The organism is Streptomyces rugosispiralis (assembly GCF_024505145.1).
Classification (GTDB): domain Bacteria; phylum Actinomycetota; class Actinomycetes; order Streptomycetales; family Streptomycetaceae; genus Streptomyces; species Streptomyces rugosispiralis.
Genome location: NZ_JANIAA010000009.1, coordinates 226201 through 282349, shown reverse-complemented (window position 1 = coordinate 282349; position 56149 = coordinate 226201). Strand labels below are relative to the sequence as shown.

The 56149-nt window shown below is 72.2% G+C and carries 52 protein-coding genes and 1 pseudogene (1 of these 53 cut by a window edge); 27 read left to right on the top strand and 26 right to left on the bottom strand.

Annotated features, from left to right (window positions below; translation table 11 throughout):
* Positions 1-206: 206 nt before the first annotated feature.
* A complete protein-coding gene (locus NP777_RS17865; protein WP_256651129.1) occupies positions 207-1010 on the top strand; it encodes a serine hydrolase domain-containing protein in 804 nt (267 codons plus the stop codon).
* A 50-nt stretch (positions 1011-1060) separates the two neighbouring features.
* On the opposite strand, the gene NP777_RS17860 is transcribed toward NP777_RS17865, so the two are convergent.
* The 4 genes from NP777_RS17860 to NP777_RS17845 form a co-directional block, all read right to left on the bottom strand.
* On the bottom strand, positions 1061-1921 hold the full coding sequence (locus NP777_RS17860; RefSeq protein ID WP_256651128.1) for a glycoside hydrolase family 16 protein: 861 nt from the start codon (positions 1919-1921) through the stop codon (positions 1061-1063).
* A 102-nt stretch (positions 1922-2023) separates the two neighbouring features.
* On the bottom strand, positions 2024-3385 hold the full coding sequence (locus NP777_RS17855; protein ID WP_256651127.1) for an ROK family protein: 1362 nt from the start codon (positions 3383-3385) through the stop codon (positions 2024-2026).
* A gap of 130 nt (positions 3386-3515) precedes the next feature.
* Positions 3516-4805: an ROK family transcriptional regulator gene (locus tag NP777_RS17850; protein ID WP_256651126.1), complete on the bottom strand. Its 1290-nt coding sequence runs from the start codon at positions 4803-4805 to the stop codon at positions 3516-3518.
* Positions 4806-4978: 173 nt separating this feature from the next.
* Entirely contained in the window at positions 4979-5404 is a 426-nt protein-coding gene (locus NP777_RS17845; protein WP_256651125.1) for an ankyrin repeat domain-containing protein, read from the bottom strand.
* Between the two features lie 286 nt (positions 5405-5690).
* Between NP777_RS17845 and NP777_RS17840 the strand changes: the two genes are divergently transcribed.
* Both NP777_RS17840 and NP777_RS17835 read left to right on the top strand, forming a co-directional pair.
* Positions 5691-5885 (top strand): hypothetical protein, encoded by a 195-nt coding sequence (locus tag NP777_RS17840; RefSeq protein WP_037965369.1) that lies wholly within the window; start codon positions 5691-5693, stop codon positions 5883-5885.
* A 1-nt stretch (position 5886) separates the two neighbouring features.
* Positions 5887-7530, top strand: a complete 1644-nt coding sequence (locus NP777_RS17835; protein ID WP_256651124.1) for a hypothetical protein — start codon at positions 5887-5889, stop codon at positions 7528-7530.
* A 164-nt stretch (positions 7531-7694) separates the two neighbouring features.
* On the opposite strand, the gene NP777_RS17830 is transcribed toward NP777_RS17835, so the two are convergent.
* Positions 7695-9218, bottom strand: a complete 1524-nt coding sequence (locus NP777_RS17830) for an SCO1417 family MocR-like transcription factor (RefSeq protein ID WP_256651123.1) — start codon at positions 9216-9218, stop codon at positions 7695-7697.
* Between the two features lie 96 nt (positions 9219-9314).
* On the opposite strand from NP777_RS17830, the gene yczE reads away from it, so the two are divergent.
* Positions 9315-9980, top strand: a complete 666-nt coding sequence (yczE, locus tag NP777_RS17825; protein WP_449343547.1) for a membrane protein YczE — start codon at positions 9315-9317, stop codon at positions 9978-9980.
* Between the two features lie 256 nt (positions 9981-10236).
* Positions 10237-10611 (top strand): RNA polymerase-binding protein RbpA, encoded by a 375-nt coding sequence (locus tag NP777_RS17820; protein WP_014056358.1) that lies wholly within the window; start codon positions 10237-10239, stop codon positions 10609-10611.
* Positions 10612-10799: 188 nt separating this feature from the next.
* Here NP777_RS17820 and fxsA read toward each other — a convergent pair whose 3' ends face one another.
* Positions 10800-11399 (bottom strand): FxsA family membrane protein, encoded by a 600-nt coding sequence (gene fxsA, locus NP777_RS17815; RefSeq protein ID WP_256651153.1) that lies wholly within the window; start codon positions 11397-11399, stop codon positions 10800-10802.
* 200 nt (positions 11400-11599) lie between these two features.
* Between fxsA and NP777_RS17810 the strand changes: the two genes are divergently transcribed.
* From NP777_RS17810 to NP777_RS17785, 6 genes are read left to right on the top strand one after another with little or no spacing between them, the layout of a single operon-like run.
* The gene (locus tag NP777_RS17810) at positions 11600-11764 is read left to right on the top strand and encodes a hypothetical protein (protein WP_256651122.1); all 165 of its coding nucleotides are present in this window, start codon (positions 11600-11602) and stop codon (positions 11762-11764) included.
* Positions 11761-12195 carry an MrpF/PhaF family protein gene (locus NP777_RS17805; RefSeq protein ID WP_256651121.1) on the top strand — a complete coding sequence of 145 codons (435 nt, stop codon included), beginning with the start codon at positions 11761-11763 and terminating at the stop codon, positions 12193-12195. The genes NP777_RS17810 and NP777_RS17805 overlap by 4 nt, the downstream gene beginning before the upstream one ends.
* Entirely contained in the window at positions 12192-12473 is a 282-nt protein-coding gene (locus tag NP777_RS17800; protein ID WP_256651120.1) for a DUF4040 domain-containing protein, read from the top strand. The genes NP777_RS17805 and NP777_RS17800 overlap by 4 nt, the downstream gene beginning before the upstream one ends.
* The gene (locus tag NP777_RS17795) at positions 12470-13270 is read left to right on the top strand and encodes an MnhB domain-containing protein (protein ID WP_256651119.1); all 801 of its coding nucleotides are present in this window, start codon (positions 12470-12472) and stop codon (positions 13268-13270) included. The genes NP777_RS17800 and NP777_RS17795 overlap by 4 nt, the downstream gene beginning before the upstream one ends.
* Positions 13267-13611, top strand: coding sequence for a sodium:proton antiporter (locus NP777_RS17790; RefSeq protein WP_059146574.1), 345 nt, complete (start codon positions 13267-13269; stop codon positions 13609-13611). The genes NP777_RS17795 and NP777_RS17790 overlap by 4 nt, the downstream gene beginning before the upstream one ends.
* Positions 13612-13615: 4 nt before the next feature.
* Positions 13616-15430, top strand: a complete 1815-nt coding sequence (locus NP777_RS17785; RefSeq protein WP_256651118.1) for a complex I subunit 5 family protein — start codon at positions 13616-13618, stop codon at positions 15428-15430.
* Between the two features lie 40 nt (positions 15431-15470).
* Here NP777_RS17785 and NP777_RS17780 read toward each other — a convergent pair whose 3' ends face one another.
* The 5 genes from NP777_RS17780 to NP777_RS17760 all read right to left on the bottom strand — a co-directional run bounded on the left by NP777_RS17780 (position 15471) and on the right by NP777_RS17760 (position 21371).
* Positions 15471-15659 (bottom strand): Rho termination factor N-terminal domain-containing protein, encoded by a 189-nt coding sequence (locus NP777_RS17780; RefSeq protein WP_020866919.1) that lies wholly within the window; start codon positions 15657-15659, stop codon positions 15471-15473.
* Positions 15660-15766: 107 nt separating this feature from the next.
* Positions 15767-16498 (bottom strand): polyprenol monophosphomannose synthase, encoded by a 732-nt coding sequence (locus tag NP777_RS17775; protein ID WP_256651152.1) that lies wholly within the window; start codon positions 16496-16498, stop codon positions 15767-15769.
* A 158-nt stretch (positions 16499-16656) separates the two neighbouring features.
* The gene (gene lnt, locus NP777_RS17770) at positions 16657-18660 is read right to left on the bottom strand and encodes an apolipoprotein N-acyltransferase (protein WP_391858532.1); all 2004 of its coding nucleotides are present in this window, start codon (positions 18658-18660) and stop codon (positions 16657-16659) included.
* Positions 18661-19238: 578 nt separating this feature from the next.
* Positions 19239-20882: an amidohydrolase gene (locus tag NP777_RS17765; protein WP_256651117.1), complete on the bottom strand. Its 1644-nt coding sequence runs from the start codon at positions 20880-20882 to the stop codon at positions 19239-19241.
* 48 nt (positions 20883-20930) lie between these two features.
* Positions 20931-21371, bottom strand: a complete 441-nt coding sequence (locus tag NP777_RS17760) for an Lrp/AsnC family transcriptional regulator (protein WP_020866923.1) — start codon at positions 21369-21371, stop codon at positions 20931-20933.
* A gap of 228 nt (positions 21372-21599) precedes the next feature.
* Here NP777_RS17760 and NP777_RS17755 point away from each other — a divergent pair, with 228 nt between their 5' ends.
* Positions 21600-21965 carry a hypothetical protein gene (locus tag NP777_RS17755; protein WP_256651116.1) on the top strand — a complete coding sequence of 122 codons (366 nt, stop codon included), beginning with the start codon at positions 21600-21602 and terminating at the stop codon, positions 21963-21965.
* Between the two features lie 46 nt (positions 21966-22011).
* On the opposite strand, the gene NP777_RS17750 is transcribed toward NP777_RS17755, so the two are convergent.
* On the bottom strand, positions 22012-23184 hold the full coding sequence (locus NP777_RS17750) for an acyl-CoA dehydrogenase family protein (RefSeq protein ID WP_256651115.1): 1173 nt from the start codon (positions 23182-23184) through the stop codon (positions 22012-22014).
* A 393-nt stretch (positions 23185-23577) separates the two neighbouring features.
* Between NP777_RS17750 and NP777_RS17745 the strand changes: the two genes are divergently transcribed.
* The 4 genes from NP777_RS17745 (at position 23578) to adh (ending at position 28429) form a co-directional block, all read left to right on the top strand.
* Complete coding sequence (locus NP777_RS17745; RefSeq protein ID WP_256651114.1) at positions 23578-24843, top strand: glycoside hydrolase family 18 protein; 1266 nt, start codon at positions 23578-23580, stop codon at positions 24841-24843.
* Positions 24844-25152: 309 nt separating this feature from the next.
* Entirely contained in the window at positions 25153-25287 is a 135-nt protein-coding gene (locus NP777_RS17740) for a hypothetical protein (protein WP_256651113.1), read from the top strand.
* An 89-nt stretch (positions 25288-25376) separates the two neighbouring features.
* Entirely contained in the window at positions 25377-26798 is a 1422-nt protein-coding gene (locus NP777_RS17735) for a GAF domain-containing protein (RefSeq protein ID WP_256651112.1), read from the top strand.
* A gap of 107 nt (positions 26799-26905) precedes the next feature.
* Entirely contained in the window at positions 26906-28429 is a 1524-nt protein-coding gene (gene adh / locus NP777_RS17730) for an aldehyde dehydrogenase (protein WP_256651111.1), read from the top strand.
* Positions 28430-28516: 87 nt separating this feature from the next.
* Here the strand turns inward: adh and NP777_RS17725 are convergent, their stop codons facing one another.
* The 8 genes from NP777_RS17725 to NP777_RS17690 form a co-directional block, all read right to left on the bottom strand.
* The gene (locus NP777_RS17725; RefSeq protein WP_256651110.1) at positions 28517-29656 is read right to left on the bottom strand and encodes a zinc-binding dehydrogenase; all 1140 of its coding nucleotides are present in this window, start codon (positions 29654-29656) and stop codon (positions 28517-28519) included.
* Positions 29653-29955, bottom strand: a complete 303-nt coding sequence (locus tag NP777_RS17720; protein WP_256651109.1) for a putative quinol monooxygenase — start codon at positions 29953-29955, stop codon at positions 29653-29655. Before NP777_RS17720 ends, NP777_RS17725 begins: the two co-directional genes overlap by 4 nt.
* Before the next feature lie 5 nt (positions 29956-29960).
* Positions 29961-30620 (bottom strand): glycerol-3-phosphate responsive antiterminator, encoded by a 660-nt coding sequence (locus tag NP777_RS17715; protein ID WP_256651108.1) that lies wholly within the window; start codon positions 30618-30620, stop codon positions 29961-29963.
* Positions 30621-30664: 44 nt separating this feature from the next.
* On the bottom strand, positions 30665-32218 hold the full coding sequence (locus tag NP777_RS17710; protein WP_256651107.1) for an FAD-binding oxidoreductase: 1554 nt from the start codon (positions 32216-32218) through the stop codon (positions 30665-30667).
* The gene (locus NP777_RS17705) at positions 32215-33888 is read right to left on the bottom strand and encodes a glycerol-3-phosphate dehydrogenase/oxidase (protein ID WP_256651106.1); all 1674 of its coding nucleotides are present in this window, start codon (positions 33886-33888) and stop codon (positions 32215-32217) included. Before NP777_RS17705 ends, NP777_RS17710 begins: the two co-directional genes overlap by 4 nt.
* Positions 33889-33961: 73 nt before the next feature.
* On the bottom strand, positions 33962-35539 hold the full coding sequence (locus NP777_RS17700) for an FGGY family carbohydrate kinase (protein ID WP_256651105.1): 1578 nt from the start codon (positions 35537-35539) through the stop codon (positions 33962-33964).
* 225 nt (positions 35540-35764) lie between these two features.
* Positions 35765-37195, bottom strand: coding sequence for an MFS transporter (locus tag NP777_RS17695; protein ID WP_256651104.1), 1431 nt, complete (start codon positions 37193-37195; stop codon positions 35765-35767).
* Positions 37196-37540: 345 nt separating this feature from the next.
* Positions 37541-37747: a hypothetical protein gene (locus NP777_RS17690; RefSeq protein WP_256651103.1), complete on the bottom strand. Its 207-nt coding sequence runs from the start codon at positions 37745-37747 to the stop codon at positions 37541-37543.
* A gap of 236 nt (positions 37748-37983) precedes the next feature.
* Here NP777_RS17690 and NP777_RS17685 point away from each other — a divergent pair.
* A pseudogene (locus tag NP777_RS17685) lies at positions 37984-38733 on the top strand (ketoacyl-synthetase C-terminal extension domain-containing protein); the annotation flags it as partial.
* Here NP777_RS17685 and NP777_RS17680 read toward each other — a convergent pair.
* Positions 38631-39608, bottom strand: a complete 978-nt coding sequence (locus NP777_RS17680) for an AMP-binding protein (RefSeq protein WP_256651150.1) — start codon at positions 39606-39608, stop codon at positions 38631-38633. The pseudogene NP777_RS17685 and the gene NP777_RS17680 overlap by 103 nt on opposite strands.
* Positions 39609-39887: 279 nt before the next feature.
* Here NP777_RS17680 and NP777_RS48090 point away from each other — a divergent pair, with 279 nt between their 5' ends.
* A complete protein-coding gene (locus NP777_RS48090; protein WP_256651102.1) occupies positions 39888-40271 on the top strand; it encodes a cytochrome P450 in 384 nt (127 codons plus the stop codon).
* Positions 40272-40407: 136 nt separating this feature from the next.
* Positions 40408-40764, top strand: coding sequence for a DUF779 domain-containing protein (locus NP777_RS17670; RefSeq protein WP_164425126.1), 357 nt, complete (start codon positions 40408-40410; stop codon positions 40762-40764).
* Positions 40765-40903: 139 nt separating this feature from the next.
* On the opposite strand, the gene NP777_RS17665 is transcribed toward NP777_RS17670, so the two are convergent.
* On the bottom strand, positions 40904-43153 hold the full coding sequence (locus tag NP777_RS17665; protein WP_256651101.1) for a putative bifunctional diguanylate cyclase/phosphodiesterase: 2250 nt from the start codon (positions 43151-43153) through the stop codon (positions 40904-40906).
* Positions 43154-43869: 716 nt separating this feature from the next.
* On the opposite strand from NP777_RS17665, the gene NP777_RS17660 reads away from it, so the two are divergent.
* Together NP777_RS17660 and NP777_RS17655 are read left to right on the top strand one after the other, a co-directional pair.
* Positions 43870-44616 carry a hypothetical protein gene (locus tag NP777_RS17660; protein WP_256651100.1) on the top strand — a complete coding sequence of 249 codons (747 nt, stop codon included), beginning with the start codon at positions 43870-43872 and terminating at the stop codon, positions 44614-44616.
* A gap of 38 nt (positions 44617-44654) precedes the next feature.
* The gene (locus NP777_RS17655) at positions 44655-45287 is read left to right on the top strand and encodes an endonuclease (RefSeq protein ID WP_256651099.1); all 633 of its coding nucleotides are present in this window, start codon (positions 44655-44657) and stop codon (positions 45285-45287) included.
* A 5-nt stretch (positions 45288-45292) separates the two neighbouring features.
* Here NP777_RS17655 and NP777_RS17650 read toward each other — a convergent pair whose 3' ends face one another.
* Genes NP777_RS17650 through NP777_RS17640 form a run of 3 tightly spaced genes read right to left on the bottom strand, consistent with a single transcriptional unit; the run spans position 45293 to position 48047 of the window.
* Positions 45293-45805: a hypothetical protein gene (locus tag NP777_RS17650; RefSeq protein WP_256651098.1), complete on the bottom strand. Its 513-nt coding sequence runs from the start codon at positions 45803-45805 to the stop codon at positions 45293-45295.
* Positions 45802-47364 carry a sensor histidine kinase gene (locus NP777_RS17645; RefSeq protein WP_256651097.1) on the bottom strand — a complete coding sequence of 521 codons (1563 nt, stop codon included), beginning with the start codon at positions 47362-47364 and terminating at the stop codon, positions 45802-45804. The genes NP777_RS17650 and NP777_RS17645 overlap by 4 nt, the downstream gene beginning before the upstream one ends.
* Positions 47361-48047 carry a response regulator transcription factor gene (locus tag NP777_RS17640; RefSeq protein WP_256651096.1) on the bottom strand — a complete coding sequence of 229 codons (687 nt, stop codon included), beginning with the start codon at positions 48045-48047 and terminating at the stop codon, positions 47361-47363. Before NP777_RS17640 ends, NP777_RS17645 begins: the two co-directional genes overlap by 4 nt.
* Before the next feature lie 133 nt (positions 48048-48180).
* Here NP777_RS17640 and NP777_RS17635 point away from each other — a divergent pair, with 133 nt between their 5' ends.
* From NP777_RS17635 to NP777_RS17620, 4 genes are read left to right on the top strand one after another with little or no spacing between them, the layout of a single operon-like run.
* Positions 48181-48870 carry a hypothetical protein gene (locus NP777_RS17635; RefSeq protein WP_256651095.1) on the top strand — a complete coding sequence of 230 codons (690 nt, stop codon included), beginning with the start codon at positions 48181-48183 and terminating at the stop codon, positions 48868-48870.
* Positions 48867-49949, top strand: coding sequence for an efflux RND transporter periplasmic adaptor subunit (locus NP777_RS17630; protein ID WP_256651094.1), 1083 nt, complete (start codon positions 48867-48869; stop codon positions 49947-49949). Before NP777_RS17635 ends, NP777_RS17630 begins: the two co-directional genes overlap by 4 nt.
* Before the next feature lie 44 nt (positions 49950-49993).
* Entirely contained in the window at positions 49994-50656 is a 663-nt protein-coding gene (locus NP777_RS17625) for an ABC transporter ATP-binding protein (RefSeq protein ID WP_256651149.1), read from the top strand.
* Entirely contained in the window at positions 50653-51882 is a 1230-nt protein-coding gene (locus NP777_RS17620; RefSeq protein ID WP_256651093.1) for an ABC transporter permease, read from the top strand. The genes NP777_RS17625 and NP777_RS17620 overlap by 4 nt, the downstream gene beginning before the upstream one ends.
* A 24-nt stretch (positions 51883-51906) precedes the next feature.
* On the opposite strand, the gene NP777_RS17615 is transcribed toward NP777_RS17620, so the two are convergent.
* Positions 51907-53325, bottom strand: a complete 1419-nt coding sequence (locus NP777_RS17615; RefSeq protein ID WP_256651092.1) for a peptidase C39 family protein — start codon at positions 53323-53325, stop codon at positions 51907-51909.
* Positions 53326-53497: 172 nt separating this feature from the next.
* Here NP777_RS17615 and NP777_RS17610 point away from each other — a divergent pair, with 172 nt between their 5' ends.
* Positions 53498-54127 (top strand): uridine kinase family protein, encoded by a 630-nt coding sequence (locus NP777_RS17610; protein ID WP_256651091.1) that lies wholly within the window; start codon positions 53498-53500, stop codon positions 54125-54127.
* A 399-nt stretch (positions 54128-54526) separates the two neighbouring features.
* Positions 54527-56149 carry the 5' portion of an AAA family ATPase gene (locus tag NP777_RS17605; protein WP_256651090.1) on the top strand. It continues 267 nt past the right edge of the window, so the window shows 1623 of its 1890 coding nt (coding positions 1-1623); it begins with the start codon at positions 54527-54529; its stop codon lies beyond the right edge, outside the window.

Genomic DNA, 56149 nt, shown 5'->3' with positions numbered 1-56149 from the left:
ATCGCGCTGGAGCGGGCCGTGCGGGGGCAGGCCGGGCGGCCCGTGGGCGGGGTCGAGGACATGGAGAGTTACCTCGCGGCGCAGGTGGCGGATGTTTCGCACCGCGAGGTGATCGGGCCGCTGCTGGCCGGACACGGGCCCGGTGGTGTGGTCGTGCGGCGCGGTGAGGTACTGGCCCGCTGGGGGGGGATCCGGGCCGGGTGGAGATGGCCTTCAGCGCGACCAAGAGCGTGCTGGCCCTCGTCGCGGGTGTCGCCTTCGACGACGGACTGCTGCGGCTGGACGAGCCCGTGTGCGGCTCCGTGGAGTTGCCGCAGTTCGCGGATGAGCGCGGGCGGCGGATCACCTGGCGGCAGCTGCTGGACCAGACGAGCCAGTGGGAGGGCGAGCTGTGGGGGAAGCCGACGGGGGTGGACGCCCAGAGTGTCCGTGAGGGGACGGAGTCGGCGGGCGGGCCGCCCGGGGAAGGGTGGGCCTACAACGACGTACGGGTGAATCTGACGGCTCTCGCGCTCACCGTCCTGATGCGGCGGCCGCTGCCGGAGGTGCTGCGCGCCCATGTCATGGAGCCCATCGGGGCCTCCGGCTCATGGTCGTGGCACGGGTACGGCAACTCCTTCGTGGACGTCGGCGGCGTCCGCTTGCCCGTGGTGTCCGGCGGCGCCCACTGGGGCGGCGGGCTGTGGATCAGCGCGCTCGACCTGGCCCGTATCGGCCAACTCTGCCTGCACGGTGGGGAGTGGGCCGGGCGCCGGATCGTGTCGCGGCGCTGGATCGAGGCGTTGTGGACGCCGTGTGCCGTCAAACCGGAGTACGGGCTGTCGTGGTGGCTCAACGACGGCCGGGTGGTGTGGCCACAGGCCCCGTCGACCGGGCGCTGCGCCCGGGGCAACGGTGGCAATCACCTCTTGTGGGTGGACCCGGCCCGTGACCTCACCCTCGTCTCACGCTGGGGTGCCGATGTGGAAGCCCTCGTCGCGGCGGTCTCGGAGGCGGTCCGCCCCTGCTGATGACACCGGCGAGCACACCGCTCGGCGGGCTTCCACATCGGCCGCGCGCGTCAGCTGCCGCCCGTCACCTTGACGTAGTCGACGACCAGCTGCTGCGGGAAGGAGGTGTTGCCGTCCGGGTCGCCGGGCCAGTAACCGCCGACGGCCAGGTTGAGGATGATGTAGAAGGGGTGGTCGAAGACCCAGCGGTTGCCGTTGAGGTCCGAGGGGGTGCGGGTCTGGTAGACGTTGCCGTCGACGGACCAGGTGATCTTGTTCGGCGACCAGTCGATGGCGAAGGTGTGGAAGTCGTCGGAGAACTTACCGCCGTTGGGCAGGGTGTAGCCGGCGCCGATGCCGCCCGAACCGGAGTAGCCGGGGCCGTGGATGGTGCCGTGGACGGTGCTGGGCTCGAAGCCCACATTCTCCATGATGTCTATCTCGCCGCAGTTGGGCCAGCCCGCGCTGCCGATGTCGTCGCCGAGCATCCAGAAGGCGGGCCACATGCCCTGGCCCTGCGGCAGCTTCATCCGGGCCTCGACATGGCCGGAGGCCGTGGTGAACTTCTGGGCGGTGTTGAGGCGGGCGGAGGTGTACTCACACTGCCCGTACCAGCAGTTGTAGTTGGCCGGGTTCTCCTTGCGGGCGGTGATGACGAGGTTGCCGTTGCCGTCCAGCGCCGCGTTCTTGTTGCCGTCGGTGTAGTACTGCCGCTCGTGGTTGTTGACGTTGTCGCCGGTCTCCAGGCCCCACTTGGAGCCGTCAACGGCGCTGCCGGCCGCGCCGTCGAAGTTGTCGGTGAACTCGGCCGCGGCGGCTTTGGTCTGGGGGGTGTCCGTGGTGGCCGTGGCCGGTGCGGTGAACCAGGGAGTGGCCGCGAGTGCGGTCGCGGAGAGCAGACCGATCACGGTGTTGCGCACAGTCTTTCTCATGGAACGGTGGTGCCTTCCTGTGTGGGGGATGGGACCGGTGGGTGCCGGTCCGGTGCGGGAAGGTGTGTGTCCGGCGGTTGGGGGCCGGGGTCCGCGGGCGCGCTATGGCACGGGCATACGGGTGGTGGGGGCCACGCGCGTCAGCGCTCCTTGAGGGGTGGTGGTCGGGCGACGGGCGGGCCGGTCGCCCTGGGTCAGGAAGTGGCGGACGGGCAGGGCGGCGGCACCGAGCGCCACGGCGTGGGGGCCGAGCCCGCACAGCCGGATGTCGGTCTGGGCATACGGTCTGCGCAATGCCTGCGCGGCGACCGTCTCGCGGATCCGCGGCAGCATACGGGCGCCGAACATCAGCCCGGCCCAGCCGCCGAGGATGATCCGCTGGGGGTTGAAGAGGTTGACGAGATTGGCGATTCCGGCGCCCAAGTACACCGCCGCCTCCTCCAGGACGCGCTGCGCGGCGGACGAGGTGTCGGCGGCCGTGAGCAGCGCGGCGAACGCGGACTCCTGGTCGGCGCCGGGGGTGACCCGGCCGCGCCGGGCCTGGCGGTAGCGCTCCAGGACCGCCTCGGCGCCGACGTACGCCTCCAGGCAGCCGCGGGCACCGCACCGGCAGCGGCGGCCTCCGGCCTGGACGGTGGTGTGGCCCCACTCGCCCGCGCTGTCGGTGGCGCCCCGGTAGGGGGAGCCGTGGGTGATGACGCTCGCGGAGACGCCGGAGCCGATGAGCGCGACGACGGCGTGCTGGACGCCGCGGCCCGCGCCGAACCACATCTCGGCCCGGCCCAGGGCCTCCGCGCCGTTGTCGATGTGCAGGGGCAACGCGGTGCCGGTGCGCAGCAGCCGCTCCAGGGGGACGGCGTCCCAGCCGGTGGCCGAGACGCCGACACCGACGCCGAGGATGTGCCCGTGGGGGATTCCGGCTTCGTCGATGACGGCGTCGAGGAAGGTCAGGATGTGGCGGACGGCGGTTTCGAGGCCGGCGGGTCCGGGGGGTAACGGGTAGACGGCTCCGGCCCGTTGGGTGAGGGCGAGGTCGAACAGCCCTACGCGGACCCGGGTATCGGCGGCCTCGACGCCGATGACGTACCAATGCTCGGAGGCCAGCCGCAGCCGGGGGGAATCCGCGTCCGTGACGCCGTCTTGGATGACGGCGCCTTGGGTGACTGCCTCTTGGGTGACCAGGTTCTCGGTGGCGACCTCCTGGGTGACCAGGTCCTCGGTGGCGGCCTCCTGGGTGACCAGGTCCTCAACGACGCTCTCTTCCGTGACGACGCCCTCTGCGATCAGTTCGCCGATGACCGCGCTCGCGGTGGTGGCGCCGAGCCCCGTACGGCGGACGAGTTCCTGGCGGCTGAGCGGAGCGTGCAGGTACAGCGTCCACAGCAGCGAGGAGCGGCTGCCGCGCCGCGGATCGCGCACGGTGGTGCGCAGCGAGGGCTGGGCTGCTTGCGCCTTGGCCGTCATCGGTCACCTCCGGGGAGACACAATGTCCAGCCAATGTTCGATGCATGTCAATAGGTCTGGACCTTCTTGCCTCAAAGAATTTGAGGCGAGTCCCGGCCCAACTCCCCCTGAACCGACAGAAGTCGAACCCTCAGCGCGCTCCACCGGTGGCGAGGAAGTGCGCCAGCGGAAGCGTGGCCGCGCCCAACGCCACGGCATCGGGCCCCAGTTCGGCCAGCCCGATCTCGGTCTGGGCGTACGGTCGACGCAGTGCGTAGGAGGCGGTGGCGGCCCGGATCCTGGGGAGGACCCGGCCACCGAGGAGCAGTCCGGCCCAGCCGCCGAGGATGATCCGCTCGGGGTTGAAGAGGTTGATCAGATCGGCGATGCCCGCGCCGAGGTAGGCGGCGGTCTCCTCCAGCACCTCGCGCGCCCGCGCCTCGCTCCCGGCGGCCCCTACGATCGCCGCGAACGCGGCCTGCTGGTCCTCACCAGAACCGCCCGCGTCGCCCTTACCGCCTTCACCGGCACCGCCCACGTCACCCTTGCCGTCACCGCCCACACCGCCCAAGCCGCCCTTACCGGTTCCGCGCGCCCCATGCCCGTAGCGGTCGAGCACCGCCTGCGCCCCGACGTACGCCTCCAGACAGCCGACCGCACCGCATCGGCAGGCGCGCCCGCCGACCTGGACGACCGTATGCCCCCACTCCCCCGCGCTGCTGGTCGCGCCCCGGTACGGCACGCCCGCGGTCACGATGGCCGCGCCGACGCCGGAGCCGATCAGCGCGATCACCGCGTTGTCCGCGCCGCGGCCCGCGCCGAACCACATCTCGGCCTGCCCCTGCGCGGTGGCGCCGTTGTCGATGAACAGCGGCAGATCGGTGCCGGTGCGCAGCAGCCGCTCCAGCGGCACCGCGTCCCGGCCGGCGGACGGGCCGTGGACGAGGACCTCGACCCCCTGTTCGACGACGCCGGGGACGCCGACCCCGACGCCGATGACCGCCTCCGGCGAGGCACCGCTCTTGTCGATGACCGCGTCAAGACCGGCCAGGATGTGGCCGACGACCGGCTCCGGATCCAGCTCCAGCCCTCCGGGCGTCAGCGGATGCTCCCAGCGGGCCAGTTCGGTCAGCGCGAGGTCGAACAGCTCCACGCGGACATGGGTCTCGCCGACGTCGACCCCGATGAGATGGCCGCCGCCCGGCGTGACCCGCAGCAGCGTACGGGGGCGGCCGCCATCGGACTCGACGGACCCGGCCTCCTCCACCAGTTCGTCGGCGAGCAGTTCGCCGACGACATTGCTGACCGAACCGGAGCTGAGCCCGGTGAGCGTCCCCAACTCCTGACGGCTCACCGGGCCCCGGAAGTACAGCTGGCGCAGCAGCGTCGAGCGGTTGCCGCGCCGCAGGTCGCGGACGGTCCGTCGGTTCATCTGACCCATCGGGCTCCTTCCCCTTGCCCGAACCTACCGGACGCGGCCACTCTTGACGCCGACTGGTTTCATCGCTTAACTCACGGTCTGAATGAAGTCTCGCGCTTCACTTTTTGAACGGTCAAGGGTGAGTTGACAGTCAATGGCGGGCAAGTGGCGCTGCCTCATGGCCGCCGCACGGCTCACTGTTCCGCACCCGGGGCCTGGAACAGCGCGAGCAGATCCTCCCGCCCGAACATCCGCGCCGTCTCGACGGCCGAGGGCGATCCGGCACGCGGGTCGGCGCCCTTGGCCAGCAGCACCCTCAACACCTCCGCCTCACCCTTGAACGCGGCCCCCGCGATGGGGGTCTGGCCCCGTTCGTTCACCCGATTGGGGTCGGCGCCGCGCTCGAGGAGGGCCGACACCGCCGCGGGATGGCCGTAGTAGGCCGCGAGCATGAGCAGGGAATCGCCCTTGTCGTTGGTGAGGTTGGCCGGGACGCCCGCGTCCACATAGGCGGCGAGCGTATCGGTGTCACCCTGCCGGGCCAGGTCGAAGACCTTGGCCGCCAGCTGGAGCACCTCCGGGTCGTGGGCGGGCTCGCTCTCGGGGTTCGATTCGGTCATGGCCTGTCGCCTCCGGCTTCGCTACCTGGGTATGTGATCACCACCCTAGATAAGGACGGCGGCCGGCCCACCCGAGCAGGCGGACACCCCGCCCCGGCAGGCGGGCACCCCGCCCCGGCAGGCGGGCACCCCGCCTCGGCAGGCGGTCGGCCCAGTAGCGCCACGCCTCCATGGTGATGATTACACCGATAATCCACCCAATTGCACCTTTCGCCCGACGGATACATGCTGTGATCCTGGAACCACTCATGGTGACTGACCGTCCCCCATCAGCCAGGAGACCGTGATGATCTTGTCCATTTCCGGCGTCGTGCTGCTCGGCATCATCGTCTTCATCTTCTTCCGCAAGGACGGCCTGAAGGGGTCGCACGCGGTCATCTGTGCGCTCTTCGGCTTCTATCTCGCGTCCACCGCGATCGCTCCGAGCATCAAGGCGGGCGGCGCGAGCCTCGCCGGCCTCCTGGGCGGGATCAAGATCTGACGTGGGCCGGAGACCGCTCCCCCGCCTCCGTCTCGGCAGCGCCGGGGGCACCCCGCTCGTCCCGCCCGGCCGCGGCCGGGCGTTCGCCCGCAGCACGGCCGACGGCGTCGCCGATGTGCTCCAGCCGCTGGTCGCGCTCTCGCGCGGGTTGCGCGTGCTCGCCGCCGCCGGGCGGCGCAAGTGGGCGGAGCTGCCGGGTGACCGCCGCGGACCGGTGTTCACCCTCGTGGTCGCCTGCGGCTTCGTCCTCTACCTGCTGCCGTTCGGGCCACTGGTGGCGTCGATCAGCCTGATCGGCGCGGCGGGCTGGGCCGGGCGGGGGCGCGCCGGTGCCGCGTCGGAGACGCCGGCCGACGGCACCGAGCGGCTGCGCACGCTCTACGAGGCGCTGGTGCCGTACTTCTCCGGCGCCGAGGACCCCAGCCCGCTCTACAGCCACGGCGGCGACTGGTCCGAGGCGTTCGACTCCTTCTCCTTCGACGAGAGCGGACGGCTCACCCGGCTGCGCCTCCACTACCCCGCGTACTTCACCGACGGCGAGCCCGCGGCCCGCACCCGGATCGAGCAGCTGCTGTACGCGAAGTCGGGGCGCGGCCGTGAATATCTGTTCGAGTGGGACGAGGAGGCCAACAACCTCACCCTGACCGTGCTGCCCGCCCTGTCCACCGCGATCCACGCCCAGCGCTTCGTCACCGCGCCCGGTGAGACGGTGCTGGGCTTCACCGACGCGTCGTCGGTGCAGCGGACGCTGCCGGTGCTGGCGGGGCCGGACACGTGCGAGGAGGACGAGGAAGGCGAGGAGAGCACGGAGGGCACGAGGGACATCGGGCTCAAGAAGGCGGCAGCGGACGAGCCGGAGACCCATGACGTACCGCCGGTGGTCTGGCGCACCGGCCCGCGCTCGACCGAACCGCATCTGCTCGCGCTCGGCCAGCCCGGAAGCGGCACCACGACCCTGCTGCGCTCCATCGCGCTGCAGGCGCTGCCGCATGGCGAGGTGCTGGTGGTGGACGGCGGCGGCACCGGCGAGTACGCGTGTCTGAGCGGACGTACGGGGGTGCTGGCCGTGGAGTGCGGGCCGGCCGGGACGCTGGCCACGCTGGAATGGGCGGGCCATGAGACCGAGCGCCGGCTGATCGCCGCCAACCGCGCCCGCCAACTGCGGCACGCGCCGCCGGAGGACATCCGGCGCCCGCTGTGGATCCTGCTGGACCGGCCGTCGGTGATGAGCCATCTCGCGGCGGCGGACGGCCGCACCGATCCGCAGGAGCTGCTGGCCGTGCCGCTGCGGCACGGACGGGCGGCGAACGTACGGGTGGTGGTGGCCGATCAGCTGGACGCCGCCGAGGCGCTGAGTGAGGCCGTGCGGAGCCACACCCGGGCCCGGGTGGTGCTGGGCCCGGTCTCGTCCGAGCAGGTCACTGCCGTCCTCGGGGCGCCGCCGCACACCACGCCGACGCCCGAGGTGCCTCCGGGCCGCGGCTATGCCCGCCTCGGCGCGGGCCCGGTGCACCGCCTCCAGGTGCCCGCCACGCCCGATCCGTACGACGAGGCGGCCGGCGAGGCCGAGCGGCAGGCGGTGCTCCGGCTGCTCCCGGCCCCGGACCCGGCGGCGCCCCAGGCCCCGGCGCCCGTCGGGGGTTAGGGGTCCTTGCACTATGAGCGCCCGACCCGGGCGGGCATAGTGCAAGGACCCCTTAGCCGGCGGGCCCCGTGGCGGTGCCGCACCGGGGGGCGTTACGGCACGTCAGGCCGACGCCACAGCCGCGGCACCTCGCGGCACGCCAGGCCATATACGCCCGCGGCACATCAGGCCACATACGTCCGCGGCGCCTCCGCCTCGATCGTGGCGCCCGTGGCCACCAGGTCGGCGGCCGAGGCCAGCCGGGTGGCGGCCTTCTCGGCGACCGCTCCCCCGACCGTGAACGGCAGCCGTACGTACCCCTCGAACGCGCCGTCCACCCCGAAGCGGGGTCCGGACGGCACCCGGACCCCCAGCCGGGCGCCCGCCTCCGCGATCCGGGATCCGGAGAGGCCGCCGGTGCGGGCCCAGAGCATGAGCCCGCCGTGCGGAACGGTGAACTCCCAGTCGGGCAGATGGCGCCGGAGGGCGTCGACGAGGTCGTCCCGGTTGCTGCGCGCGAGCTCGCGGCGCACCTCGACGGCCTGCTCCCAGCCTCCGGTGTTCAGCAGCCAGGCGACGGCGAGCTGTTCGATGACGGGGGTACCCAGGTCCGCATAAGCGCGGGCGGCGACCAGGCTGCGGATGACATCGGGCGCGGCACGCACCCAGCCGATGCGCAGACCCGCCCAGAACGACTTGCTCGCCGAACCGATCGTGATCACGGTACTGCCCGCCGGGTCGAAGGCGCAGACCGGCCGGGGCAGCTCCACCCCCTCGTCCAGCCGCAGCTCGGCCATGGTCTCGTCGGCGATCAGGACCGTTCCGGCGGAGCGGGCGGCGTCGACGAGCTGGCGGCGCTGCTCCTCGGTGGCGAGGGCGCCGGTGGGGTTGTGGAAGTCGGCGATGACGTAGGCCAGCCGGGGTGCGGCGGCGCTGAGCACCTGGCGCCAGGACGGGATGTCCCAGCCCGCGAACCGGTCGGCCATGGCGACGGGGACGAGCCGGGCGCCCGCCTCCCGCATCAGCTGGAGGATATTGGCGTAACTGGGCGATTCCACGGCGACCCGCTCCCCGGGCCTGACCATCAGTTGATAGGTGGCGGCGACGGCCCCCATGGCGCCGGTGGTGACCATGATCTGCTCGGGCATGGTCGGTATGCCGCGGTCGGTGTAGCGGTCGGCGAGCGCCTGGCGCAGGGCGGGCAGCCCCGCGGGGTAGTCGCCGTGGGTACGGGCGTGGGGCGGCAGTTCATCGAGGGCGCCGCGCATCGCCCGGGTGAGCCATGGCTCGGGGGCGGGCAGCGCGGCACAGCCGAGGTCGATCACGGAGGCCGCGGCCTCGGGCGGGAGCGGATCGAGACCCCGGGTGGGCAGCGGGCTTCCGGCGGGCATGGCGGTCCAGCTCCCGGCGCCGCGCCGGGACTCCAGGAACCCCTCGCCGCGCAGCGCCTCGTAGGCGGCGGCGACCGTGGTGCGGCTGACCGCGAGCGCCGCGGCGAGTTCGCGCTCGGCGGGGAGCCGGGCCGCGACCGGAACCCGGCCCTCCAGGATGAGCAGCCGTACGCCGTCGGCGAGGGAGCGGTAGGCGGGGACGCGGCGGCCCCCGGTCAGTGCGGCCGCGGCACCGGTGGCCACCCCGTCACGGGTGTGCTGCGACCCGAGCAGCCGGGCCAGTTGGGGTGCCCCGACCGCGGACGTCCATGGACTCATCGGATGCGGTCCACCTTTCGGAGATTGGCCGTAGAACTGGACTGGTTCCGGGCCACAGAGTGACATGCCGCAGGCCACTCACACCAGGAGCACGCGTTGTCCGACCTTCCACGTCGCCGCCTTCCGCGCCGTCTTGCCCAGCTCTACGTGGGGCTGGTGCTCTACGGGACGTCCATGGGGCTCCAGTTGCGCGCCACGCTCGGTCTCGACCCGTGGGACGCCTTCCACCAGGGCATCTCCGAGCACACCTCGCTGTCGATCGGCACGGTGACGGTCGTCGTCGGCGTCGCCGCGCTGCTGCTGTGGATCCCGCTGCGCCAGCGGCCGGGTCTTGGCACGGTGTCGAACGTGCTGGTGATCGGGCCTGTGGTGGACGGCACACTGTGGCTGATACCGGAGCCGGAGGCGCTGGCGGTGCGGATTCCGCTGCTGCTCTTCGCGATCGTGCTGTGCGGCGTGGCCACCGGGCTCTACATCTCGGCGCGGTTCGGGCCGGGCCCGCGGGACGGGCTGATGACGGGGCTGCACCGGCGCACCGGGTGGTCGATCCGGCTGGTGCGGACCGGGATCGAGCTGGCGGTGCTGGCCTCCGGCTTCGCGCTGGGCGGCTCGGTGGGGGTGGGAACGGTGCTGTTCGCGCTGACCATCGGGCCGCTGTCGCAGTTCTTCCTGCGTGTCTTCGCGATTCCCGCACCCGACGGGGCGGGCTCTGGGATCGTGGCGCGCGGCGGCGCCGAGACCCAGGTCCGGGACCTGATTTAGGGCTGGGGCGGTCGGGGCGGTAGTGTACTCCCTCGGCCTACCAGGCGGACCGTTACTGCGCGCTAAAGCACTAGAAACGCTGGGTGACATCTGCTGCCAGATGTGACAAACCGGGCGCCGGTGGGTAGAACAACGGGGCGGCACGACGGGCGACGCATGTCCCAATACGGGAATCTTCACCGCCGACCGGACGTTGACCGGATGACGACGACAGCGACACCTGTCCTGTGGGCGACAAGCCCGGGAGGCACGATTCATGAGTGAGCGAGCTCTTCGCGGCACGCGACTCGTGGTGACCAGCTACGAGACCGACCGCGGCATCGATCTGGCCCCGCGCCAGGCGGTGGAGTACGCATGCCAGAACGGCCATCGATTCGAGATGCCGTTCTCGGTAGAGGCGGAGATCCCGCCGGAGTGGGAGTGCAAGGCGTGCGGCGCCATGGCACTCCTTGTCGACGGCGACGGTCCAGAGGAGAAGAAGGGCAAGCCCGCGCGCACGCACTGGGACATGCTCATGGAGCGGCGCACCCGCGAGGAGCTGGAGGAGGTGCTGGCCGAACGGCTGGCGGTTCTGCGCTCCGGTGCCATGAACATCGCCGTGCATCCGCGGGACACCCGTAAGTCTGCCTGAACCGAGCGGCAGCACTGCGGTAACAATTGAAGTACGAGGGCCGGGGCCACTGCTGAGCAGTGGCCCCGGCCCTTGCGCGCCCTTCGGCTGCGCGCCCTTCGGCTGCGCGCCCCTCGGCTCCGGCTGAGCGGTGGCCCGGCCCCGGTCGCGGCTGAGTCCTTGGCTCAGCTCGCGGCTGAGTCCATGGCTCAGCCCCGGTCGCGCGGCCGCAGCCCGGGGCCCGGCTCTCCGTCGCCGTCCCGGCCCCGGTCCTCCCCGTCCCGTATCACCTCGCCCTGAATGACCGTGCCCTGCTCCGGGCGCCCCTGCCCGTCCCGGCGCTCCCACTGCTCACGGGCCTGGCGGAAGGGGTCGGACGGCGATCCGGGGACGAAGCCCATCCGGCGCGACAGCGCGCTCTCCGCGCGGCGCCGCAGCAGCGCCCGGGTCGGCGGGAACAGGCACACCAGCGCGGCCACGTCCGAGATCAGCCCCGGCACCATGAGCAGCAGCCCACCGAGCATCGTGAAGGAGCTTCCCGGCCGCGCGGCGGACTCCTCGGCGCCCGGCCGCATCGACGCGGCCAGGCTCTGCCACGCCCGGCGGCCGCCGCGCTTGACCACGGCCCCGCCCACCACCACGCCCGCGACCAGCAGCAGGAAGACGGTCAGCCCGCCGGCGGCGTCGGCCACCAGGGTCAGCAGCCAGATCTCCAGCACCAGCCAGGCGGCGATCCCCAGCGGTACGAAGGTGCGGGCGCGTGAGCGCTTCGGGCGGGTCGGGTCGCTCTGCTGCGATGCGCCGGTCATCATGCCTCCAAGTGTGCCCGGGCCCCTGACCGATACGGAGCGCGGGTCGCACGGCCAAGGGGATCGAGGGGATCTCATGGGTTCCAACGCGCGAGGGGTCCCAGAGGGTCCAGGAGTGCGGAGGAGACCGGACGGAATCCGCGAAGGCGCGAGGTATCGGCGGCGGCGGGCCGGGTACCCGCCGCCGACGGAGGTGTCGAATGACGGCTGTGCTTGAGGTCCTCTTGTGGTGGGCGGCGCTGACCGGGCTCTGGCTGGTGCTGATCAGCACCGTGGACCCCCTGGAACTCCTGGTCGGGTCGGCCTCCGCACTGGCCGCCGCCCTGCTCGCGCGGGTCGGGCGCCGGGCGGTGGCGGACCGATGAGCACCTCGGACGGCTGGCTGGCGGCGGCGCTGGTGCCGCTGCTCGCGCTCGTACCGGTGCTGTGGCGGATCGCCTACGGCTCGCCCGGGGACCGGCTGATCGGGCAGAACCTCACCTCGCTGCTGGCCGGTCTGGTGCTGCTGCTGGCCGCGCAGGGCTTCCACCGGACCTCGTACAACGATGTGGCGCTCGTGGTCAGCGTGCTCGGGCCCACCGGAACGCTGATCTACGCCCGCTTCCTGGACGTCCTGCCCGACTCCCGGCTGGTGCGCTGGACGGCGCTGGTCGGGGTGCCCGCCACGGTACTGCCGCTGTGCGTGGCGACCGGGCCCGGCCGGGCCATGGCGAAGCTGCTGCTGATCGGCGTGCTGCTGATCGCGGGCAGCGTGGTGACCAGCGGCCGCGGCGCGAGGGAGGGCGTCACGGCATGACCGATGTGCTGATCGTCGTGGCACTGCTGCTGGTCGCGGGCGCCGCCACCGCCGCCGTGCTCAACCGGGACCCGATGCGGCAGGCGCTGGTGCTGTCCTTCCTCGGGCTGGCGCTGGCCCTGCTGTTCACCTTCCTCCAGGCGCCGGACGTCGCGCTCTCTCAGCTCGCCGTGGGCTCCGCGGTGACGCCCCTGATGATCCTGCTGACCGTGCGCAAGGTGCGGCGCCGCCCGGGGAGCGGCGACGGCGTGGACAAGCCGGCGGGCCGGGAGCGATGAGCCCCCGGGTCCGGCTGTGGGTCTTCCTGGTGGGCGCCGCCGGGTTCGCCGCGCTGTTCGCCGCGGCCTGCTTGGACCTGCCGGCGTTCGGCACCGTCCCCCATCCGTACGGCGTCCGGGCCGTGCACGCCGCCCTGAGCCATCACACGGCCAATGTCATCGCGTCCGTCAACTTCGATCTGCGCGCCTTCGACACGCTCGGCGAGGAGAGCATCCTCTTCTCGGCCGTCATCGGCACCGTGGTGCTGCTCCGCCAGGCCCGGGACGAGCACCGTAAGGATCCCGAGCCCGCCACGGTCCATCCCCCGGTGCGCCGGTTCGCGCTGCTGACGCTGCCGTTCGCGCTGCTGGTGGGCCTCTATGTGATCGCGCACGGCCAGATCAGCCCGGGTGGCGGCTTCCAGGGCGGGGTGGTCGCGGCCACCGCGCTGCATCTGCTCTACATCGCCGCCGACTACCGGGCCCTGGAGCGGGTCCGCCCGCTGACCCTCTACGAGATCGGGGAGGCCGCGGGCGAGGCGGCCTATGTGATCACCGGGCTCGCGGCCGTCCTCGCGGGGTCGGCGTTCCTCGCCAACGTGCTGCCCTTCGGCACCCTCGCGACCCTCTCCTCCGGCGGCACGGCGATGGTGCTCAACGCGGCCGTCGGCCTGGAGGTCACCAGCGGGATCGTGGTCCTGCTGGCCCGGTTCCTGGACCAGGCGGTGGAGATCGAGGAGCCCGGGGAAGGCGGCGGGAGCCCGCGGGACACACGAGACAGCGGGGGCAACGGAGACGACGAAAGGGAGCGAGCGTGACGGTCCTGCCGTATCTGGTCGCCGGATGGATCTTTCTGATCGGTGTGTACGGGCTGGTGACCAGCCGGGACCTCATCCATGCCGTGGGATGCCTGGCCGTCACCCAGTCCTCCACCTATGTGCTGCTGCTCGCCGTCGGCTACCGGAACGGCGGCACCGCCCCGGTCTTCGCCGACGCGCCCACGGACAGCCGGGTGGTCGACCCGGTCGTCCAGGCGCTCGCCCTCACCGACATCGTGGTCGGCGCGACCGTGACCGCGCTGCTGCTCGCGCTCGTCGTTCAGCTCCGCAAACGCCATGGCACGGTCGACCCGGACGCCCTGTCCGAGCTGAAGGGCTGACCGGGTGGACACCGCGCGACTGCTGCCGCTGGTGGTGGCGGTGCCGCTGCTGGGCGCGGCGGTGCTGGTGGCCACCGGACGGCGGCTGCCCCGGCTCGTCTCCGACATCGTGGGCTGCGCCTTCGCCGCCGCCACCGCCGCCACGGCGCTCCTGGTGCTGTTCCGGGCCGGTCACCCCGGGCCGGGAGGGTATCCGGTGGAGTGGGTGGGCGGCTGGCAGCGGGTGGGCATCGTGCTGGTCGGCGATCCGCTGGGGGCCGGGCTCGCGGCGCTGGTCTCGCTGCTCGTCGTCGCCGTCCTGGTCTACTCCTGGCGCTACTTCGAGGAGCCGCCACGCCGTCACACCGGCTCCTTCCCGGCGCTGATCCTGGTGTTCCAGGCGGGCATGTGCGGTTTCGCGCTGACCGGCGACCTGTTCAACGCCTTCGTCTTCTTCGAGCTGATGGGCGTGGTCGCCTACGCGCTGACCGGTTTCCGCGTCGAGGAGCCCAAACCGCTGCAGGGCGCGCTGGCCTTCGGGGTGGTGAACTCCCTCGGCGCCTACGTCACCTTGCTGGGCATCACGCTGCTGTACGCGCGCACCGGGGAGCTGGGATTCGCCCAGATCGGGCGGAGGCTGGACACGGAGGGGCCGGACGGGCTGGTGCTCGCCGCGTTCGTCCTGGTGACGACCGGTCTGCTGGTGAAGGCGGCCGCCGTTCCGTTCCACTTCTGGCTGCCCGACGCGCACGCGGTCGCGCCGACACCGGTGTGCATGCTGCTGTCCGGGGTGATGGTGGAACTCGGTGTCTACGGGGTCGCCCGGGTCTACTGGACGGTCTTCTCCGGGCCCGGCGGGCTCTCCCACCCCGACTTCACCCGCGCGCTGCTGGTGCTGGGCGTCCTCACCGCGCTGCTGGGCGCGGTGATGTGCTGGCAGCAGCGCCATCTCAAACGGCTGCTGGCGTTCTCGACCGTGGCCCACACCGGGCTGTTCCTGATCGGCGTGGCCGTGCTGACCCCGGAGGGGATCTCGGGCACGGCGCTGTACGTGCTGGGCCACGCGGGTGTGAAGGCGGCGCTCTTCGCCTGTGCCGGGGTGCTGCTGGACCGGTACGCGACCGTGGACGAGCACGAGCTGTTCGGCCGGGCCCGGGAGCTGCCGGCGGTCGGCGTGCTGTTCGCGGTGGGCGGGCTGGCCCTGTCCGGGCTGCCGCCGTTCGGCTCCGGGCTCGGCAAGGCCGCCGCCGAGGAGGCCGCGGGGCACACCGCCGTATGGCTGCCCGCGCTCTACGTCCTGGTGTCGGCGGTGACCGGGGGCGCGGTGCTGCGCGCCGGGCTGCGGATCTTCGCCGGAGTGGGCCGCCGGCCCCGGGACGAGGAGGAGGGCGGCCCGGAGACCACGGGCGAGGAGGAGCCCGAGACCGGCGGCCGCCTCGGGCGCATCCCGATGCCACTGCTGGCGGTGCCCGCCGGGCTGCTGGCCGCGTCGCTGGCCCTCGGGGTGGTCCCGGCCGTCGCGTCCGCGGTGGGCCGGGCCGGGGCGCTGTTCACCGACACCGGCGGCTACCGCCGGACGGTCCTCGACGGACATGCCGAGGCCGTCCCGGCACATGTGCCACCGCACTGGCAGCTGACCGGGATCCTGCTCGGGCTGCTCTCCGCGGCCCTCGCCATCACCCTGGCCACACTGGCGGTGCGGCGGCCGGTCCACACCGGGACGGCCGCGCTACTCGCGCCCGTACGACGACTGCAGTCCGGGCATATCGGCGACTACGTCGCCTGGCTGATCGCCGGGACGGCGCTGCTCACGGCGCTGACCGTCCCGGGGGTCCGCTGAGCCGCCGGGACCGGGGCGCGCCCGGTCCCGAGGTCGGCGGTCAGCGGTGGCGCAGTGCCGAGATCAGCTGGCTCTTGGACATCTGGGACCTGCCCTCGATGCCCGCCTTCTGGGCCTCGCGGTACAGGTCCTCCTTGGTCCGCGTCTCCATGCCGCCCGACTTGGCGCCCCCGCGGGCCGCCATGCGGCGCCCCGACGTCTTTCCGCTCTTGGCGGTCGCTTTGGCCATGTTCCGCCTCCTTCCGCCTCAAGTGTCCGGTACGGGGCGGAACATCGCCCGCGGGACTACTCCGAGCGCGGAGGGCGGCCCTGCCGCCGGGGTTCCGAGGGCGTGGTCTAGGACTCCTTGGCGTCCTTGCGGCCCAGCACCTTGTTGACCCGCGAGCCCACGCCCCAGGACATGACCCGCCAGGCCGCCTCCGTGACGATGTCGCGGCTCATCTTGGACTCGCCGCGCTCGCGTTCGATGAAGGTGACCGGGACCTCGATGACGTGGAAGCCCGCCTTGATGGCCCGCCAGGCCAGGTCGATCTGGAAGCAGTAGCCCTGGGAGGCGACCTCGTCCATGCCGATGCCCTCGAGCGTCTCCTTGCGGAACGCGCGGTAGCCCGCCGTCATGTCGCGGATCGGGACGTCGAGGAGCAGCCGGGAGTAGGTGCTGCCGCCCCGGGAGATGAACTCGCGGGACTTGGGCCAGTTGACGATGCGGCCGCCGGGCACCCAGCGGGAGCCGATCACCAGATCCGCGCCCTTGAGCGCGGTGAGCAGCCGGGGCAGCTCCTCGGGCTGGTGGGAGCCGTCGGCGTCCATCTCGACCAGCACGCCGTAGCCGTGCTCGATGCCCCAGCGGAACCCCGCCAGATAGGCGGCGCCGAGGCCCTCCTTGCCCTTGCGGTGCAGGACCTTGACGTGGTCGTCCTCGGCAGCCAGCTCATCGGCGACCTTGCCCGTGCCGTCCGGGCTGTTGTCGTCCGCGACGAGGATGTGCGCGTCCGGAACCGACTCCCGGACCCGCGCGACGATCGGCTTGATGTTCTCGGCCTCGTTGTAGGTCGGGATGATCACCAAGGTCGTGCCGAGCGGACCGTACTTCCGCCGGCCACCGTCGTCCTGGCTCTCGTTGCTACGGCGCGGCTCCTCGGCCTCGGCGCCGGCCTCCTCGGCCTTCGCGCTCGGCTCGTCGGCCTTGGTGCCAGGCTCCTCGGCCTCGCGTGCGTCGCTCACGGCTACTGCCCCTTCTCGTCCGTACGTCCCCGACGGCCGATCATGATCGCGGCCGCGCAGGACAGAACGCCCACCATAGCGAGCACCCACTCGGGGATCGCACCGACGCGGTCGGCCAGGGTCTTGCCGTCACGCAGCGGGATGCGCGCGGTGAACACATCTTGCGTGAATTCTTTCGTCCGTTGCTCGATCGTGCCATCCGGGGAGACCACGGCACTGATCCCGCTGGTGGCCGCGGTGATCACCGGCCGACCGTGTTCGATCGCCCTGAGCTTGGACATGACCAGTTGCTGCTCGGGCTGGCCGCTGCGCCCATAGGTGGCGTTGTTGGTCTGGACGACGATCGCCCGAGCGCCCGCGTTGACCGTGTCGCGCACGATCTCGTCGTAGGCGACCTCGAAGCAGATCACATCGCCGAGCCGCGCCGGGCCAACGTTCAGCACACCGGTGTGGTCGCCGGGGTAGAAGTCGCGGGGCACCCGCTGCAGCCGGGTGATGATCTTGCTGAGCTCCTGACGGAAGGGGACGTACTCGCCGAAGGGCACCGGGTGCTGCTTGGTGTACGAGGCGCCGGGGCCGCTCTTCGGGTCCCAGACGATGCCCTGGTTCTCCACATAGCCCTGTTTGGTCGGATGGTCGACCAGGGCGCCGACCAGCACCGGAACGCCGATCGACTTCACGGCCTCGTCGATCCGGGCGTATGCCTCCCGATACTGGAAGGGATCGAGGTCGGAGGCGTTTTCCGGCCATATGACGAGATCGGGCTTGGCGATCCGGCCCGCCTTGACGTCCTTCGCCAGGTTCAGGGTCGCCTTCACATGGTTGTCGAGGATCATCATGGGGCGGCCCAGGAAGTCCATACCGGGCTGCTGCACATTGCCCTGGACGACCGCGATGTCGACCGAGTCGTCGGCGGCGGTGGGGACGGGCACCGCGAATCCGGCGGCCGTCACGGCGACCGCGACGGCCCCGGCCCCGGCGGCGGGCAGGGCGCGGCGCGGCGAGAAGCCCCCGGCGCCGCGCAGCCGGCACAGGGCGAGCGCGGCACCGGCGAGCGCTCCGCCCGTCAGGGCGACGCCGAAGGTGACCAGCGGGGCGCCGCCGAGCGCGGCGAGCGGGGTGTAGGGCGAGCCGGTGTTGGCGAAGGCCAGCCGGCCCCAGGGGAAGCCGCCGAACGGCACCCGGTCGCGGGCCCACTCCTCGGCGACCCACAGACAGGCCGTCCACAGCGGCCACAGGGCCGGTACGGGCAGCCGGGAGACCAGGGCCAGGCCGGCCCCCATCAGGGCGAGGAAGGCCGCCTCGATGACGGACAGGCCCACCACCGCGTCCCAGCCCACCACGCTGAGCCACTTCAGCAGCAGCAGGAAGAACGGCAGCCCGAAGGCGAAGCCGGTCCAGGCACCCTGGCGGGCGGTCCGGCCGTGGGTGAGCAGGGCCAGGGCGGCGACGGCCACCAGGGACAGCGGCCAGACCCCGAACGGCGGGAAGGCGAGGCCGAGCGCGAGCCCGCTGACCGCCGCGAGCGCGCTGCGCCGCGCCTCGCGGCGGGCGAGCAGCCCGAGGCGGCGCAGCCGGCCGGGCCGCCGCTCTCCGGCGGACGGCGCGGACGCGGGCGGGGTCCCGGACCCGGGCTCGGCAGCGGAGGTCCCGGACGCGGCGGAGACGGAGTCGGTCCCGGTCCCGGGCTCGGCAGCGGAGGTCCCGGACTCGGACTCGGCGGAGGCGGACCCGGTCCCGGACTCGGCGGAGGCGGAGGCGGACCCGGACGCCGCGGACGCGGTCGCGCCGGGTTCGCCGCTCTCGACGGCGTCACGGCCCGCCACGGCGTCACGGCCCTCGACGGGGTCACGGCCCTCGACGGGATCACCGCCCTCCACGGCGTCACCGCCCTCGTCGCCGCCGGTGGGCGGCGTGGCGGCGGAGCCGGTCGTCCGCTGACCCGGTCGGTCTGCGTCCGGCCCGGTGGGGGCGGCTTCGGCGGTGGTGTCGGAACCCGATGGCACGGTGCGGCCTTCCTACAGGTCGTGCTGTGGTGAGGTGACCGTATAACGCGGGCGCGCGGAAGTGGTCCCGAGGTGCGGATTGTGACCTCGGGGTAGAGAAACGCTTCGGCCATGGCGGGGGTTCCCTCGCCCGGCGGCGGCCCCGCCCCCGCGTCGGGGGGCGGTCCGCCGGTGTGCGCGTGCGGAGTGGGGGCCCGACGCCCTTCGGGCCGACCTGGGACCCGCTGGCTGCGGATCGACCGAGAGCCGTTGTCTACTGAGCGTCCGGGCCCCTCCCGGGTCGCACCTGCCGACCCGGCGATCCCTCCCTCGCCCCCGTGCACTGGACCTGGCTCCCAGTGGTGACGCACCGCGGTGGCGCGTCTCCCTCTGGCCCAGCGGCGTTCGACGACTTCGTGAAGATTCCCCGGTCGGGCGTCCTGTGGTGGACGAGGCCGAACCTACCGGCCACCGACCGCACCCTGTCAACAGCCGCATGACCTGCGCCGTTTCCTCAAATGACCAGGTCAGTACGGACGGTGTTCAGATGCCACGACAGGCCGGGGGCTCATCGTTCGGCGGTACCGGGCGCCCGCGCGTCACTCGTCCGGCCGGAGGTGAACGGTGCGTCCACCCACCACCGTGCGCACACAGACGGGCAGTTGACCGCCGGGGGTGAGATCGGGCAGACCCGGGGTGCCGGAGCGGGGGTCGGTGGACCAGCCGGCGACCCGCGTGTCGGGCACCTGCACGATGAGCTCACCGGTCCGCCAGATCGCGTAGTCGGCGGGCGCGCCGGGCGCCAGGACGCCCGCGTCGTCCCGTCCGATGGCCCGCCAGCCGCCGCGGGTGTGGGCGGTGAAGGCGGCGCGGACGGAGATCCGGTGCTCCGGGGTGCGGTGGAAGGCGGCGGCGCGCACGGTGCCCCAGGGGTCGAGCGGGGTGACGGGGCTGTCGGAGCCGAGCGCCAGGGGCACTCCGGCGCGCAGCAGCGCCGCGTACGGGTTGAGGGTGCGGGCCCGCTCGGGGCCGAGCCGCTGGGCGTACATGCCGTCCGCGCCGCCCCACAGGGCGTCGAAGGCGGGCTGGACGGAGGCGGTGAGGCCGAGGTCGGCAAAGGCCGCGACGGTCTCGGGGGTGAGCATCTCGGCGTGTTCGACGCGGTGGCGGGCGGCGCGCACGCGGGCGAGTCCGACCTTGTCGGCGGCGGCCCGTACGCCCTCGACGACGGCCGTGACGGCGGCGTCGCCGATGGCGTGGAAACCCGCCTGGATCCCGGCCTCGGCGCAGGCGGTGACATGGGCGGCGACGGCCGCCGCGTCCAGGTAGGCGGTGCCGCTGTGCGGCGTGTCGGCGTAGGGCTGGTGGAGACACGCCGTGTGCGAGCCGAGCGCCCCGTCGACGAAGAGGTCGCCCGCCGCGCCGACGGCCCCGAGTTCGCGCACCTTGTCCAGGTCGGCGGCGCTGCTCGCGGCCTCGGCCCAGTAGCCGTACACCCGCGGCCCTGGCTCTTCGGCGACGAGCTTCAGCAGCCCGGCGAGGTCGTCCTCGGAGGAGATGTCGGGCCCGGCGCATTCGTGGAGGGTGCCGATGCCGAGCGAGGCGGCGCGGGCGAGGGCGGCCCGCTGGGCGTCGGCGCGCTGCCGCTCGGTGATGACCGCGTGGGCGGCGGCGCGTACGGCGTGGTGGGCGGCGCCGGTCAGCGGCGTGTCGGGGTGGTACCCGGCCAGGTCCGACACGCCGGGGACGAGGTCGAGGAGCGCGGCGGTGACGACGGCGGAGTGCACATCGATGCGGGTGAGATAGAGGGGGCGGCCGCCGGTCGCCTGATCGAGTTCGGCCCGGGAGGGCGGCCGTCCCTCGGGCCAGCGGGCGGCGTCCCAGCCATGGCCGAGCAGCACCCGGTCGGCGGGGTGGGCGGCGGCGTGGGCGCGCACCCGCTCCAGCGCGTCGGCGAGCGTACGGGCGCCGGTGAGGTCGAGTCCGGTGAGGGCGAGCCCGGTCGCGGTGGTGTGCACATGCGCATCGGTGAAGGCGGGCGTCACCAGCGCCCCGTCCAGCTGGATGATCTCGTCCACACCGTCCGCGAAGCCGTCCGCGGCCCCTTCGGAGCCGACCCAGGCGATGGTGCCGCGCTCGACGACCATCGCGGTCGCGAACGGATCGGCGGGGCTGTGGACCTCACCTCCGCGCAGCAGGACGGTACGGCCTTCGGGGGCCTGGGCGGGGGTGGGGTCGTTCACGGCGGGCTGCCTCGATGGGGTATCAGACAAAGGGGTGGCGGAAGGCGTTCAGACGCGCGGCGGGCGCGCCTCGTAGGGCGTGGAGAGGACCACGGTGGTGCGGGTGGAGACACCGGCCAGCGAGCGGATCCGGCTGAGCAGGTGCTCCAGCTCCAGCGGGGTCGCGACGCGCACCTTGAGGATGTAGTTCTCATCGCCCGCGACGCTGTGGCACGCCTCGATCTCGGGCACCTCGGCGAGCCGCTCGGAGATGTCGTCGGGCGCGCTGGGATCGAAGGGTTTGACCGAGATGAACGCGGTAAGGGGGAGCCCGACGGCCTCGGGGTCCACCACGGCGGCGTAGCCGCGGATCACGCCCCGCTGTTCGAGACGGCGAACCCGCTGGTGCACGGCCGATGTGGACAGGCCGGTGGCCTTGCCCAGGTCCGTGTAGCTCATCCGGCCGTCCTTGACGAGCAACTCCACGATCTGTCTGTCCAACTCCTCCACAGCCGATCACCTTATGTGGTCGGGAGGGCTCCGGCACAACGGGTGGGCGCCGGGCGGGCACAGCGGACATAGGCGCCACTACGCCGCACCTGCGCGGGGCATGTGACGAACACCACATGTCCTCATGGGTGTCCTATGAGATGTGGCGATTACCTATGCGGCCGCGAGGGAAATGCTTGCTGTGGTCGAGGCCGACGCGCCTGGCCAGCCCACCCGAGGGGGAAACTCATGCCTCATCTCGAGCGCCTCGACGCAGGCGACATCGATACCGACGAGATCCACGACACCTATGAGATGTTCCGGGTGATCTGCCCGGACTGCGCCCGACCCATCGCGCTCCTCGCCGACGAGGACGTCCTTCCCGAGCACGCGCTGTGCTCGTCCCCGTGGGACCCGTTCGGGCTCACGGTCTGCGCCGGCACCGGCCGCCGGGCGGCCGACGCCGAGCCCGCCGACGCGTCGCTGGACGCGTACGAGCGGGACGCCGCGCTGCTGCTCACGCTTCCGGCGGGGCTGGACTGGCGGACCCAGCCGTTCTCCCACCTCGGCGGCCCCGGCTCCCGGCCGGTGCGCTTCCCGGTGACCCGGCGGTAGCGAAACGGCGGGGGCGCAGGCCGCGCCCCCAACCGACACCCCGGCCTCAGCCGGTCTCAGGCCCCGCGAGAGCGCGGGCGATCACCACCCGCTGGATCTGGTTGGTGCCCTCCACGATCTGGAGGACCTTCGCCTCGCGCATATAGCGCTCGACCGGGAAGTCCACCGTGTAGCCGTATCCGCCCAGCAGTTGGACGGCGTCGGTGGTGATCCGCATCGCGGCGTCCGTGCAGAACAGCTTGGCCATCGCCGCCTGCTTGGAGAACGGCCGCCCGGCGTCCCGCAGCCGCGCCGCCGCCAGGTACAGGGCGCGTCCGGCCTCGATCTGCGTGGCCATGTCGGCGAGCATGAAGCGCAAGCCCTGGAAGTCGGCTATCGGCCGGCCGAACTGCCGCCGCTGCGCGGTGTACGCGAGCGCCTCGTCCAGCGCCGCCTGGGCGACGCCGACGGCGCAGGCCGCGATGCCGAGTCGGCCCGCGTCGAGGGCGGACAGGGCGATCGCGAACCCCTGGCCCTCCTCGCCGATGCGGCGCGCGTCGGGCACCCGCACCCCGTCGAGGTGGATCTGGGCGGTCGGCGAACCGGCCATGCCCATCTTGTGCTCGGGCGCGGCCGCCGAGAGCCCGGGGGCGTCGGCGGGCACGAGGAAGGCGCTGATGCCGCGGGTGCGCTCGGGGCCGGTGCGGGCGAGCACGGTGTAGAAGTCGGCGATGCCGCCGTGGGTGATCCACGCCTTGGTGCCCTCGATCGTCCAGGTGTCCCCGTCGCGGGTGGCCCTGGTGGTGAGCCCGGCCGCGTCGGAGCCGGAGGAGGGCTCGGAGAGGCAGTACGCGCCGAGCAGTCCGCCGCCCAGCATCGCGGGAAGGTGCTCGGCCCGCTGCTCCTTGCCGCCGAAGCCGGCGAGGGCGTGGCAGGCCAGGGTGTGGACGCTGACGCCGAGGCCGACGGTCAGCCGGGCCGCGGCGAGTTCCTCGAGGACCTGGAGGTAGACCTCGTACGGCTGGTCGCCGCCACCGAACTCCTCGGGGTGGACCAGCCCCAGCAGCCCGGACTCGGACAGCAGGGTGAACAGCTCGCGGGGGAAGCGCCCGGCGGCCTCCTCCTCGGCGGCCCGGGGCTTGATCTCCCGTTCGATCAGCTCGCGGACGAGCGAGATCAGGTCGCGGGCCTCTTCGGTGGGCAGCTCACGCTCCACCGGCTGCGGGCCGTGATCGGTCATGGCGGCGCTCTCCTCTCCCCTGGTCAGGCGCTGCGGCGGCGTGCGCCGGGGTGAGGCGGCGCCACCGGTGTCGCTGCCGCCGGCCGGTCGGCCCGTCGGATCGCGAACGGTGATGACCTGCACTGCGGCGGTTGGAGTATGCCCGATCCGGAGCCTTCCGGTACCGGTCGCCCGATCTTCAACCAATTTCGCACAGGAGCAACAGGAACACCCACCACCTTCCTCCACGCGCCCCCACCAACGTCGCACGCGGGGAGCAAATTGGCCCAGACCATTGACCCCACTGGTCTAGTCCTTCTACCTTTTCCCCACCCTGCCCTGCGCGTTCATGTCAAGCTATGGGCAGGTCGTCGGGCAGTTCACTCTCCCCTCACCCCCCACCGAGGAGATTCCATGCTCAGACCAGGCAGACTGTCCGCCGCGCTCGCGGCGATCTGTACGGCGGTGCTGACCGCCACCCTGCTCGCGGGCTCGGCAGCGGCCGGTGAACCCCGGAGCGCCGACATACCCCAGGCCACGTCCAAGGCCGCCAAGACCCCCACGACGAAGGCCGCCGGGAACAAGGTGGTCGGCTACTTCACCGAATGGGGCATCTACCAGCGCAACTACCACGTCAAGAACGTCGAGACCTCGGGCTCGGCCGCCAAGCTCACCCACATCAACTACGCCTTCGGCAACGTCACCGGCGGTAAGTGCGCCATCGGCGACTCCTACGCCGACTACGACAAGGCGTACGACGCGGCGAGCAGCGTCGACGGCCAGGCCGACACCTGGGACGCGGGCGCCCTGCGCGGCAACTTCAACCAGCTGCGCAAGCTCAAGAAGCTCCACCCCGGTCTGAAGGTGCTGTGGTCCTTCGGCGGCTGGACCTGGTCCTCCGGGTTCGCCGAGGCCGCCAAGAACCCCGCCGCCTTCGCCCAGTCCTGCTACGACCTGGTCGAGGACCCGCGCTGGGCGGATGTCTTCGACGGCATCGACATCGACTGGGAGTACCCCAACGCCTGCGGCCTCACCTGTGACACCAGCGGTAAGGACGCCTTCAAGAACCTGATGTCCGCCGTGCGCGCCAAGTTCGGTTCGTCCAACCTGGTGACCGCGGCGATCACGGCCGACGCCTCCTCCGGCGGCAAGATCGAGGCCGCCAACTACGCCGGCGCCGCGCAGTACGTCGACTGGTACAACCCGATGACGTACGACTTCTTCGGCGCGTGGGCCGCACAGGGCCCCACCGCCCCGCACTCCCCGCTCAACTCCTACAACGGCATTCCGCAGCAGGGCTTCAACACCGACGCCGCCATCAGCAAGCTCAAGGGCCTCGGCATCCCGGCCTCGAAGCTCCTGCTGGGCATCGGCTTCTACGGACGCGGCTGGAGCGGCGTCACCCAGGACGCCCCCGGTGGCACGGCGACCGGCGCCGCGCCCGGCACCTACGAGGCGGGCATCGAGGACTACAAGGTGCTCAAGGGCTCCTGCCCGGCGACCGGCACGGTCGCGGGCACGGCCTACGCGCACTGCGGCAATCAGTGGTGGAGCTATGACACCCCCTCCACCATCGCCGGGAAGATGAACTACAAGCAGCAGCAGGGCCTGGGCGGCACCTTCTTCTGGGAGCTCAGCGGCGACACCGCGAACGGTGAGCTGATCAAGTCCATCAGCTGACGCCACAGCAACACCCCTGATCGACGCGGGCGGGGAGCCATCACCGGCTCCCCGCCCGCTTCGTCGTGCGCGCCCGCGCACAACCGACCCGTGGGTGTCAAGCGTTCAAGCGGGGCACGAGGGGGCGCGAGGAGCGTATATGGAGAAGCCCCCCGGTAACGCCGCGTACCCCCTGGTGAACGCGCTCCGTCCGGGGCTCGTACCTCAACGCGGGCTTGTTCTGGCTATTGCGGGGCATCCGCCCCACAAGGAAATCTGAGCGCACGGGTGGCCCGCTCCACTCCGCGCGCGTGAACCAAAGGAACGATCATGAGCTCCGAGCAGTGCCCGAGCTGTGGTGGCCAACTCGCCGTGAACCAGGACGGGTGGAAGATCTGCCACTCCTGCGGCTATGCCTCCCCGCCCGGGGCCGTGCCCGCCCCCTCCCTGCCCGCGCATACCTGACCTGCCGACTCCTCCCGCCGTCCGATCCGTGAAAGCCTGACACTCCGCACCTCCCCGTTCCGCCCCTCCGTACCGCTGAGCGAGGCACCATGGTCAATCCCTGGCTGGCGATGGCGTCAGGCACCGACCCCGCTGAGCGCACCCGCGATGTGCGCCGCGCCCATGAGGCGTTTCTGACGGAGGGGGCGGTGAGTCCGGCCGTACGGCCGGTGGTGGCGGAGTCCTGGCGGCGCTCGGCCGACGCCCGGGTCACCCAGGAGTGCAAGGCGCCGATCGACCTGGCGGACGACGCGCTGGACACCTATCGCGCGGACCATCCGCTGGCCCGGGTGATGCCGCTGTTCCGGGAGTTGCTGGGCACCATCGCCTACGACGGGGCCCATCTGCTCGCGGTCTGCGACGAGCAGGGCCGACTGCTCTGGGTGGAGGGGCACGCGGGGGTTCGGAACCGGGCCGAGGGGATGAACTTCGTGGCCGGGGCGCGCTGGGACGAGCGCCACGCGGGCACCAACGCGCCCGGCACGGCGCTCACCGTCGACCACGCGGTGCAGATCTTCGCCACCGAGCACTTCAACCGCAGTGTGCAGCCGTGGACCTGCGCCGCCGCCCCGGTCCACGATCCGCACACCGGGCGGCTGCTGGGCGCGGTGGACATCACCGGCGGGGACCATCTGGCCGCCCCGCACAGCCTGGCCCTGGTCCAGGCGACCGCCCGCGCCGCCGAGGCCCAGCTGGGCGCCGAGGTGCCGCGGACGCGGGTGCCGCGGATCTCGCTGACGGCGCTGGGGCGGGACGAGGCGCTGCTGGTCGTCGACGGGCGGCGGCTGCGGCTCGGGCGGCGGCACAGCGAGATCATGGTGCTGCTGGCCGGTCATCCGGAGGGTCTTTCGGGCGACCGGCTGACGCTCGAGCTGTACGGGTCCCGGGCCGACGACCGCTCCCCGGTGACACTGCGGGCCGAGCTGTCCCGGCTGCGCCGCCTGGTGGGCCCGCTGCTTGGCTCGCGCCCGTACCGGCTCTGCGCGCCCGTGCGCACCGATCTGGCGGACGCCGCCGAGGCGTTGGCCTCCGGCGACGCGTACACGGCGCTGCGGGCGTACCCCGGGCCGCTGCTGCCGCTGTCGGAGGCGCCGGGGGTGTGCCGGATGCGGCGGGTGCTGGAGGACGGGCTGCGGCGCGCCGTGCTCTCCCACGGCGATCCCGAGCTGCTGCGGCGCTGGGTGCAGACCCCGTGGGGCGAGGACGATCTGGAGGTCGCGGAGGCGCTGCTGACCACCCTTCCGGCGCATGCGCCGGGGCGGGCGGCTCCGGCGGCACGGGTGCGGCGGCTGCGGGAGCTGTACGGGCTGCCGGGCGGCGGCCACCAAGGCGGCCATGAGGGCGAAGCGCCGCGCCACCAAGGCGGCCGTGAAGGCGAAGCCCCGCGCCACCGAGGCGGCCATGAGCACGGAGCCCCGCGGCAAGGGGGCGGCCACCGGGACGCAACGTCGGCGCAACGTGGCCGCGGCTAGCCTCCCCGTCGGCTCCGCCCGTGTCGGCGCGGGCGGAGCCTGGACGCGCGTACGAACGACGCGTCCGACAACGGGACCCACCACGCGTACACCAGGGAGGCCGCCCCATGACGCGTTTCGCAAGCCCCGGCTCCGAGGGCTCGGTCGTCACCTATCAGCCGCGCTATGACCACTGGATCGGCGGGGAGTACGTACCGCCGGCCCGGGGCCGCTACTTCGAGAACCCCACCCCCGTCAATGGACAGCCCTTCACCGAGATCGCCCGGGGCACCGCCGAGGACGTCGAGCGGGCCCTGGACGCCGCCCACACGGCCGCCCCCGCCTGGGGCCGTACGGCGCCCGCCGAGCGCGCCTCGGTGCTGCTGAAGATCGCCGATCGGATGGAGCAGAACCTGGAGGCCCTCGCGGTCGCCGAGAGCTGGGAGAACGGCAAGCCGGTACGGGAGACGCTGGCCGCCGACATCCCGCTCGCCATCGACCACTTCCGCTACTTCGCGGGGGCGATCCGGGCGCAGGAGGGCAGCCTCTCCGAGATCGACCACGACACGGTCGCGTACCACTTCCATGAGCCGCTGGGCGTGGTCGCCCAGATCATCCCGTGGAACTTCCCCATCCTGATGGCCACCTGGAAGCTGGCCCCGGCGCTGGCCGCGGGCAACGCGGTGGTGCTGAAGCCGGCCGAACAGACGCCCGCCTCGATCCACGTCTGGATGAGCCTGGTGGCCGATCTGCTGCCGCCGGGTGTGGTCAACATCGTCAACGGCTTCGGCGTGGAGGCCGGAAAGCCGCTGGCGTCCAACTCCCGGGTGGCCAAGGTCGCCTTCACCGGGGAGACCACCACCGGCCGCCTGATCATGCAGTACGCGAGCGAGAACCTGATCCCGGTCACCCTGGAGCTCGGCGGCAAGAGCCCGAACATCTTCTTCGACGATGTCTCGGCCACCGACGACGACTTCATGGACAAGGCCCTGGAAGGGTTCACCATGTTCGCCCTCAACCAGGGCGAGGTGTGCACCTGCCCCTCGCGCGCCCTGGTCCAGGACGGCCACTACCAGGCGTTCATGGACGCGGCCGTGGCCCGTACGGAGAAGATCACGCAGGGGCATCCGCTGGACACCGACACCATGATCGGCGCCCAGGCGTCCAACGACCAGCTCGAGAAGATCCTGTCCTACCTGGACATCGGCCGCCAGGAGGGCGCCCGCGTCCTCACCGGCGGCAGCCGCGCCGAGCTCGGCGGTGAGCTGGAGGGCGGCTACTACGTCGAGCCCACGATCTTCGAGGGTGACAACCGCATGCGGGTCTTCCAGGAGGAGATCTTCGGGCCGGTGGTCGCGGTGACCCGGTTCGGCGACTTCGACGACGCGATCGGGATCGCCAACGACACCCTCTACGGGCTGGGCGCGGGAGTGTGGACCCGGGACGGCTCGACCGCGTACCGGGCCGGGCGCGCCATCCAGGCGGGCCGGGTGTGGACCAACTGCTACCACGCCTACCCGGCGCACGCCGCCTTCGGCGGCTACAAGCAGTCCGGGATCGGCCGCGAGACCCACAAGATGATGCTGGACCACTACCAGCAGACGAAGAACCTGCTGGTGTCCTACTCGCCGAAGAAGCTCGGCTTCTTCTGAGCACCGCGACAGGGCGCCTGACCAGGGCGGATGCCCGTCAGGCGCCCTGTGCGGGGCGAACTGGGCGGTCGCCGTGGGGGCCGAGGGTCAGCCGTCCAGCATTCCCGATGTGTCGATGACCTGACGGATCGCCCGGCCCGAGGCCAGCTCCTCCATCGCCGTGTTGATGCCGGTCAGCGGCAGGGTGCCGGTGTGCATCCGCTCCACCGGCAGTTGGCCCGCCCGCCACAGGTCCAGGAACCGGGGGATGTCACGGCGTGGTACCGCGTCGCCCATGTACGAGCCCAGCAGGGACTTGCCCTCGCCCGCGAACGTCAGCGCCGGGACCTCCAGCACCCGGTCGGGGGCGGGCAGGCCCACCGAGACGACCCTGCCGCCCCGGGCCACGGCCGTCAGGCATTCGGCCATCACCTTCGGGCTGCCCACCGCCTCGACCGCCAGCTCGGCACCGCCGGAAGTGAGGTCGTGAATCGCCTCGACCGCCTCGCCGGGGGAGTATGTGTGGGTCGCGCCGAGCCGGAGGGCCAGCTCGCGCTTCTCCGGTACCGGGTCGACCGCGATGACCGGGTACGCGCCCGCCGCGCGGGCCCCCAGCACCGCGGCCAGGCCCACGCCGCCCAGGCCGTAGACCACCGTCGACTGGCCGGGGCGCAGGGACGCCGTGTTGATGACGGCTCCGGCGCCGGTCAGGACCGCGCAGCCGAACATCGACGCCACCGTGAAAGGGATGTCCCGCGGTATCGGTACCACCGACTCCTGGGCCAGCACGGCGTGTTCGGAGAACGCGGAGACGCCAAGCTGGTGGTGGACCGGAGTGCCGGAGGCGTCGGTCAGCAGGGACGGGCCGTGCAGCAGCGCTCCCGACCCGTTCGCCGCGGCGGCCCGTGCGCACAGGGCGGGCCGGCCGGCCGCGCAGTCGGCGCAGCAGCCGCAGCTGGGCACGAAGACCAGGGCCACGTGGTCACCGGCGCGGACCCGCGCGACGCCCGGTCCGGTCTCCCGCACGATGCCCACCGCCTCGTGCCCCAGCGCCATCGGCAGCGGGCGGACCCGGTCGCCGTTGACCACCGACAGGTCCGAGTGGCAGAGCGAGGCGGCCGCGATCCGGACCAGCACCTCGCCCTCGCGCGGGCCGCCCAGCTCCAGCTCCTCCACCTCGACCGGGCGGGTCTCGGAGTAGGGGCGGGCGGTCGAGGTGGAGCGCAGCACCACCGCACGGGTCTTCATGCCCGCGCCTCCGGACGCGGGGCGCAGCGCAGCACATCACGGCTCTCCAGCAGCGGGACGACCTTGCCGAGCACGATCTCCTGGAAGTGCGGGGTGGCGCAGTGCGCGGTGAAGTCGGCTTCGGAGGCGTACTCCTCGTACAGCACGATCGCCCGCGGGTCCTCGGTGCCCTGGTGGACGCGGTAGGCGAGGTTGCCAGGCTCCTGGCGGGAGGCGGCGGCCACCGTGTCGAGCAGCGGGAGGACGGTGTTCTCCGCACCGGCCTTGGTGCGGTAGCGGGCTATGACTACGTGGGTCATGGGGACTACTCCTGGGGTGCGGCGGGCCTCTTCAGCGCGGTGGGCGGGACCGGTGGCAGCTGGTCCCGGCGCAGGTGCCAGAGGCGGGGGTCGGACGTGGCGGCCGCGACCGATCCGAGGGCCAGCGCGAGCGCCACGTCCGCGGGGGTCTCCACGAATCCGGCGGCGACGGACGGGGACATCGCGCGCTGTGCCCGCTCGCTCATCCGGGCGATGATCGGGGCGGGCATGATCTCGACCAGGTCCGGCGCCCCGCGCGAGATCGCGTCCGTGGAGCGGGGCAGATTGGACCGGTCGGTGACGAACACCTTCATCATCGTCAGCAGGCCCAGCGGACGGCCCTTCTCTATGAGGGAGAGCCGGGTGCTGACCACGCCGTGCACGCCCATGTTCTTGATGAACTCCAGCGCGCCCCGGTCCTGGGCCAGACCGGGGCTGCTGTCCACGTTCACGAACACGGTCTTCCCCGCCCGGACCAGCGCCGGCACCACCTTGGGCAGCTGCCCCACGGTGAACGACGCGAGGATGCACACCTTGGCCGGCGCGGTCAGGAACTGCCGCAGCGGCTGGGTGCCGATCACCGACGCGACGACCGGCACCTCGGCGAGGGCCGAGGCGAGCCGGGGCGCGAGTGGGGCACCGGAGTGGAACGGGTGGGGGGCCATGGTGAAGACCTGCCTGGGGTAAGGAGGGCGCGGGGCTGCTGGGGTCAGTTCAGCGGGGACGTGCCGAAGCGGCTGGGAAGGCCCAGCTTGCCAGGGTTGAGGAGGCCGGCCGGGTCCAGGGCCTTCTTCACCGCGACGAACGTGGCGAAGCCGGCCCCGAGGGATTCCTCCAGGTAGGGGCCGCGCAGCAGACCGCAGCCGTGGTGGTGGCTGAGGGCCGCGGCGTGCTTGATCAGTACGGCGTTGGCCGCGTCCCACACCGAGCGGTACCAGTCGCGGCGCGACTCGGGCGCCACATCGCCACGCAGCGAGAAGTAGACGCAGGCGCCGTCGGTGTACGCGTGGGACTGGTGGGCCGAGGCGGCCAGGGTGCCGTCCACCGACTGGATCGCGGCGACCACCTCGTCGTAGATCACCGGGAGGTCGGTCCAGGACGCGGCCATCTCCAGGGTGTCGGCGACGAAGCCCGGACCCGGCTTGAAGCCGTCGGCGGACTTGCCGACCAGCATCCGCTCGTCCAGCCAGCGCTCGAAGACCGCCTTGCTGTCCAGCTCGGGGCCGTAACTCCCGCAGACCTCCTTCGCCACCTCGATCGAGGCGTCGACGATGGCCGGGTCGCCCTCGTCGGCGATGAGCAGGAGGTTGGTCTCCGGGTGGCCGAAGTGGGTGCCGGACTCCAGGGTGTCGTACAGGCGCAGGACGGCCGGGGTGGCGCCGCGCTGCATGATCCTGCGGCAGGCGTCCAGGCCCTCCGCGAAGGTCGTGAAGCCGTACGCGGCGGCCCTCGCGTACTCCGGCAGCGGGTGGACCCGCAGCCGGGCCGAGACGATGACACCGAGGGTGCCCTCGGAGCCGATGAACAGCTGGCGCAGGTCCGGGCCGACCGCGGCGCGGGCGTAGTCGCCGTACGTGGCACGCGTACCGTCCGCGTGCACGACGTCGACGCCGACGACCATGTCCTCGATCTTGCCGTAACGGGTGGAGAGCTGACCGGCGCCGCGGCAGGCAATCCAGCCGCCGACGGTGGAGACGGCGAACGCGGACGGCCAGTGGCCGGTGGTGACGCCGTACTCCTCCTGGAGCCGCTTCTCGAAGAGGTCGCCGAACATGCCGGCCTGGACGTCCACGATGTTCGACTCGGCGTCGAAGCCGGTGATCTGGTTCAGTCCGCACACGTCCAGGACGACGCCGCCGAAGACGGGGAGGGCGGCACCGGTGACGTTGGAGCGGCCGGCGGAGGGGGTGACCGGGACGCCTGCCTCGTGGCAGATGCGCAGCACGGCCGCGACCTGGTCGGCGTCGGCGGCCTCGACGATCACGGCGTTCGGGGTGGCGGGACGGCCCTCGGTCTCGCCGATCATCGAACCGGCCCACCAGTCACGGGTCCGGCTGACGACCTCGTCGCGGGAGGTGTGCACCGCGTGCGCGGCCTCGCGCAGCGCCTCGACCACGGTCTCGGGGACCTCGACCGGGTTCACCTGAAGCGCGGCCTCGCCGTCCCCGACCGGGGTGTTCCGCGCCCACCTGGCGAAGCTGGGGGCGCCGACGGTGTAGTCGCCCCGGTTGAACGGGTGGGTGATGGTCTGGCGGCTGATCATGCTGCTGCCCCTTCGAGGAGTACGGACTTTTCGTGGCGGACGGCTGCGAGGTACTCGGCGACCGAGCGCTCGACCTCGGCCTCCGTGAGGTTCAGTTCCCGGCCGAGGAGCGCGCCGACGGCCTCGGCGGCGTCCGCGGAGGCGTCCCGGGCGAACAGCCGGGCGCGGGTGCGGCGGGAGAGGACGTCGTCGACCGACCGGGCCAGCTCGGCACGGGCCGCGTACACGACCTCGGCCTTGGTGTACGGGAGTCCGGCGACGATCGGCTCGGCCAGCGACGGGTCGTCCTGGATGAGGTCGCCGACGAAGCGGGCCTCGGTGCCGAAGCGCTCGCCCAGGTGGGCGGCGATGCCACCGGACGCGGCGACGGCTTCGGCGTCGTAACCGGCGCCGCCGAGGAGCGGGAGATCGGTGGTGCGGCTCCTCCCCCTGCGGCCGAGGACCGTCATCACCTTGTCGACGACGAGCTCGCCCATGTGCCGGCTGGTGGTGAGCTTCCCGCCGGTCACCGTCACCATTCCGGTGCGGCCGACGGTGATGTGGTGGTCGCGGCGCATATCGAGGGTGGCGCCCTCCTTGCCGCCGACCAGCGGGCGCAGACCGCCGATGGAGCCGACCACATCGTCCGCGGTGAGCTTTCCGTCGAAGGCGGTGTTGGCGCCCTCCAGCAGGAAGTTCATCTCCTCGCGGGTGCAGTGCACATCGTCCGGGGAGCCCTGGTAGTCCTCGTCGGTGGTGCCCAGCACGACGCTGTTGCCCCAGCGGGTGCAGGTCGCGCGGCGGGCCCGGCCGGGGATCGGCACGGTGACCGTGCAGTTGATCCGCACCTTGTCCCAGGGGACCACGATGTGCACGCCCTTGGCCGGGCGGACCTGCGGCTGGTGGCCGTCGTCCGCCTTCGCGTCGAGCTCGTCGGTCCACACCCCGGTGGCGTTGACGACGGCCCGCGAGCGGATGTCGAAGGTGTCGCCGTCCGCCGTGACCCGGGCACCGGCCACCTGGTCCGTCCGCATCAGCAGACTCTCGGCCTTGGCACCGTTGAGGATCGTCGCGCCGAGCGCGGCGGCGGTGCGGACGATGGTGAGGACGAGCCGGGCGTCGTCGGTGCGGGCGTCGAAGTACATCAGCCCGCCCCGGAGGTTCTCGGCGCGCAGTGTCGGCGCCTGCGCGAGCACCTCGGGAACGGTGAGCCGCTGGTGGAGCTTGCCGATCCGCCAGCCGCCGACCAGGTCGTACGTCCACAGCAGGCCCTCGAAACCCTTGGCGAGGCGGGCGTCGAAGACACCCTCCTTCTCCAGGATCGGGAAGAGGAACGGCAGCCGGTGCACCAGGTGCGGGGCGTTCTTCCGGAAGCGGTGGCGCTCCAGGAGCGAGTGGCGGACCAGATTGACGTTGCCCTGCTCGATGTAGCGCAGACCGCCGTGCACCATCTTCGAGGACTTCGACGAGGTGCCGGAGGCGAAGTCGTCCTTCTCGATCAGCGCCGCGCGCAGCCCGCGCGAGGCGGCGTCGAGCACGGCGTACGCCCCGGTGATGCCGCCGCCGATGACGAGCACGTCATAGGTGTCGTCGGCCAGCCGGCGCTTGAGGGCTGCCCGGTCGAGCAGCAGTGGCGTTCGGCGGGTCGCCGCGGCGCTGCGCCGCGGTTTCCGGGCGGGCATGGTGATCACAACATCAACTCCTGGTGTTCCGGTACGGCGGCCGCGTGGTCGGCGGGCCGCCAGTGCGACGGTCGGTGGGCCGTCAGTGGGGGGTATGAGGTTCGGGCGCGCCATCCCGCGGGGGGAGCAGCGCGGGGTCGCCGAGGTGGGCGATCAGCACGTCGCGCCAGGCGGCCCGCTGCTCGCTGCGTTCGGTCGCCGTGATCGCGGGCTCGAAGACCCGGCCCTGCGGCTGCGCCGCGACGACCTCTTCGAGCGAGGACCACAGGCCCTGGGTGACACCCGCCAGATACGCGGTGCCGCGCAGGCTCGCGGTGGCGGAGTCGGCGACCCGTTCCAGCGGCAGGCCGGTCAGGTCGGCCTGGATCCGCATCAGCGGGTCGCTGCCGGAGACCCCGCCGCCGACCCGGAGCCGGGTGAACGGGGTGCCCATGGTGTCGGCGACCCCGTCGATCAGATCGCACACCGAGTGCGCGATCCCGTCGAGCACGGCGCGGGCGAGATCGGCGCGCGTGGTGGCGAGAGTGAGCCCGGTGAGGGACGCGGTGGCCTCCGGGTGCCAGACCGGCGTACGGACCCCGGCGAGCGCCGGGACGAAACGCGGGGTGCGGCCCGGCCGGGTGGGGACCCGGCCCGCTTCCTCACCGAGCTCCTCCGGCGATGCGAACAGGCCCAGATCGGCACAGAGCCAGCGCAGCGCCGAACCCACGGTGGAGGTGTACGCCTCCAGGCTGTAGTGGCTGATGTCGCCCTGCCGCCGGCCGGGCTGGGCGAGCACCCCGGAGATGTCCGGCCGGGGCAGGGCGGGCGTGGTGCCGGTCGCCGCGTCGACGAACGCGCCGGTCCCGTACATGCACATGCCCTGCCCGGCGGCGAGACCGCCGAGCGCGACGAGTGCGGCGTGCTGGTCGCCCATGGAGGCGGCCAGCGGGACGGCGATCCCGAGGGCGGCCGGGTCGGTCGTACCGAAACCGCTGTCGTCGGAGCGTAGCTCCGGCAGCAGATCGAGGGGGAAGCCGAGGTGGCCGATCCACTCCTCGTCCCAGGCGTGCCGCTCCAGCAGGTAGCCGCCGGTGGACGCGGCGTTGGTCGGGGTGGTGGCGTGCACGGCGCCACCGGTGAGGCGCCAGATCAGCCAGGTGTCGACGGTGCCGAAGAGCAGCCGTCCGGCCCGGTGCGCCTCGGCCACCTCCGAGTGGGCGGCGATCTGCCGGGCGGCCCAGAGGAACGGCGCGCGGGCGCCGACCGGCCGGCCCTGCCGGGCCAGCAGGAGGGCGTCCCACTCCGCGCCGTAGGCGGTGAGCTCATGTGCGTACCTGCGGTCCTGCCACACCACCGCGGGCAGTAGCGGCCGCCCGGTGACCCGGTCCCACAGCATCGCCGTGGCACGCTGTGTGGACAGCGCGACCGAGGTGATCTCGATGCCGTCCTCGCGTGCCCCGCCGACGGCCCGGCGCGCCACCTCGAGAGTGGCGGTCCAGATCTCCATCGGGTCCTGCTCGACCGAGAGGTCATTCGGATGGCTGACTCGGATCGGCCGGTAGAACACCTCGTGGGCGGCGCCCGAGTCGAGCACGACTCCGGCCCGGGTGCCCGTGGTGCCCTCGTCGATGGACAGCACACCGCGCCGTGGAGAGGCCCCGGGGAACGTCTGGGTCATGGCAGCCCTTTCATTCGAGCGTCGCGAGCGAGCCGCGCGGAGGGATGGGGAGCGGAGGGACAGAGAGGGGAGGGATTGGGAGGGGAGGGATGGGGAGCGGAGGGATTGGGAGGGGACGAAGGCGGAGGGACGGGTTACGGAAGGGACGCACCCGGAGGGAAGGGTTACGGAGGGGATGCACCCGGAGGGGGGACCACCGCGCGGTGCGCCGGGTCCGGCGGCGGGTCAGCGCGCGGCCACGGAGGGCACCGCGGAGGCGTCGAGATCCTGTCCGGCGACCTCGTCGGGCGAGGCGGCCTTCGTCGGATCCCACTTGATCACCAGGCAGGTGATCAGGCCGAGCAGCGGCACGACGGACAGCGTCAGGAAAGTGTCGGCGAGTCCGAGCGAGTCCTTGACCTGCGGAAACAGATACAGCCCGGCGACACTGCCGAAACTACCGATCATACCGGTGACACCGGTGCCCAGGGCGCGGACGTCACTGGTGTACGAGAGCGCGGCGATGGACTTGCCGTTGGCGCCGGGGCCCGCCGAGTGGCAGAGGATGAACAGCACCGGCAGCAGGAACGCCACGGCCGTGGGCACCTTCTCGAAGGTCAGCCCCATCGCCACCAGGGCCACGAAGACCCCGGCGAAACCGGCGGCGGAGCTGAGCCGCAGCCCGAGGCGGCGGCCGAAGTACGCGGACAGCAGCCCGCCCGCGATACCGAAGGCGTTGAACACCATCGAGCCGACGGTGGCCTTCTCGAAGCTCTCGCCGAAGATCGTCAGGCTGATCAGCGGGAGGTACCAGCCGACCGCGAAGTACTGCATCGACTGCCCGAGCGAGATCACCGATGCGAGGACCGTACGCGGCAGGTACTCGCCCTTGAACAGCAGCCCGGTGTGGCGGAACCCGATGACCGGTGCGTCAGCCGCGGTGCGGGTCATCGCGTCGGGCGTACCGACGACGGCCTTGATCCCGTAGATCCGGTCCAGGTTGGCGACGGACTCGTCCAGCCGGCCCTTGCTGGCCAGCCAGGTGGGGCTCTCCTTGAGCATCAGCGCCTGGCTCAGCAGCAGCGCGACGGCGACGACCGCGGCCGAGCCGACCGACCAGCGCCAGATGTCGGCGCCGACGTCCAGGTTGAAGAAGACCAGGGCCAGGGCCAGGTTGCTGGTGGTGGCGACGTACCAGACGGCTTGCCACAGATTGAGCCGGCCGCCCAGCTTCGCGGGCGTGTACTCGGCGAGCAGCGCCATGGCGACCGCGAAGTCGATGCCGTACGCGACACCCACCAGGACCCGGCCGAGCCACACCACGGTGAAGCCACCGGCGAGCGCGGCGAGCAGGCCACCCGCGATCGCGAACACCTTGGCGATGAGCAGTGGGGGAACGCGGCCGATGCGGGTGGCGAGCCAGCCACCGAGGGGGTTGAAGATGATGGCCAGCGCCGGGGCAGTGGCCGTGAGGATCGAGACCTGGGTGCTGGTGAGCTCCATCTGGGTCGTCATGGGCCCCAGACCGGCGCTCAGCGCCGCGTTCGAGTAGGCGTCGAGGAACAGCCCGCCGAACACGAGAAACCAGATGATCTGCGCCCGGCCGGTGATCTTTCCCAGCCCATCGATGAGCGCAACGACGTCGGCGATGCTTCTGACGCTCGGACGTTGTGCCATGAATCCGCCTTCGAGGAAGACCTACCGGCGGCACGGGGAGCACAGAAAACAGGCACGACGAAGCCACCGACAGGTGGTCTATGTCTGTGCCTGCCAAAAACTGCGGAAAGCGCCGCAGCACGTGAACTGCTGGAACCGCCAACTACGCGGTGCAGCGAGATTAAGAACCAGCCATGAGAAACGTCAAGGGTTTCCGCCTGGTTACCGAAACGTGACGGCTTGGGCTCAGCGGGCCGCTCCCGCCGAGGCGGGAGCGGCTTAGACCTCGTGGGCGGGCCCGGTTTGCCGGGTCACACGGGCATGTCCTCCTTGGCGGGGCTGTTGTGGTACGCGGCGACGCGCCACTCACCGTCCTGTTTGACCAGCGCCCAGGTGGAGCGGATCGCGTTCTCCGCGGTCACCTCCGGCCTTGCGCAGATATCCGAAAGCGATCATGGTCGCCTCGGCGGTGAACACATCCGCCAGCGCCCGAGCGTCCAGCTCCGACCAGGCCGCGCCCAGCCGCTCCAGCACGGCGACCACGGCCTTCTTCTCGGTCTCGCTCTCCACCATCGGGGTCCTTCCCTCGTACGTCTCGTCCGTGCGCGTCTCGTCCGTGTACGTCTCGTCCGTGTACGTCTCGTCCGTCGTGGGTACGGGCGCCGCGGGCCCGCCCTCCGGTGCCGTGGACGGGCGCGGGGGGCAGCCCGTCGGCGCGGGGAGTCCGGTGTGCTCGGGGGGGAAGGTCGTACTGTGCGGGATGGCGAGGACCTCGCAGCAGCGCCCTGAGCGTGCGGGCGTTGAACACCTCCCGGGATGCGCGGGCGCGGGGGCATCGGGTGTTGGCGGTGGTGCGTGGTTCTGCGGTGAATCAGGATGGTGCGTCGAATGGGTTGACGGCGCCGAATGGTCCGTCGCAGGAGCGTGTGATTCGGCAGGCGCTGGCCAATGCGCGGTTGTCGGCGGCGGATGTGGATGCTGTCGAGGGGCATGGGACCGGGACTCGGTTGGGTGATCCCATTGAGGCGTACGCGCTGCTAGCCACTTACGGGCAGGGGCGGGAAGACGGTAGGCCGCTGCGGCTGGGGTCGTTGAAGTCGAATATCGGTCATGCGCAGGCTGCTGCTGGTGTGGGTGGTGTGATCAAGATGGTCATGGCCCTGCGCCGAGAGATGCTGCCGCGTACGTTGCATGTGGACCAGCCGTCCTCGCATGTTGGCTGGGACGCGGGCGCTGTGGAGCTGCTGACTGAGCCCGTCGCCTGGTCGCGTGGGGAGCGGGTTCGGCGGGCTGGGGTGTCTTCCTTTGGTGTGTCGGGGACCAATGCCCACGTTGTCCTTGAGGAAGCACCGGTGGATGAGGACTCGGGTGTGGAGGTGGTTTCCGCTGGTGGGGGTGTGGCATCTGGGGTGACGCCGTGGGTGGTGTCTGGGCGTAGTGCGGGGGCGTTGGCGGCTCAGGCGGGCCGACTGCTGGAGCATATACACCCGCATACCGGCGATCGGCCCACCGATCGGTGCGGCGCCATCGGCCTCGGCGTCGTACCACCCGGCCGTCGCGTAGACCGTGGCCTCCGTCGGGCCGTAGGCGTTGAGCACCCGGCAGCCGGCAGGGCGTCACCGATGGCGCGAGCCGCCGGGCCCGACAGGGCCTCCCCGGCGCAGACCACGACGCCCGGGAAGTCCCGTGGCCCGATGGCCTTCGCGACCTGGACCAGGGCCGAGGGGACGCCGCTCACCAGGCTCGTTTCCGGCCGGTGGGGTAACCGCCCCACCAGGGCCACGGCATCGTCCACGATCTCCACGCATCCACCGGACGCGAGCGGCGCGAACAGCTCGAAGGCGGATACGTCGAAACTCGCCGAGGCGGACATCATCACGTGGGAGAGGGCCCGCGTCCCCAGGGTGTCGACGGCCCACGCGACCGTGTTGAGCAGGCTCTGGTGGGACACCACCACGCCCTTGGGGTGGCCGGTCGAGCCGGAGGTGCACATCACATACGCCGGATGCGAGGGATGCGGCGGCGCCAGACGATCCTCATCCGTCAGCGCCGTACCCGGCCGCTCGTCCACCTCCCGCGCCGTCTCCGGATCGTCCAGCACCACCACCGGCACATCCAACGACGGCAACCGCCCCGCCACATCACCCGACGCCACCACCAACACCGGCCCGGCATCCTCCACCATGAACCGCACCCGCTCCGCCGGAAACCCCGGATCCACCGGTACGTACGCACCACCCGCCTTCAACACCGCCAGCAACACCACCACCAGATCCACCGAACGCGGCAACGCCACCGCCACCAACCGCTCCGGCCCCACCCCACACCCCACCAAAAACCGCGCCAACCGATCCGACCGCGAACCCAACTCCGCGTAAGTCAGGGACACTTGGCCGCACCTCACTGCAAGCACACCGTCCCCACAGCCCACCATCCGCTCGCCCAACACCGCAGGCGCCGTTCCCGCACCACCACTCCCCCACTCCAACAACACCCCACGCTCCGCCACCGACACCAATTCCACGCCACCCACACACCGCCCCGCATCCACCACCACCGCCTCCAACAAGGCGAAGAGTCGTCGCTGGTGGTCGGCCAGGTCCTGGGGGCCGTAGAGGTCGGCGTTGCCGTTCAGGTCGATGCGGATACCGCCGTCGGGCTGTTCATAGGCCATGACCGATACATCGGGGATCGGGCCGTTGGCCAGGTTGTGGTGGGTGGCCCGGCACTCGCCGAACTCCAGGTCACCCACTTCGGGCCCATCCGCACCGCCCTGGAGGATGTCCAGGTCGGCGACGACCTGATCAAGGCCGGGGATTCGGTCACCCTCGCGCTGCCCGCGGTCAACCGCGATCCGGAGCAGTTCCCGGCGCCCGACACCCTGGACGTCACCCGCCCGGCGGCCCATCACGCCGCGTTCGGCTACGGCATTCACCAGTGCCTGGGACAGCAACTGGCCCGCTCGCTGATGCGCTGCTCGTACGCCAGGCTCTTCGACCGGTTCCCCGCCCTGCTGCCGGCGGTTCCGTTCGACCAGGTCCACGTCCGTACGGACAAGAACACCTATGGGCTGCGCGAGCTGCCGATGACATGGTGAGGGGGACGCCGTGATGGCATCGTGGTGGGGGGCATCGTGGTGAAGGGCAACGTTCTCGCAACGTGGCGAGGGGTTCGCTGGGCCGGACCCCTGACCGCTCGGTGAGCAGGACCAGCATGACGGAGAGGGATCGCCCATGGACCGTATCGCGCTGACACCGGCCGCGGCCGAGCTGATCCGCAAACTGCGGGCGGATCACGGCCCGCTGATGTTCCACCAGTCGGGCGGCTGCTGCGACGGCAGCGCCCCGATGTGCTATCCGCTCGGCGAGTTCCGTACGGGCGGGTCGGATGTGCTGCTCGGGGAGCTGGAGGTGGACGGGGTCGAGGAGCCGGTGGGCTTCTGGATGTCGGCCTCGCAGTTCGAGCTGTGGGCCCATACGCATCTCACGGTGGACGTGGTGCCGGGCCGTGGCAGCGGCTTCTCCCTGGAGGCGCCGGAAGGGGTGCGCTTCCTGATCCGCTCACGGCTGCTGGACGACACGGCCGGCTGAACACAGTCGGCTGAGCGCGGCGGCTGAACACAGTCGGCTGAGCGGGCCGACTGAACACAGCCGACTGAACACGGCGCGCCGCACCGCCGGACAGGCGCGAGGGGAACACCACCTCTTGCGCCCTCCGCCGGCCGCGCCCTCAGCTCGCGTCGGCCAGCGCCAGGGTGTGCAGCCGCTCCGGCGGGCCCGGCCGTGCGTAGTACCAGCCCTGCGCGGTGTCACAGCCCAGCCCCCGCAGATGCTCGGCCTGTACGGCCGTCTCCACGCCCTCGACCGTCACCGCGAGGTCCAGCGTGTGCGCGAGCGAGACGATCCCCTCGACGATCTTGACGTCGACCGGGTCGGCCGGGGCCCGCTGCATGCCCCGGGTGAACGAACGGTCCAGCTTGAGCTGGGAGACCGGGAGCCGGCGCAGATACGACAGGTTGGAGTAGCCGGTGCCGAAGTCGTCCAGGGCGATGTCCACACCGAGGTCGGCGAGTTGCCGCAGCGGCCGCAGGGCGGTCTCGTCGGCGCCGATGAGGTCGTTCTCGGTGACCTCCAGGCACAGCGCGCTGGGGCACAGCCCGGCGTTCTCCAGGACCGCCACCGTGTCGGAGACCAGCGTGGGATGGCTCAGCTGGCACGGCGAGAGATTGACGTTGACGCGCAGCGACTCGTCGTCCTCGGCGGCGTCGCGCCACTTCCGCGCCTGCCGGGCGGCCTGCTCCAGCACCCAGCGGCCGAGCGGGACGATCAGCCCGGTGTCCTCGGCGAGCGGGATGAACTGGTCGGGGCCGAGCACTCCGTGCAGCGGGTGCAGCCAGCGTACGAGCGCCTCGGCGCCGCGCACGGTGCCGTCGGTGAGCCGTACCAGCGGCTGGTACTCGATGAAGAACTCGCCCTTCTCCAGGGCGGAGGGCAGCCCGTTGGTGAGGCTGTGACGGGCGATCACCCGGGCGTTGGAGTCGGCGTCGGCGATCTCGAAGCGATTGCCGCCCGCGGCCTTGGCCCGGTACATGGTGATATCGGCGCTGCGCAGCACCTCGGCCCGGCCGATCTCCCCGGCCCGGCCGTCGACCACGCCGATGCTGGCCCGTACCCGCAGCTCACGGCCCTCGATCCGGACGGGTTCGGCGAGCGCGGCGAGCATCCGGCGGGCCAGCCCGGCGCCGTCGGCCTGTGCGGCGGGGCCGGTGACCAGGGCGAGGAACTCATCGCCGCCGACCCGGGCGAGCAGCTCGGCGGGCTTCACACAGCGCTGGAGGCGTTCGGCCACGGCCTTGAGCATCCCGTCACCGACGACATGACCGAGGCTGTCGTTGACGGCCTTGAAGCCATCCAGGTCCAGGTAGCACACGCCGAACCGCTCGGCGTCGGCGTCGGCGGCCAGCACCTGGTCCAGCCGCTCCAGGAACAGGGTGCGGTTGGGCAGTCCGGTCAGCTCGTCGTGGGTGGCCTCGTAGCGCAGCCGCTCCCGGAGCTGCCGGTGCTCGGTGATGTCCTCGGCGAGGGCGAGCTGGTACTGCGGGGCACCGCTGGAGTCGCGCAGCAGGGTGACCGTCAGATTGGTCCACAGCTCGCTGCCGTCGTCGCGGTAGTGCGGCTTCTCGATGCGGAAGTGGTCGCGCTCGCCGTTGACCAACTCGCGGTAGAGCTCATGGGCGCCGGGGACGTCGTCGGGGTGCACGAACTCGGTGACCTTGCGGCCGGGGCGGAAGAAGTCCATCCCGCCGAACATCCGGGCCATGGCGTCGTTGACGACGAGCACCTCCCCGTCGAGCCCGGCGATGCCCACGCCGATGACCGCGCCCTCGAAGACGGCCTGGAACTTGGCCTCGCTCGCGTGCAGCGCCTTCTCGGCCTCGGTCCGGGCGGCCATCGCGGCTCGTGAGATGGCCTCCTGCTCATCGCGCTCGCGTTCGCGCAGCTCGCGGACGAATCCGGCGGCGAGGGCGTGCTGCAGTCGCACACAGCGGGCACGCGCCTCCTCGTCGGCCAGGGGCTCGTGGGCGGGCTCGTCGGACGGGCCTGGGAACGATTCACCGGACGGCCGGGAGAAGGGCGCTCCGGGCGACGAGCAGGACACCAGATGCGCGTCGATGACGCCCAGGATGGCGGGCAGCGCGTCGGGCTCGGTGCACTGGGCGTCCACCAGCGCGGCCCCGACCTCGTACGCGGCCTCGGTGTCGAAGGGGGAGGAGCACAGGGCGGCGCTCAACCGGTGGGCCAGCGGCAGCAGATAGCCCTCGAACTCGTCAGGCGTCATCTTCGTGGCGGCCAGCGGGTGGACCGCCCGGCACCAGATGCCCGCGAATCGCCTCAGCGGATCGTTCTCCCTGGGGGCGGGGTGTCCGGCGGCGTCCCCGGCGCCGCGGTCACATCTCGGCCCGCCCGATTCGGAAGTCATATCGTGCGCTCCCCGGGGCAGCCGCCATGGGCTGTGTCCCTGTAGCCTGCCGCGTCCTCGCCTGTGGCGTCGATGCCCTCCGGCCGCCAGTCCACGTCCTGCACTTCCTTCGCCCTCTTCCGGCTTCCGGGGCCGCCCTCGGGTCGTCCGCGTCCTCGGGGAAGTGGAGCACGACGAAGAGCGGCACGGCAACCCGCTGCTGAGGCGAGATTACTGATCAATCGTTCGATGAGGAAAGGAAAAACGGAAAACTTCAATCCGGATCCGATCATGGAGACGGGCGCCGCCGGGGGCTGTCGAGCACCTGTCAGCGGCATCTGCCAGCGGCCCGAACCCCGCGCTGACCTCGGTCCTCCACAGGCCGGGCCTTTGAAGGCGTCCCGCTGAGCCCCCTCCAGGAGCCCCGTTCTGGCGGTGCGCCAACCTCGCGCGGGAACAGTCGAATTAGGAAATCCATCACGTCCGCCGCGCTTGAACGTCACACCGGGGTCTCCGCGGCCGAGGCAGCGGCATCCCCGTCCGCCCCGTACGCCCGCCCCCGCACCCCGCGGATGGAAATCCGTGCGGCCTTTTCGCCCTCATGCGGTGAATTGCCATGAATAGGGGTACTCGGCCGATGGATCTCCGCAGGGAGGATACGTCTCCGCAAGGAGGCCCGACGACGCACGGGACGCATGACGACGCACGGGACACATAAGGACGCACGGAGTGACCCCATGGCCCCACCAGGTGTCGCCCAGGATCCGCTGCCGCGCCGCTGTCCGACCCTGTTCACCGGCTTCGACGGGGTCGAAGGCCAGGGCGAGGCGGAGATACCGCGCCGGGCGATGGCCCAGGTCAGCGCGGCCGGCACCGGCCGCGCCGAGGCGGGCTGCCTACGGCTCGGCGCGGGTCTGGCCCGCTGTCCGTACGACGGCCAGCGGGCCACCGAGGCCCTGGAAACGCAGGTGAGGGAGCCGGCCGGACGGGACGGGCCGGTGCGGTCCCCCAGGCGGGCCTGGGGCCGGGCGTTCGGGCTGCGCGCCCTCGCCCGCACGGCCGCCCGGGGCGACGGCGAGGACGGGATCGTACGGGACCGGCTGGTCGCGGTGGCCGATCCGCGCGGTGAGGTGCTGGGCGCGCTACCCCTGGTCGACCCGGAGGGCAGGGCCGATGAGCGGGCCGTTCGGGCGCTGGACCACGCCGCGACCTCGCTGGGCCTGGAGCCGGCCCACCTGCGCGAGCCGGCCGAGGTGGAGCTGCGGCTGCGGCGGGAGCTGGTGGACGATCTGCTCTCGGGCGCGGACGACACCAGCCTGCTCGCCCTGCACGCGGACACGGCGGCCCTGGTGGCCCAGGGCACACCGGGCGAGCGGTCGCCGCACTCTGCGCTGAGCCGTGCGCTCGGCACCGGCAGCGGGGCGATCGGGGTGGGCGCGTCCTGCGACACCCCGAGTGAGCGGGGCGCCGCCGGGCACCCGTGACCGACGCAACGGCACCACACCACGAGGCGGGATGGGCGATGAGCGACAAGAACAAGAGTGTGGCGCGTGCCCTGCTCGACCAGCAGGGCACGACCTTCGCCGCCGAGGCCGGGATCAAGCTCCGCGACACCCCCGGCCCGCTGTACCAACTGCTGGTGCTCGCGCATCTGCTGTCCGCGCGGATCAGTTCCGATATCGCCGTCGCCGCCGCCCGCGCCCTCTTCGACGCCGGGATGCGCGATCCGCGGCGGATGGCGGAGGCCACCTGGCAGCAGCGGGTGGACGCGCTGGGCGAGGGGGGCTACCGGCGTTACGACGAGCGGACCTCCAGCCAGCTGGGTGAGGCGGCGGAGCTGGTGAACCGGGAGTACGGGGGCGATCTGCGGCGGCTGCGCGAGGCCGGGGACGTGAAGAAGCTGCTACAGGGGGTCAAGGGCATCGGGCCGGCCGGGGTGAACATCTTCCTGCGCGAGGTGCAGGGCGTCTGGCCCGAGTTCGCCCCGTACTTCGACAGCAAGGCACTGGACGGCGCCGAGCGGGTCGGGCTGCCGAAGAGCGCGCGGTCGCTGGAGGGGCTGGTGGCCGGGAAGGACCTTCCCCGGCTGGCCGCCGCCCTGGTCCGGGTCGCGCTCCACGCGGACGCCGCACGCGAGGTGCGCGCCGCGGCGTAACGCTGTCACGTGAGGAACTGCGAGCACTGGTAGGGGCCGTACGTCCGCTCGCCATCGTCCAGGGAGACCCGGACGTCGTCCGGCCGGATGGCCTCGTCACGGTGCAGGAAGGACTGGGCACGGGCGAGGGTGCACACCAACTGGCCGTTGGGCAGCCGGTCACCCGGGCTGTCGAAGGAGGCGCCGGGCGAGTGCAGGGTGATCCGGTGGCCCGTGCCGCTGGTCCAGTACGGCCCGAGCCGGACGAGGTTGACGAGCCCGCGCTCCGCGGCCCAGGCCGGCATGTCCGACAGCAGCTTGAGGGCGCCGATGGGTTCCTTGATGGAGGTGTCGGGGCGGGTGACGCCCTGGAGCGCGGAGCCGCGGACGTAGTAGATCCGCAGATCCTTGGTGAGCCCCTTCGCGGGCTCGCCGCCGTCCACCACCCCGGTGGGCCGCACCCCGCAGCCGGCGGCCGCCGCCAGGGCGAGGAGCACGGCCACCGCCGCCGTACGCGGGCGGTTCGTCCCACCCCTCATCGCGCCCCTCCGTCCGCCGCCGTCCTCGGCCCGCCGAAGTCCTGCCCTGTCGAGCCCTGCTCGCGGAAGCCCTGCCCGCCGACGTCCCGCCCGCCGAAGCCCTGCCCGGCGACGTCCCGTCCGGTGCGTTGCCGCGGGTGGCGGGGCAGCCGCAGGGTGAACATGGCGCCGCCGCCCTCCTCCGCGGGCCGGTTGGCCGCCTCGATCGTGCCGCCATGCAGCCGCGCGTTCTCCAGCGCGATGGCGGTGCCGAGGCCGCTGCCCTCCGAGCGGGTCCGGGCGCTGTCCGCCTTGTAGAACCGGTCGAAGACCCGGCCGAGGACGTCCGGCGGCAGCCCCGGCCCCCGGTCGGCGACCTCCACCGTCACCTGGTCCGCGTCGGTGGACAGCGTCACCGTCACCGGCCGCTCACCGTGGCGGAGCGCGTTGCCCACCAGGTTGGCCACGGCCACGTCCACCCGCCGCCGGTCCACCACCGCCCGTATCCCCTCCGGGAGCCGCGCCGCCACCTGGCCGGTCCAGCCGCGCAGCTCCAGCGTGCCCTGGACGATCCGCGCGAGATCGGTCTCCGCCGCGTCGAGCCGGGCCGCGCCCGAGTCGAAGCGGGACATCTCCATCAGGTCCTCCACCAGCCGGGCCAGCCGCGCGGTCTCGTCGCTGACGGTACGGGCGGCGCGGGCGGCGTCCGAGGGCAGTTGCGCCGCGTCCTCGTCCAGCACGGTCGTCACCATCGTCATGGCGGTCAGCGGGGTGCGCAGTTCGTGCGAGACATCGGCGACGAACCGCCGCGCCCTGGCCTCCTGGTCGCGCAGATCGGTCACCGAACGCTGCAGCGCGTCGGCCGTGGTGTTGAAGTCCGCGGCGAGACCGGCGAGTTCATCGCGGCCCCTGACCTCCACCCGTGAGTCGAGGTCGCCCTCGGCGAGCCGCCGGGTGGCTCGCCCCAGCTCGCGCACCGGCCGCAGCACGGTCCCGGCGGCGAGCAGGGCGAGCACCGCGGCGAGGCCGAGCACCGGGAGCAGTCCGCCGCGCACCGAGTCCAGCAGGGCGGCGGTGTGCTCCTCCTCCGCCCGCAGGGAGGTGACGGCGAACACCTCGAGCCCGGAGGCCCGCCCGCCCTCGTACGAGACGGGGGTGCCGACCACCAGATACGGCCGGCCCCGGTACTCCACGCGCTGGAAGCGGGTGCGGCCCGAGGAGCGGACCGAGGCGCGCAGTTCGGGGGTGATCCGGGTGCGGTCGGCCAGGCCGTCGGAGGACGCGGTGAGGTTCTGGTAGCGGGTGACGACGAGCGGGGCGCCGGAGAGCCCGGCGGAGACCGAGTCGGCCAGCGAGGTCAGCGTGCGCATGTCGGGGGGCATGTCGAAGTCGGGGGCGACGCTGTCGACGCGCTGGCGGAGGTCGGCCTGGAAGGCGTCCTGGGTGCGCTGGAGCACGGCGCTGCGGGATTCCCGGTAGGCGAGCGCGGTGGCGGTGACGGTGCTGATCAGCGCGACGAGGACGAACGCGATGACCAACCGGGTGCGCAACCCGCCCAGCCGTGGCCGGAAGCGTCTCATATCGGACCGAAGCGATAGCCGAAGCCGCGCACGGTCTGGATGTAGCGGGGCCGGGCGGGCACCTCCTCGATCTTCGCACGGAGCCGTCCGACCGCGGCGTCGACCAGCCGTGAGTCCCCGAGGAAGGAGTGGTCCCACACCGAGGCGAGCAGTTGCTCCCGGCTGAAGACCCGGCCCGGCGAGGCGGACAGCACCAGCAGCAGCCGCAGTTCGGTGGGTGGCAGCGGGACGGGGGTGCCGTCGCGACTGACGGTGAGCCCCGCCCGGTCGATGACCAGCCCGGCGTAGACCTCGCCGGGCCGCCGCGGCACGGGGTCGGCGCGCCGCAGCGCCGCCTTGATCCGCGCCTCCAGGACGGGTGCGGTGACCGGCTTGACCACATAGTCATCGGCCCCGGCCTCCAGGCCGCCGACGATGTCCGGATCGTCGCCGCGCGCGGTCAGCATGATCACGGGCATGGTCGAGCGGGCCCGGATCCGGCGGCAGACCTCGAAGCCGTCCATGCCGGGCAGCATCAGGTCGAGCACCGCGAGTTCGACGGCCGTCTCGGCGGGGGCGTCGAGCAGCGCGAGGGCCTCCTCGCCGGTGGCGGCGACCGACACCTGATAGCCGTGGCGGCGCAGCACGAGCTCCATGCCATCGCGTACGGAGGCGTCGTCCTCGATGAGCAGTACATGCGGCATGCGGTCGATTATGACCCATGAATTCGCCGCAATTCGCTGGTCAGGCCGATGAATCAAAGGCATACGGGCTTTGTTACACATCCATCATATGGTCATGGACGGACCATCATGTGATCGCCGAAAGGTGGTCGCCATGACATGGCACACCACTTCACGCGCCGCCTTCCGGCGCACTCTGGCCGCCCTCGCCGCACTGCCCGTGCTGGCCCTCGCGGTGGGCTGCGGCGGTGACGACGGCTCGACCACCCGGGCGGCGGGGGTCGCCTCCGCTCCGGGCGAGGGCACCGGGGGCTCCGGGGGTTCCGGCGGCTCGGGGGGCTCGGGCGGCTCGGCGGGCTCCGGCGGCTCGGCGAAGGACACCGGCGGCGGCTCCGGAAAGGGCAAGAGCGCCTTCTACGACGCGCAGATGGACTATGTGCGCTGTATGCGCGCCAAGGGCGGGGCCAAGGACTTCCCCGACCCCAGGCTCAGCGGCTATCTCGACTGGGACAAGATCAACAAGCTGGAGGACCCCAGCGGCACGGGTGAGGTGCAGAAGGGCGGCAAGGACGGAGTCTGTGCCGATGAGCTGCGCAAGGCGATGACGCTCGAGCCCGAGCGGGACACCCAGAAGGACTACGAGTCGATGCTCGCGCACGCCACGTGCATGCGGGACCACGGCGTTTCGGAGTTCCAGAACCCCACCATGTCCGCGGGCAACGCGGTGCCCGGCGGCGAGCCGGACCCGACGAACCCCCGTATCGACCCCGAGTCCTCGGTGTACAGGCAGGCCCGTGAGGCGTGCGAGGGCAAGCTGCTCGACGGTCTGGACGGTATGCAGTGAGGCGGAGCACCGCGTGGATCGCGGGTGGCGCCCTCGCCGCCGCCGCGACCGGGGCCGGGGCCGCGGCCCTGGTCCTGGGCGGCGGGGACGGGGCGGACGCCTCGTCCCGGGACGGTGACCGGCCCCCCGCCACGGCCAAGGTCGTCCGTACCGATCTGGTCCAGAGCAAGACCGTCGACGGACAGCTCGACTACGCCCAGCGGCGCACGGTGTCCTCCGCCGTCGACGGCACCGTGACCGTGGCGGCCGACCCGGGCCGCACGGTCACCCAAGGACAAGCGCTCTACGAGCTGAACGACAAGCCCGTCACACTGCTGTACGGGCAGATCCCGATGTTCCGCGCCATGAAGCCCGGGGACCGCGGCTCCGATGTCCTCCAACTGGAGCGGAATCTGCGCGACTTGGGGTTCGGGACCGGGCTGTACATCGATCCGCGCTACGACGCGGCCACCAAGGCGGCGGTCAAAAGCTGGCAGAAGTCGCTCAATCGCACCCCCACCGGCACGGTGGGCAAGGGGGACGTGGTCTTCCAGCCCGACCGGGTGAAGGTCGTCTCGGCGGACGCCGCAGCCGCGGACCAGGTGGGCCCGGACACCGCGGTGCTCACCGTCGCCTCCACCAAGCCGGTGGTCCGGGCCCAGCTCGACCAGCAGGATGTGTCGCTCACTGCCAAGGGCACCACGGTGAAGGTGACACTGCCCAGCGGACGGACCGTACGGGGCGAGGTGTCGGGCACCGCCCGCCCGGAGTCCTCCGATGACGATCCGTCAGCCGCGGCACAGGACGGCATCACCGTGGAGGTGACCCTGGACGGCGGCCGTTCGGCGATGTCCGGGGAGGACGTCAAGGCGACGGTGAACGTGTCGTTCGTCAGCGAGAGCCGCGAGAACGTGCTGGCCGTCCCGGTCGAGGCGGTGGTGGCGCTGCGCGGTGAGCACGGCGGCTACGGACTGGAGCTGGTGAGGGGCGACACCACCCGGATGACGCGGGTGGAGACCGGGATGACGGCCGACGGGCGGATCGAGGTCAGCGGGGCGGGGCTGCGCGAGGGCATGACGGTGGGAGTGGCCGAGCAGTGATCACCACCGCGCCACCGCCCCGCCCGGCGGCCGTGATCGAGCTGATGGGGGCCACCAAGACCTATCCGGGCGAGGTCCATGCCCTGCGCGGGGTGGATCTGACCGTGGTCTCCGGTGAACTCCTGGCGATCGTCGGCCCGTCCGGCTCCGGGAAGTCGACCATGCTGAACATCATCGGCACTCTGGACCGCCCCACCACGGGCACGGTCCGGGTGGCGGGCCACGATGTGAACACGCTCTCCGACGCCCAGCTCTCCGCCCTCCGCGCCCGTCACATCGGCTTCGTCTTCCAGCACTTCCACCTCTCCCCCGGCCGGGACGCGGTGGACAACGTGGCGGACGGACTGCTGTACGCGGGGGTGGGCGCTCGCGAACGCCGGGCGCTGGCCCGTACGGCGCTGGAGCGGGTGCGCCTCGGCCACCGGCTGGACCACCGGCCGCATGAGCTGTCCGGCGGTGAGAAGCAGCGCGTGGCCATCGCCCGAGCGCTGGTCGGCGAGCCCGAACTGCTGCTCGCGGACGAGCCGACCGGCGCGCTGGACTCGGCCTCGGGCGAGGTGGTGATGGAGCTGCTGCGGGAGCTGAACGCGGCGGGCACCACGGTGTGTGTCATCACCCATGACCACGAGATCGCGGACGCGCTGCCACGGCGGGTCCGCTTCCGTGACGGCGAGGTCGTCGCCGACTCGAACGAGGTGAGGTCATGACCGAGCGGAAGAGCGCGGCGGGGACGCCCTCCGCCGGCCGCGGGCTGAAGCCCTCCCGGCTGGCCGCCGGTGACGTCCTCCGCGTGGGCGCCGTCGGGCTGCGGACCCGCCGGACCCGGGTGGTGCTGTCCGCCCTCGGTATCGCGATCGGCATCGCCACGATGGTGGCGGTGGTGGGTCTCTCCACCTCCAGCCGGGCCGATCTCATGGCCCGGCTGGACCGGCTGGGCACCAATCTGCTCACCGCCGAGGCCGGGGAGGACGCGACGGGGAAGGACATCGTGCTGCCCAAGAACGCCGTCGCGATGGTCGAACGCATCGGCCCGGTGCGGCACGCCACCGCGACCGGCGAGGTGGACACCCGGATCCGGCGCAGCGATGTGGTGCCGGAGGAGCGGACGGCCGGGGTCACCACCCAGGCCGCCCGGCCGGATCTGCTGGAGACGCTCGGCGCCGAGGTGGACCGGGGCGTCTGGCTGAACCCCGCCAATGAGCGGCTGCCGGTGACCGTACTGGGGTCGATCGCCGCGAAGCGGCTGGGGGTCACCGAGCCCGGCGAGAAGATCATGGTCAATGACCGCTATGTGGTGGTCGTGGGCGTTCTCCGGCCGGTCGAGCTGGTGCCCACGCTGGACCGGGTGGCGATGGTCGGCTTCCCGGCGGCCGAGCGGTACTTCGGCTTCAACGGCCGCCCGACCACGATCTTCGAGCGGTCCACGGACGCGTCGGTGGCGGACGTGGCCGCGGTGCTGGCCCGCAGCGTCAATCCCGGCCAGGAGGGCACCGTCAAGGTCTCACGGCCGTCGGACGCCCTGGCGGCGAAGGCCACTACCGACGAGGGGCTGACGGCGCTGATGCTCGGGCTCGGGGCCGTGGCGCTCCTGGTGGGCGGGGTCGGGGTGGCCAACACCATGGTGATCTCGGTGCTGGAGCGCCGTCAGGAGATCGGTCTGCGACGGGCGATCGGCGCCACCCGCCACGCCATCCGGCTGCAGTTCCTCACCGAGTCACTGCTGCTGTCGGCCCTCGGCGGGCTGGCGGGGGTGGCGCTCGGCTCGGTGGCCACCTGGGCGTTCGCCCTGGCCCAGGGCTGGACGACGGTCATCCCGCCCTGGGCGCCGGCCGGCGGTTTCGGCGCCACGCTGGGGATCGGCGTGCTCGCGGGGCTCTACCCGGCCATCCGCGCCTCTCGCCTCCACCCCACCGTGGCGCTGGGCGCCTCCTGAGTCCCCTCAGCGGACTGAGCCCCGTCAGCGGATGCCGAGTTCCTTCAGCACCCGCCGCTGGGCGGCGGTGGGTTTGGCCGGGAAGTAGAGGTAGCAGACGCCGCCGGTGCCGGAGACCACCTTGCCGTCGGCGTTGTACCGCTTCGTCCGCAGCCAGATGTTCTCCCACTGCCGCCGCTTGTAGACGTGGCGGACCGCCTCGTTGCCGGCCGAGGCCGGGTCGTTGGCGATGACGTCGCCGTCCGCCGTGAAGCCGATGACGGTCATCAGATGTCCGGAGGTGCCGTACCCCGCGCCATCCAGCTCGGTCTTGAGGAAGGACTGCGAGGTGATCAGGGGAATGCCGACCTCGATCAGCTTCTCGGCGTCGGTGAGCGAGCCGAGCCGGGTGACCACGCCCTGGAGATCGCGGTAGGTGGCGGCGTAGGCGGCGTTGAACGGCCAGTTGCCGCAGCCGTCGTACTGGTAGTCGAAGGTCGACCGGGCGGCGTGGCAGACCTGCGGATCGGCGTAGTCCGGGTTGACCCAGGCCAGGTCCTTCGCGGAGGGCTTGCGGCCCCAGTACTCGATGATCATCTGCGAGGAGGTGGGGCTGCACCACGCCTCGCCACCGTTGTCGTACTCCGGGTACTGGCCCTTGTGGATCTCCTGCGAGTAGCGCGGTACGACGAGTTCGCGCCCCTTGGCCAGGCTCGGCGTGGAGGCGGGCACCTCGAACCGGTCGGGGACGTCCGAGCCCATCGCGCCGACCCGCCACACCGTGGGGGTGAGCGCGGTGCCGGGCTCGCGGTGGAGGGTGAGCCGCACCTGGTATTTCGCGAGCCGCAGCCCGCTCGCCGGGTCGTCGATGGAGAAGGTGTCGGTCCACACCGAACTCTTGTCGTCGCTCTGGTCGTCCACCGAGGTGCGCCGGATGGAGGAGGCGCCGTCGTCGGAGGCCCAGCGGCCCATCACGTACCAGGGGGTCGCGGAGCCGTCGGTGTAGGTGCCCTTGAGCTCGATCTGGATCCAGGTGCCGGCCGGGGTGCGGGCGTTCCAGGAGACGATGGCCTCGGTCGCGGGCACGGAGAGGGTGCGCACCGGGGAGGTCCAGGTGGCGTACTCCCAGGCGGCCTTGGTGCCGGTGTGCGGATCGGTGTAGTCCACGCTGCCCAGCGGGCTGGAGATGACGATGCCGGGGCGGGCGCCGGCCTCGGCGCGGACGCCCTTGGCGGCACCGGCCAGCCAGTCGGCGTGGCTGGTCCAGCCGTGGTACTCCGCGATCCGCTTGGCCTTCGAGCCCGCCGGGGCCGCGGCGCCCCCGGGGGTCCCCGAGGTCCCCGCCGCCGAGGCGCGGGCCGTTCCGGCGGCCGCGGCGGCCGTCGTGGTGACGGCCGCCGCGCCCGCGACGCCGAGTGCGGCGGCGAGCACGGAGCGGCGGGGCGTGGATCCAGATCTGGTCATGCGGGGTTCCCCCAGTCGTCGTCCGGTCCAGTGGGCGGCGGGTGCGCGACAGTCGCACAACTATGGCCGCTGCGAGTGGTCTCAGGCCAGTGATTCCCCCAGCGGCCGCCGCATCAATATTGGTGTGAACCAATGGAGTGAACGAGCCCGAAGGGCCGTATGGTGGTCCCCGATGCGAACTTACCGACCGGTTGGCAGCCTGGACGCGCTGGCGCGGCGCCTGCGTGCGCTGCCGCCGTCCTGCGGTCCGGTCCGGCTGGTCGCGGTGGACGGCCACGCGGGCTCCGGGAAGACCACCTTCGCCGGGCAACTGGCCGAGGCGCTCGGCGGCGCGCCGGTGCTGCACACGGACGACTTCGCCACCCATGAGGAGCTCTTCGGCTGGGCGGAGCGGCTGCACACCCACGTCCTCGCCCCGTTCGCCCGGGGCGCGGCCGCGCGCTACGCCCCGTACGACTGGGTGGAGCGCCGCTTCGCCACCGCCCGGCGGCGGCTCGACCCCGCGCCGGTCGTGCTGCTGGAGGGCGTGGGCAGCGGCCGCCGCGCGACGCGCTCGCGGCTGGCGCAGCTGTTGTGGATGGATCTGCCCGAGCGGGACTCCTGGCGGCGCGGACAGCTGCGGGACGGTCCGGGGATGTCCGCATTCTGGGACGGGTGGCTGCCCGCCGAGCGTGCGCATTTCGCCGCCGACCCGTCCCGTCCGTACGCGGGAGCCCTGGTACAGCAGCGGAAGGAGGGGTATGAGGTGCTACCGGGACCCGCGGCGACCGACGGAAACACCCCCTGGCCTCACACAGCGTGAGCCGATGCCCCCGACGGGTCCGGACGTCGCCGCCCGAGGCATGACGCGTACTCCAACTCGGCTTGACCTGGGGCCCATACAGGTCTTACGTTCTCAATGTGCGACTCGTACGAGTCGTCCCACATCGCGAAGCCCCCGGTTGTTCCCCCGTGATCGGGGGCTTCGTCCTGTCTGGCGCCGGTTTTCCGCTGCTTTGCGCGCCCGCTTCCTCACCCTGGGTGACGAACCGTCCCAGACCTCGTGCGCCCCTTACACGCCCCCGCGCACACCCGTCCGGCCTTGTGGGATTGCGACGAACAACAGTGCGGCACCCTCGGCCCATGCGAGTTGCGCAGGTACGATGCGAAAGGGGCAGTCGCCCCTGCGGCATCCACGGGGGCAGGGGTTGTGGGGGACGTGATGGATTTCGGCACGCAGGGTTCGCACGCCCCGGCCGACCTCGCCTGGCTGCGAGCCGTCGACGCCTACACGATGGGCGCGTACGCACAGGCCGAGGAGGAGTTCCGGGCCGCCACCCGGCTCGATCCGGGAATGGCCGACGCCTGGCTCGGACTGCACGCGCTACGGGCCGACACGGCGGCGGCGCTGCTGCGGATGTACCGGCACCGCGACCGCTTCGGCGAGCAGCGCGCCCGGCACCGCCGCACCCTCAACTCCTGGTACTGGCTGGGCTGGTGGGTGCAGCCGGTGCTGGAGACCAGCCGGGACCTGCTGCTCGCCCACGCCTCCCACTGGCTCGACGGCCGCCATGTGCCCGAGCTGGATCGGGCGCTGGCCGGCTGCCCCCCGGTCGAGGCCGATCCGCAGGCCCGCTTCCTGCACGCGTGCCGCGCCTATCTGGTCAAGGACTGGGAGCAGCTGGTGCGCCACACCGAGCCGCTGCTGGACGATCAGTTCCTGGGCATCGAGGCGGGTCTGTTCGCCGGGATGGCGCGGGTCCGGCTGGAGATGTACAGCCAGGCCGAACCGCTGCTCGCCGCCGCCTTAATGCGCTGTCGCAGCGAACAGCCGCAGCGCAAGGAGCTGCGCTACTGGCTCGCCCGCGCCCATGAGGGCACCGGGCGCAGCGCCGCCGCGCTCCCCCTCTACCGCGCGGTGCACCGCATCGACTCCACCTTCATGGACACCTCGGCGCGGCTGGCGGCGATAGCCGAGTCCGACGGTCTTGACGAGCCCGCGGACCTGGCCACCGTCTCCCTGGCCGGGGCCGGTGGCCAGGACGCCACGGACGGCCGGGACGCCACCGCCACCGACCCCGCCGACACGCTGTCCGACGGCCGCGACCCGCGCGCCGCGAGCGAGGGCCCCGAGGGGCCACCGCTGATGGGCCCCGCCGTGATGGGCGCGGGCGGCACGCGCGACCGGGCCGGACTGCCCTCCCAGCCCGGCCCCTCCGATCCGGTGCTGCTGGAGAGCGCGCTGCAGGAGCTGGAGCGCATGGTCGGCCTGGAGCCGGTCAAGCGGCAGGTCCGGGCGCTGTCGGCGCAGCTCCACATGGCGCGGCTGCGCGCCGGGCAAGGCCTGCCGGTCCAGCCGCCCAAGCGGCACTTCGTCTTCTCCGGCCCCTCCGGCACCGGCAAGACCACCGTGGCCCGCATCCTCGGCCGGGTCTTCTACGCCCTCGGGCTGCTCGGCGGCGACCATCTGGTGGAGGCCGGGCGCGCCGATCTGGTCGGCGAGTACCTGGGCCAGACGGCGGTGAAGGCCAATGAGCTGATCGACTCGGCGCTCGGCGGGGTGCTCTTCGTCGACGAGGCGTACAGCCTGTCCAACTCGGGCTACAGCAAGGGCGACGCGTACGGCGACGAGGCGCTTCAGGTGCTGCTCAAGCGGGCCGAGGACAACCGCGACCGGCTGGTGGTGATCCTCGCCGGCTACCCCGAGGGCATGGACCGGCTGCTGGCCGCCAACCCCGGCCTCGGCTCCCGCTTCACCACCCGCGTCGACTTCCCCAGCTACCGCCCGCTGGAGCTCACCCGGATCGGTGAGGTGCTGGCGGCGGAGAACGGGGATGTGTGGGAC

Coding starts and splice junctions, on each gene's coding strand:
- NP777_RS17865 (WP_256651129.1), top strand. CDS start 207: ATGGCCTTCAGCGCGACCAAGAGCGTGCTGGCCCTCGTCGCGGGTGTC.
- NP777_RS17860 (WP_256651128.1), bottom strand. CDS start 1,921: ATGAGAAAGACTGTGCGCAACACCGTGATCGGTCTGCTCTCCGCGACC.
- NP777_RS17855 (WP_256651127.1), bottom strand. CDS start 3,385: ATGACGGCCAAGGCGCAAGCAGCCCAGCCCTCGCTGCGCACCACCGTG.
- NP777_RS17850 (WP_256651126.1), bottom strand. CDS start 4,805: ATGGGTCAGATGAACCGACGGACCGTCCGCGACCTGCGGCGCGGCAAC.
- NP777_RS17845 (WP_256651125.1), bottom strand. CDS start 5,404: ATGACCGAATCGAACCCCGAGAGCGAGCCCGCCCACGACCCGGAGGTG.
- NP777_RS17840 (WP_037965369.1), top strand. CDS start 5,691: ATGATCTTGTCCATTTCCGGCGTCGTGCTGCTCGGCATCATCGTCTTC.
- NP777_RS17830 (WP_256651123.1), bottom strand. CDS start 9,218: ATGAGTCCATGGACGTCCGCGGTCGGGGCACCCCAACTGGCCCGGCTG.
- NP777_RS17820 (WP_014056358.1), top strand. CDS start 10,237: ATGAGTGAGCGAGCTCTTCGCGGCACGCGACTCGTGGTGACCAGCTAC.
- fxsA (WP_256651153.1), bottom strand. CDS start 11,399: ATGACCGGCGCATCGCAGCAGAGCGACCCGACCCGCCCGAAGCGCTCA.
- NP777_RS17810 (WP_256651122.1), top strand. CDS start 11,600: ATGACGGCTGTGCTTGAGGTCCTCTTGTGGTGGGCGGCGCTGACCGGG.
- NP777_RS17805 (WP_256651121.1), top strand. CDS start 11,761: ATGAGCACCTCGGACGGCTGGCTGGCGGCGGCGCTGGTGCCGCTGCTC.
- NP777_RS17800 (WP_256651120.1), top strand. CDS start 12,192: ATGACCGATGTGCTGATCGTCGTGGCACTGCTGCTGGTCGCGGGCGCC.
- NP777_RS17795 (WP_256651119.1), top strand. CDS start 12,470: ATGAGCCCCCGGGTCCGGCTGTGGGTCTTCCTGGTGGGCGCCGCCGGG.
- NP777_RS17780 (WP_020866919.1), bottom strand. CDS start 15,659: ATGGCCAAAGCGACCGCCAAGAGCGGAAAGACGTCGGGGCGCCGCATG.
- NP777_RS17755 (WP_256651116.1), top strand. CDS start 21,600: ATGCCTCATCTCGAGCGCCTCGACGCAGGCGACATCGATACCGACGAG.
- NP777_RS17750 (WP_256651115.1), bottom strand. CDS start 23,184: ATGACCGATCACGGCCCGCAGCCGGTGGAGCGTGAGCTGCCCACCGAA.
- NP777_RS17745 (WP_256651114.1), top strand. CDS start 23,578: ATGCTCAGACCAGGCAGACTGTCCGCCGCGCTCGCGGCGATCTGTACG.
- NP777_RS17740 (WP_256651113.1), top strand. CDS start 25,153: ATGAGCTCCGAGCAGTGCCCGAGCTGTGGTGGCCAACTCGCCGTGAAC.
- NP777_RS17735 (WP_256651112.1), top strand. CDS start 25,377: ATGGTCAATCCCTGGCTGGCGATGGCGTCAGGCACCGACCCCGCTGAG.
- adh (WP_256651111.1), top strand. CDS start 26,906: ATGACGCGTTTCGCAAGCCCCGGCTCCGAGGGCTCGGTCGTCACCTAT.
- NP777_RS17725 (WP_256651110.1), bottom strand. CDS start 29,656: ATGAAGACCCGTGCGGTGGTGCTGCGCTCCACCTCGACCGCCCGCCCC.
- NP777_RS17720 (WP_256651109.1), bottom strand. CDS start 29,955: ATGACCCACGTAGTCATAGCCCGCTACCGCACCAAGGCCGGTGCGGAG.
- NP777_RS17715 (WP_256651108.1), bottom strand. CDS start 30,620: ATGGCCCCCCACCCGTTCCACTCCGGTGCCCCACTCGCGCCCCGGCTC.
- NP777_RS17710 (WP_256651107.1), bottom strand. CDS start 32,218: ATGATCAGCCGCCAGACCATCACCCACCCGTTCAACCGGGGCGACTAC.
- NP777_RS17700 (WP_256651105.1), bottom strand. CDS start 35,539: ATGACCCAGACGTTCCCCGGGGCCTCTCCACGGCGCGGTGTGCTGTCC.
- NP777_RS17695 (WP_256651104.1), bottom strand. CDS start 37,195: ATGGCACAACGTCCGAGCGTCAGAAGCATCGCCGACGTCGTTGCGCTC.
- NP777_RS17690 (WP_256651103.1), bottom strand. CDS start 37,747: ATGGTGGAGAGCGAGACCGAGAAGAAGGCCGTGGTCGCCGTGCTGGAG.
- NP777_RS17680 (WP_256651150.1), bottom strand. CDS start 39,608: ATGGTGGGCTGTGGGGACGGTGTGCTTGCAGTGAGGTGCGGCCAAGTG.
- NP777_RS17670 (WP_164425126.1), top strand. CDS start 40,408: ATGGACCGTATCGCGCTGACACCGGCCGCGGCCGAGCTGATCCGCAAA.
- NP777_RS17665 (WP_256651101.1), bottom strand. CDS start 43,153: ATGACTTCCGAATCGGGCGGGCCGAGATGTGACCGCGGCGCCGGGGAC.
- NP777_RS17660 (WP_256651100.1), top strand. CDS start 43,870: ATGGCCCCACCAGGTGTCGCCCAGGATCCGCTGCCGCGCCGCTGTCCG.
- NP777_RS17655 (WP_256651099.1), top strand. CDS start 44,655: ATGAGCGACAAGAACAAGAGTGTGGCGCGTGCCCTGCTCGACCAGCAG.
- NP777_RS17650 (WP_256651098.1), bottom strand. CDS start 45,805: ATGAGGGGTGGGACGAACCGCCCGCGTACGGCGGCGGTGGCCGTGCTC.
- NP777_RS17645 (WP_256651097.1), bottom strand. CDS start 47,364: ATGAGACGCTTCCGGCCACGGCTGGGCGGGTTGCGCACCCGGTTGGTC.
- NP777_RS17640 (WP_256651096.1), bottom strand. CDS start 48,047: ATGCCGCATGTACTGCTCATCGAGGACGACGCCTCCGTACGCGATGGC.
- NP777_RS17635 (WP_256651095.1), top strand. CDS start 48,181: ATGACATGGCACACCACTTCACGCGCCGCCTTCCGGCGCACTCTGGCC.
- NP777_RS17625 (WP_256651149.1), top strand. CDS start 49,994: ATGGGGGCCACCAAGACCTATCCGGGCGAGGTCCATGCCCTGCGCGGG.
- NP777_RS17620 (WP_256651093.1), top strand. CDS start 50,653: ATGACCGAGCGGAAGAGCGCGGCGGGGACGCCCTCCGCCGGCCGCGGG.
- NP777_RS17615 (WP_256651092.1), bottom strand. CDS start 53,325: ATGACCAGATCTGGATCCACGCCCCGCCGCTCCGTGCTCGCCGCCGCA.
- NP777_RS17610 (WP_256651091.1), top strand. CDS start 53,498: ATGCGAACTTACCGACCGGTTGGCAGCCTGGACGCGCTGGCGCGGCGC.